Source organism: Streptomyces sp. NPDC059994 (assembly GCF_042737755.1).
In the GTDB taxonomy this organism is placed as follows: domain Bacteria; phylum Actinomycetota; class Actinomycetes; order Streptomycetales; family Streptomycetaceae; genus Streptomyces.
Map to the genome: position 1 here is coordinate 1 of NZ_JBHWUR010000003.1, position 55,700 is coordinate 55,700.

Genomic DNA, 55,700 nt, shown 5'->3' on the forward strand with positions numbered 1-55,700 from the left:
CGGGGGCTGCCCAACTTCTTCGCGGGGGGCGCACCCGGCTGGGCCGCCGCCGGGCCCCCCCGGGGGCGCCGGGCGGCGCCCGTCCGGTGGATCACGTCAGCAGGAAGTCGGCCTGGCCCGACTTGGCGCCGAGGATGAACGCGGCGATCTCGTTGCTGGTGTAGATCAGAGCGGGGCCCTCCGGGTCGGCCGACTGGCGCATCGCGACCCGGCCGTCGGACAGCTTCATGGCCTCGACGCAGTTGCCGCCGTTACCGCCGCTCCACGGCTTGTGCCAGCCCTCGGTCCCGAGCTCACGGGCCGGCATGCCGTTGTATATGTGATCCATTCACAGCTCCTCGCGGAGATCCGCCAGGATCTCCTTCGTGCGTCGTGCAGTCGCGGCCTGGGCCGCCATGCGGTCCATGACTTCGAGGTGCGTGTCGACCTCGGGGCGCGCGTCGAGATAGACCGCGCCGGTCAGGTACTCGCTGTAGACCATGTCCGGGAGTTCCGGCACGGCGAATCTGAACAGGACGAACGGGCCGTACGTGCCCGGGTGGTGTCCCGTCGCGAACTCCGCCAGCTGGAGCGTCACATGGGGCAGCTCCGCCGCCTCCAGGAGCCGGTCGAGCTGGCCGCGCATCACCTCGGGGCCACCCACCGGGCGGCGCAGCACCGTCTCGTCCATGATCACCCACAGCCGCGGTGCGTCGTCGCGGGTGAGCAGCGACTGGCGCTCCATGCGCAGCGCCACATGCCGGTCGATGTCGGCGGCCCTGGTCTGCCCGAGCGCGCCGCTGACCATCACCGAGCGCGCGTACTCCTCGGTCTGCAGCAGGCCGGGAACGAAATGCGGCTCGTACGTCCGGATGAGCGAGGCCGCGCCCTCCAGGCTGACGTACATGCTGAACCAGTCGGGCAGGATGTCGTGGAAGCGCTGCCACCACCCCGGCTTGTTGGCCTCCTCCGCGAGTTCGATGAAACGGTCCGTCTCCTCGTCCCCGATGCCGTACGCCTTGAGCAGCAGCTGTACGTACGGGATCTTCAGCGAGACCTCGGCCGTCTCCATGCGGCGGATCGTGGCGGGGGCGACCCGGAGCACCTTCGCCGCCTCTTCGCGCCGGAGGCCGGCCCGCTCGCGCAGATCCTGCAGGCGCCGGCCCAGCACGACCTGCCCCACGGTCGGGGCGGACCGGGGTTCACTCACGTCAGACCTCCCCTAAACCCGTTGCCGAGCAGTGTGCCATGCCACCTCAGCCCAGAACACAGCACTCTGCAATTTTCAGAGTGCCCCTTGCCAAGTGTCACGGATGGGTGGAAGGTAAGTCGGTGAACGCCAGCACATGCGGCTGTCGCGTGCGACACCGCTTCCCCACTGTGAGGACCCGGTCGTGGCCCCTGGTAATGCGCTCGTCCCGCAGCTCATAGGCGCGGCCCCCACGGTGTCCGTCGCCGACGTCCGCCGGTACGCGTTCGAACTGTCGGCCCGGCCGGAATCCGCCTCCGCGGCCCGCCGCCACACGGCCGAGGTCACCGTCCGGTGGGGTCTCGGCGAGGACCTGGGCGACGCCGCCGCCCTGGTGATCTCCGAACTCGTCACCAACGCCGTCGTGCACACCGCGGGCACCCGTGTGTCCTGCGAACTCTCCTTCACCGCCGGGCACTTGACGGTCGTCGTCCAGGACCAGGGGTACGGCGTGGGCGGGCCCACGCTGTGCGACGCGGCCGACGGCGAGGAGCGCGGGCGCGGGCTGCTGCTCGTCGACGCGCTGAGCGTCGCCTGGGGCGCCCACCACGTGCCGCGCGGCATCGGCCGGATCGTCTGGGCCCGGCTCGGGGCGGGCCGTACATGCTGAACGGCTCACACACACTTCTGTCCAGAGGCGGCCGGGATGAGGCTGGGGGGCCTCGGGGGCCCGGCTCGCAAGGGGGCGCCGGAGCGACCGGCGGCAGCAGACTCGTGCTGCCGCCGGCGCTCCCGGCGTCTCTGGGCTGCGACGCGGTCGCGGTGCCCGCGTCCTACGGCTTCCGGGTCCTGGCGCGGCTGCCCCGCTCGGGGTGCGTCTTCGCGGACGCCGACTGCTGGTGGTGGGTCGTCCCGGCGGGCTCGGACCACGACCTGACCTGGCCGCACCCGGCCCGCTACGCCCCGGACGCCCGCGTTCCGGAGACCCCGGGACGGCGGATGATCCACTGCCCCGAGGGCACCAGCCCGTACACACCGCCCATCCCGCTGTACCTGGTGGTATGCCAGCTGACTGGAACGGCACCGGCATGGACCTAGCCTGTTCGCTCGCCCGTCGCGCCGACCCGGGGTGGGACTTCGCTCCCCGCCCCGGCGGACCGGACCTGCGCGCCCACGGGCTCAGCCCGTCGTCAGACCTTCCGCCGCCCGGACCAGGGCGTCCAGGACCGGGCTGATCAGCGGGTGGTGCTCGGCGCCGCTGCGGACCGCCGCGAAGACGCGGCGGGTGGCGGCGGGGCCCGCCACCGGGCGCACCACCGTGTTCTTCTGCTCCATGCCGCGCAGCGCCGAGCGGGGCACCAGGGCCACGCCCGCCCCCGCGCCCGCCAGGGCCACCACGGCGCGGAAGTCGTCCGAGGAGTGGATCAGCCGCGGCTCGAAGCCCGCCAGCTCACAGGCGAGGAAGACCACGTCGTGGCAGGGGTTGCCGGGGTACGGGCCGATCCAGTCGTCCTCGGACAGCGCCGACAGACGCACCTCGGGCACGTGCGCCAGGGGGTGTCCGGCCGGGAGCACCGCGTCGAAGGGCTCCGCGTAGAGCGCGACCCGGACCATGCGCCGGTCGTCCTCCCTGGGGGCGCCCCGGTACTCGACCGCCAGCGCCAGGTCCGCCTCGCCGTCCAGGACCATGGGCAGCGACTCGTCGCCCTCGGCGTCGCGGACCCGGACCCGGATCGTGGGGTGCGTCCCGCGCAGCAGGGCCACGGCCGGGGCGAGCACCTCCGCGATGCCGGTGGCGAACGCCGCCACGGTCACATCGCCGGCCGCTCCGCCCGCGTACGCCGCCAGCTCCGCCTCCGCCCGCTCCAGCTGGGCGAGGACCGCGTTGGCGTGCTCCAGGAGGATCTCGCCGGCCGCCGTGAGCCGTACGCCCTTGCCGCTGCGGGTCAGCAGCGTGTGGCCGGTCTCCTGCTCCAGGGCGGCGAGCTGCTGGGAGACGGCGGAAGGGGTCAGATACAGCGCTGCGGCCGCGGCGGTCACCGTACGGTGGTCCGCCGCGGCGCGCAGGATGCGGAGCCGGCGCGGGTCGATCACCCGGCCATTGTCGCCCGCGCGTCGATGAACGCCGCCACGGCCCGCTCCACATCGGCCGTGGAGTGCGCGGCGGAGAGCTGGACGCGGATACGGGCCTGGCCCATCGGGACCACCGGGTAGGAGAAGCCGATCACGTACACACCGCGCTCAAGGAGCAGCTCGGCCATGCGGGCGGCCTCGGCGGCGTCGCCGATCATGACGGGGGCGATGGCGTGGTCGCCGGGCAGGATCTCGAAGCCCGCCTCGGTCATCCGCGTCCGGAAGAGCGCGGTGTTGGCGGCGAGCTTGTCGCGCAGGTCACCCGCCGATTCCAGCAGGTCCAGGACCTTCAGGGAGGCGGCGGCGATCACCGGGGCCAGCGAGTTCGAGAAGAGGTACGGGCGCGAGCGCTGGCGCAGCAGGGCGACGATCTCGGCGCGGGCCGCGACGTAGCCGCCGGAGGCGCCGCCGAGGGCCTTGCCGAGGGTGCCGGTGATGATGTCGACGCGGTCCATGACGCCGTGCAGCTCGGGCGTGCCGCGGCCGCCCGGCCCGACGAAGCCGACGGCGTGCGAGTCGTCGACCATGACCATCGCGTCGTAGCGGTCGGCGAGGTCGCAGATCTCCTGGAGCGGAGCGACGTAGCCGTCCATGGAGAAGACACCGTCGGTGACGATGAGGCGACGGCGCGCACCGGAGGCCTCCTTGAGCTTCGCCTCCAGCTCGGCCATGTCGCGGTTGGCGTACCGGTGGCGGGCGGCCTTGGAGAGGCGGATGCCGTCGATGATCGAGGCGTGGTTGAGGGCGTCGGAGATCACCGCGTCCTCGGCGCCGAGGATGGTCTCGAAGACACCGCCGTTGGCGTCGAAGCAGGACGAGTAGAGGATCGTGTCCTCCTGGCCGAGGAACGCCGACAGACGGGCCTCCAGCTCCTTGTGGACGTCCTGGGTGCCGCAGATGAAGCGGACCGAGGCCATGCCGTAGCCCCAGCGGTCGAGGGCCTCCTTGGCGGCGGCGACCACCTCGGGGTGGTCGGCGAGGCCCAGGTAGTTGTTGGCGCAGAAGTTCAGGACCTCGCCGGTGGGGACCGAGACCGAGGCGTTCTGCGGGGTGGAGATCACCCGCTCGGGCTTGAAGAGACCGGCCTCGCGGATCTCGTCGAGGGTGTTCTGGAGGTCGTCGCGAACGGACGCGTACATGCTCAGGCTCCTAGATGCCGTGAAGCGGACTCAGGCGGTCCAGTCGAGGATGATCTTGCCGCTGCGGGCGGTGGCGGCCTCGTCGAAGGCCGCGTCGAAGTCCCGGTACGCGTAGCTGCCGGTGATCACCGGGGAGAGGTCGAGGCCGCCTTCGAGCAGCACCGTCATCGCGTACCACGTCTCGAACATCTCGCGGCCGTAGATGCCCTTGACCGTGATCATCGAGGTGACGATCTTCGACCAGTCGACGGCGAACTCCTGCGCGGGCAGTCCGAGCATCGCGATCTTGCCGCCGTGCGTCATGTTGTCGATCATGTCGCGCATGGCCTCGCCGCGGCCGGACATCTCCAGGCCGACGTCGAAGCCCTCGCGCAGACCGAGCTGGCGCTGGGCGTCCGCGATGGAGGACTGCGCCACGTTCACCGCGAGCGTCGCACCGGCCTTGCGGGCCAGCTCCAGGCGCTCGGGGCTGACGTCGGTGATCACGACGTTGCGGGCGCCCGCGTGCTTGGCCACGGCCGCCGCCATGATGCCGATCGGGCCCGCCCCGGTGATCAGGACGTCCTCGCCGACCAGCGGGAAGGAGAGCGCGGTGTGCACGGCGTTGCCGAACGGGTCGAAGATCGCGGCGACGTCGAGGTCGACCGGGGTGCGGTGCACCCACACGTTGGAGGCGGGCAGCGCCACGTACTCCGCGAAGGCGCCGTCGCGCCCCACGCCGAGGCCGATCGTGGAGCGGCACAGGTGACGGCGGCCCGCCAGACAGTTGCGGCACTTGCCGCAGACCAGATGGCCCTCGCCGCTGACCAGCTCACCGACCGCGATGTCCCGGACGTCCGCGCCGACCGCCGCGACCTCGCCGACGAACTCGTGGCCGAGGACGAGGGGGGTCCTGACGGCGCCCTGCGCCCAGCCGTCCCAGGAGCGGATGTGCAGATCGGTGCCGCAGATGCCGGTGCGCAGCACCTTGATCAGCACGTCGCCGGGGCCGGTCTCCGGCTCGGGGACGTCCATGAGCCACAGTCCGGGTTCGGCGTGCTGCTTGACAAGGGCCTTCATGGGGGGCGGCTCCCGGGACGTACAAAGAGGGCGAAAGCCATGGTTCCATGGCTGATCACTAATCTGCCGAGCAAGAGCCTCTCGCGTCCATCGAGGTTTTCTTAAGCGGGCCAACAGCCGAGCTTCACGCGCCCCTGGCTGCTCCCCCTTCACTCGCCTCACCACCGCACCTCACACCAGGGCCGCGGCCGCCTCCACCGCCAGTCCGTGCCCCTCCTCGTAGGAGCGGCGGTACGCGGTGCCGTCGAGCACGGCGCGCAGTTCCGCCTCGGCGCGGAGCCGGACGGCGGGCTCGGACGGCAGCGGCCGCAGTCCGAAGCCGCCGTGCCGCCCGGTGGCGTGCCGGTCGTACGCGCCGAGCAGGCGGGCGCCCTCCTCGGCGGCGCCGAGGTGCGCCTTCGCCCAGGCGGCGACCAGGAACTGACTGATAATCAGGTGGGGTGCGACCAGATACGCCTGCCCCTCCAGCTGCCGCACCGCCTCCCGCACCCGCCCGAGCGCGTCGGTGTAGGCGCCACCGAGGCAGTCCAGCCAGCCGTCCACCCCGGCGACCAGACCGCGGAACATCTCCGGGACGGCCGTGGTGAACTCGGCCTCCATCAGGCGCAGTTGCTCGCGTGCCAGACCCACCCGACCGGTGGCCGCGTAGTGGTGGGCGAGCAGCATCCGGGCGGTGCCGACGCCCTCGCCCGCGTAGTGGCGCGACTCCTCGACGGCGTCGAGCAGCAGCCGCTCGGCCCGCTCGCTCTCCTCGTCCGTCCCGGCGACCGCGAGGCGGACCGTCGCGAGGCGCGCCTTGAACATGGGGCCCTGGGCGTACGCGCCGGTCCAGGTGGTGGACTCCATGGCGCGCTCGAAGTCGGCCGCGGCCTCTTCGTACCGGCCCTGCCGCGAGTGGTCCTCGCCGCGTGCCGAGAGCGTCTCCGCGATGGCCCACGGGTCCCCGAGCCGTTCGAACAGGGCCAGCGCCTCGTCCGCGTCGGGGCCACCGACCAGCTTGGAGCGGAGCAGCAGCGCGAAGGCGAGGTCCCACGGCTCGCCGTGCGCCCGGCAGTCCTCGACCATCGCGTCGACGGCCTGCGGGAACCCGGCGAACTCATGGGTGAGCATCCGGGCGAAGTACCAGACGGACCCGGGCTGGCGGCAGTTCTGCGGCATCGCGGAGCCGTACGCGGCCACGACGCGCCGCAGATACGGCCCGGCCGCGGCGCCGGCGAACTCCGCGCCCTCGCCCTCGCCGCCCGCGAACAGCATCATCCGCACCCCGCGCCGGGCCTCCCACAGCTGCTCCTCGGACCACGGCGGCGGCGCGTCGGTGCAGCGCGCCGCGAGCGGCACGGCCGGGCGCACCGGCTCCGCGAACGGGTCGGGCCCCAGCCCGGTCGCGGCGAGCGACCAGGCGCGGGCATCGCTCTGGTGGCCGCGCAGCTGCCAGAACCAGCTCATGGAGAGGGTCAGACAGAGCGCGTCCTGCTCGCGGCCGTACTCGACCGCCCTGCCGAGCGCGGTCCGCACGTTCCCGTGCTCCGTCTCGAACCGCCGCATCCCGCCGGCCTGCCGGGGCCCGCGCAGCACGGCCTCGCCGGTGCGGGCGAGTTCGCGGTACGCGACCAGGTGGCGCAGCTCGACGGCCTTGCGCTCACCGGACTCGGCGAGGCGCTCGGCGGCGTACTCCGCGACGGTCTCAAGGAGCCGGTAGCGCATCACGCCACCGTCCGGGGCCGCCACGACCAGGGACTTGTCGACGAGGGAGGCAAGCAGGCCGAGTACGTCGGCGGGGTGTTCCGACGTGGTGGCGGGATCGGCGCAGACCGCCTCCGCCTCCGGCAGCGCGAAGCCGCCGGAGAAGACGGCGAGGCGGCGCAGCACCGCCCGCTCGCGTGCGTCGAGGAGCTCCCAGGACCAGTCGACCACGGCCCGCAGGGTCTGCTGCCGGGGCCGCAGCGTCCTGCTGGTGCGGGCGCCGTCCCCGAGCAGCCGGAACCTGTCGTCGAGGCGGTCCGCGAGCTGGCGCGGGGTGAGCATCCGCAGCCGGGCGGCGGCGAGTTCGAGGGCGAGCGGCAGCCCGTCGAGGCGGCGGCAGACCTCGGCGGCGGCCTCGGGGTCCTCGGAGACGCGGAACCCGGCCCGGGCCGCCGCGCCCCGCTGGCCGAACAGCCGCAGGGCGGTGTCGAGCGGCAGGGGTCCGACCGCGCGCACCCGCTCCCCCGGGACGCCGAGGGGTTCCCTGCTGGTGGCGAGAATGGTGACACCGGGGCAGCAGGTGAGCAGTTCGTGCGCCAGCTCGGCCGCCCCGGCGGCGATCTGCTCGCAGTTGTCGAGGACGAGCAGCATCCGGCGGTGGCCGCAGTGCGCGACGAGCCGTTCCAGCGGGTCGCCGGGTCCGCCCTCGGCCCCGGTGAGCAGCACGCTCTCGCGCGCCCCGAGTGCGGTGAGCAGGGCCTGCGGCAGCCGCGCCGCCTCCCGAACGGGCGCGAGCTCGGCCAGCCAGACGCCGTCGGCCCACTCCGGTGCGACGGCTTCGGCGGCCTCCAGGGCGAGCCGGGTCTTGCCCGCGCCGCCGGGCCCGGTGAGGGTGACGAGCCGCCCGTCGGCCAAGTCCGCGCGCAGGGCGCGGAGTTCCGGCTCGCGCCCGACGAAGGAGGTGAGCCGGGCGCGGAGGTTGCCGGGGTTGGCGCCGGGACGCGGTGCGCCTTGGGTGTACGTGGGCGGCGCGGCCCGTACCCGTGCCGCCGGGTCCGACGCGCTCTCCGCGGGCGGGCCGGTCCGCGCCGTCGGCTCCGGCGCCGGGGCGGCGTCCCGCAGCAACTCGGCGTGCAGCGCCCGCAGTTCGGGCCCGGGGGCGGTGCCCAGTGCCTCGTCGAGGGCGACCCGGGCCGACTCGTACGCCACCAGCGCCTCGGCCCGGCGGCCCGCCGCCGTCAGCGCGCGCAGGTGCAGGGCCCGCAACGGCTCGTCCAGGGGTGTCGCGGCGACCAGGGCGGCCAGTTCCGGCAGGGTCTGCTCGGCGCGGCCGAGGGCGGTCTCGGCGGCGAGGCGGGACCGGCGCGCCTCGGAGTGGCGGCGCTCGGCCCGTACGACGAGCGGGTCCCGCTCCCGTACCGGAAGGTCGGCCAGGACCGGCCCCTGCCACAGCGCGAGGGCCTGGTCGAGCAGTCGTGCCGCCCGCTCCGCGTCCCCGTCCGCCAACGCGTCCGCGCCTTCCCGCGCCAGCCGTTCGAAGCGGAACACGTCGATGTCGTCGGGGCCGGCGGCCAGCCGGTAGCCGCCCGGCACGGACTCCACGGCGCCCCGGCCGAGCGCCCTTCGCAGCCGGCCGGCCAGCGCCTGCACCGCGGCGGCCTCGTCGGCGGGTGCGGTGTCGTCATCGCCCCAGACCCGTGCGGCCAGCTCCGGTACCGGCACCGCGCGTCCGGCGCCCGCCGCAAGCGCGGCGAGCAGCGCCCGCAGCCGGGCGCCGCCGAGGGGCACCTCACTGCCGTCCGGGCACAGGGCCCGCGTCGGTCCGAGTACGCGGTAGCGGAGTGTCACCCGCTCATTGTCCACGGCGGTCGTGGCGGGTGTTCCCGGTCAGCCCTCGGCGGGGGCCGGGTCCGTGCGGACGACGCTCAGATGGCCTCGGCGCCGGGTGATCACGACGTTCCTCGGCGCGCTCTTGGGCGCGTGCGCGCGGGCCTCGGCGGGCTCGCGGCGCAGGACCAGGGTGACCCGGCGCAGTCCCAGCTCGCCCAGCGTGCCGGAGGACTCGTCGAGGACGCGGCACTCCACGGCGTCCCAGCCGGGGTCGGGGTGGCGCACGGCGCGTACGGTCCCGTCGTGGTGCACGGCGGCCGGGCCGACCATGCGCATCCAGTGCGGCAGGCCCTGCTGGTAGGCCGCGCTCATCAGCGGGTCGTCGGCGATCTCGCGGCGCACGGCCCGCAGTTCGGGGTCGTGCGGGTCCTGCTCCAGAGCGGACGAGAGCTGCGCGAGCATGGGGAGGCACCAGCCCGTCTCGTGCTGGGCGAGCACGGAGCCCGCGTGCGGGTGGAAGAGCACGAAACGCAGGAAGTTGTGGCGCGGCATCGCGGTGGGGTGGGGGCCCACGGCCCGGAAGAGCGTGTCGTACGCGGTGTTGGCGTGCACGATGTTCCAGCTGCGGTCGACGAGGAACGACGGTAGGTCCGTGGCGTCCATCATCGCGATGTGGTCGTCGACGTAGGCACGCGCCTCGGCGTCCCACTGGCCGGTGGCGGTGGCGGTGGCGCCCCGTACGTTCTCCGGTACGGGGCCGGCTGACCTGTTCACCAACGGTTCTTTCACCATCGAGAACGCGACTCCTCTTGCAGGCACGCGGTGCGCCTGCCGTCCTCCACGTCCTCATCGCACAGAGGTCGATCTTCGCACCGTGCTGCGATCCTGCTCCCGCCGACAAGACAATGTCAACCATCGTGGCATTCCAGCCCGAGAACGCCTCAAATACGCCACAGCTGTGGCAAGTTCTGGTTCTCGACGGCGTGAGCAAGTAGCCTCCGGACATATTCACTTTGTGTTCGAGCTGTGTGGAGCAACTCGTGTGATCTAGGAGAATTACTGGTGACGGACGGCTTCTCGGATCCGGGACCGGCGGCCACGGGCCCCCTGGGGGACATCGCCGCCCGCGTCGGCGAACTGGCCCGCAAGCTCGGAATGAGCCAGGTAGAGGTCTTCGACGTCCACCAGCTCTCCGACGCCTCGGGTGTTCCGGCCGATGTCGTCCAGGCGCTGCTCGACGGCGTTGCGGCCGGCGAGCCGGACGTCCAGGCCCGGTTCCTCCAGCGCTTCGGAGCGCTGCGCCGCTCCCGGCTCAAACCCAACGGCCGCCCCTACACCCAGCAGGAGATCGCCGACGGCGCCGGGATGTCCCGGCAGCAGGCGGGTGCGCTCATCAACGGCGACCGCCGCCCGACCATGGAGCACTGCGACGCCATCCAGCGCTTCTTCAAGGTCCACGCGGGCTATCTCACCGCCGAGGACAGCGAGGCCCTGGGCGACGCCCTGCTCCGCACCGAGCAGGAGCTGCTGCACTCCTTCGCCGCCCGCGAGCACGACCGGGAGCGCGGACTCGACACGCTCGCCCCGGCCGGGGAGGACCCGCTGGAGCGCCTCCTTCAGGACCACGGTGTGCGCGGCATCGCCTGGCGGGCCGCGCAGCTCCCCACGGACAAGCACCGGGACAAGGTCACCGAGTGGCTGGACATGCTCCTGGAGAGCGTCAAGCGGGTGGATCCCTGACCCGGGCGCCCTTCGGCCCGCCTCTCGGCGGAACCGGCCGCCGCACCGCTGGATTTGGGCGGGGATACGATCTTCCATAGGATCCGGCGATGATCACCAGAAAACGGCTGGCGGCCGGGGTGGGCGCGCTGCTCGCCACCCTCGCCACCGGTATCCTCCCGGCCGACGCGGTCGCGGACGACGGACCGCCCGCGCAGAAGGCCGCACCCAAGGTCGAGCTGGTGCTCGACGTCAGCGGCTCGATGCGGGCCCGCGACATCGACGGCCAGTCCCGGATCGCCGTCGCCAAGCAGGCCTTCAACGACGTGCTGGACTCGGTCCCGCCGGAGGTCGAGCTCGGCATACGCACGCTCGGCGCCAACTACCCGGGCAACGACCGCCAGGTCGGCTGCAAGGACACCCGCCAGCTGTACCCGGTCGGCCCGCTCGACCGCACCGAGGCGAAGACCGCCGTCGCCACGCTCGCCCCGACCGGCTGGACGCCGATCGGCCCCGCCCTCCAGGGCGCGGCGCAGGACCTCAAGGGCGGCGAGGCGACCCGCCGGATCGTGCTCATCACGGACGGCGAGGACACCTGCGCCCCGCTCGACCCGTGCGAGGTGGCGCGCGACATCGCCGCCCAGGGCATCCACCTGGTCATCGACACCCTCGGCCTCAACCCGGACGCCAAGACCCGTGACCAGCTGACCTGCATCGCCCAGGCGACCGGCGGCACGTACACCGCGGTGAAGCACAAGGACGAGCTCAAGGACCGCGTCAAGCAGTCGGTGGACCGCGCCGCCGACCCGGTGGTGGTCCCGGTCGCCACCAACGGCGCCGCCGGCTGTGAGAGCGCGCCCCAGCTCAAGCCCGGCCTGTACACCGACCGCGAGACGTTCGGCGAGCACCGCTGGTACAAGGTCGAGGTCAAGCCCGGCCAGGAGCTGCGCGCCGCCGTCAGCATCGGCGCCGACCGCCCCGTCAACAACGACTACGGCGTCCTGATGCGGGCCGTCACCCGGCACGGCCGGGAGATCGTCCGCGGCTCCGAGGCGGGCGACGGCCGCACCGACCTGATCTCGACGGGTCTGCGCTATCCGAAGCCCAAGGCGAAGGACGACGCCGACAAGGACGCCATCGAGACCGTCTGCCTCCAGGTCAGCAACTCCTTCTCGGCGCCCGCGTCGGTGAAGACCACGCCCGGCATGCCGGTCGAGCTGACCGTGGACGTCGTGGACGGCCCCGACCAGCCGTCCGACGTGGCCGCCTTCGGCCTCGGCCGCGGCTGGTGGCTGCTCGGCGTGCTGGTGCTCACCGGCCTGCTCGCCGGTCTGCTGTGGGGCTGGATCTCGCGCTGGCGCGTGGCTGTCTGGAGGACCAACTGATGCGTACCACAAGGATGCTGGCCGCGGCGCTGCTCACCGGCGCCGCGCTGCTCGCTCCGGCGGCCCCGGCGCTGGCCGGAACGCCCTCGCCCAGCCCGAGCAAGTCCACCGGCGCGCCGACGGAGGCGGGCACCACGTTCCGTACGGCGACGCCCGTCAAGCAGGGCCAGCAGGCCACGGCGACGGCGTCGAGCGGTGACTACCTGTACTGGGTCTTCCCCGCCGACGCGGGGCAGCGCCCCACCGTCGACGCCACGGTGACGCTGCCGTCGGCCGGCCGCCAGGCGGCGACGACCTGGCGGATCGACGTGTACGACGGGCTGCGACGCCGCCAGCCGTGCATGTACGGGGCGCAGTCCCGCGCGGCCGCGCCCGACGCCACCAGCGTGACGCTCTCCTGCACGCTGCGCCCGGTGCGGGCCTGGGCCGACGGCTGGTCGAACGACCCGCTGCCGGGCAGCTACTACGTACGGCTGACCGCCGTCGGTCTGCCCGCCTCCGAGCGGGGTCTGCCCGTCAAGGCGGAGATGAAGCCGACCACCCTGAAGACGGGCGGCTCCAAGGCGGTGGACGGCAGCCTCTCCACCCCACTGGGGGCGGGCGGCCCGAAGGCCGAGCCGGAGGACGGCTGGTCGTCCGGCTGGTGGACCGACCGCTGGATCTGGACGGCCGTCGGCGGTGTGCTCGGCGCGCTCGCCGGTGTCGCCGGGTACGCGCTGACCCGCGGCCGGGGCCGCCCGTCGTACGCCCCACAGGGCTGACGTCCCGTCACTCCGCCTGCGCCACCGGCTCGGCCAGCACCCGCTGGGCCACGGCGAAGGCGGAGTTGGCGGCGGGCACCCCGCAGTAGACCGCGGTCTGGAGCAGCACCGCGCCGATCTCGTCCGGGGTGAGCCCGCCCCGGCGCGCGGCCCGCACATGGAGGGCCAGCTCGTCCAGGTGCCCGCGGGCCACGAGCGCGGTCAGCGTGATGAGGCTGCGCTCGCGCCGGGTGAGCGTCGGATCGCCCCAGATCTCGCCCCAGGCGTACCGGGTGACGAGGTCCTGGAAGCGGGCGGTGAAGGCGTCGGTGCGGGCCTCGGCCCGGTCGACGTGGGCGTCCCCGAGGACCTCGCGGCGGATCGCGGCGCCGCCCGGCGCGGGCGGCGCCAAGTGGCCGCGCAGAGCGGCCAGTACGGCCTCGGGACGCTCCACCGGGGCGAGGTGGGAGGCGCCCGCGATCTCGACGAGCGAGGCTCCCGGGACGGCGTCCGCGAGTTCGCGCGCGTGCGCGGGCGGGGTGACCGGGTCGGCCCGCCCGGCGATCACCAGCGTCGGCGCCGCGATCTTCTTCAGCTCGGTCCGCAGGTCGTACCCGGCCAGGGCGTCGCACGCCGCCGCGTAGCCGCGCGGGTCGGCGGCGCGCAGGTCCGCGAGCGGGCCCGGCGCCTCGAACCCGGGCGTGAACCACCGCCCGGCGGCGCCCGCCGCGACCGGCTCCATCCCCTCCCGGCGTACGACGCCGGCCCGCCCGTGCCAGGGTTCCCGGCCGCCGAAGTCCGCCGAGGCGCAGACCACGGCGAGCCGGTCCACGCGGTCCGGATGGTGCGCGGCGAGCCACATCCCGACGGCTCCGCCGAGCGAGACCCCCGCGTACGAGAAGCCGCGCACCCCAAGGGAGTCGGCGAGCCGGAGCACGAGGCGGGCGAGGTCCCCGACGCCGGCGCCCGGCCCGATCAGCGCGGTGGGCGAGCCCCCGTGGCCGGGCAGGTCCCACCGGACGACCCGGTGGGTGGCGGCGAGCCCGGGGGCGACGCCGTCCCACACGGCCGTGGACGTCCCCAGGGCGGGCCCGAGGACCAGCACCGGGCCGCCCGCCGGGCCTTCGCAGCGGTGGTGGAGGAGACCTGCGTCCCCGGGGTCAGCGGAACTCAAGGAACACCGTCTCCTTCGCGCCCTGGAGGTGGATGTCGAAGCGGTGGCCGCGCGCCCCGGGGTCGGGCACCGCCACCAGCGTGCGGCGCAGCTCCGGCTCCAGGGAGTCGAGCAGCGGGTCCGGCGCCCCGGTCAGATACACCCTGGTGAAGAGGTGGTGCAGCAGGCCGCGTGCGAAGACCGCGACGCAGAGGTACGGGACCCCGGCCGGCGCCAGCGTGCGGACGGTCCAGTGGCCGGACGCGTCGGTGGGGACGCGGCCGAAGCCGGTGAAGTCGACCCCGTTGCGGCCGAGGGAGCCGGGCTTCCCGGTCCGGGAGCCGTCGGGCCCCGGCTGCCAGAACTCCAGGAGGGCGTCCGGTACGGGCTCGCCCTCGCCGTCGTAGACGTGGCCGTGCAGCGTGACGGTGTCCGGGTGCCCCGGCGGCGCCATCGCCTCACCGCCCGAGAAGGGCAGGGCGTGACCGTAGAAGGGGCCGATGGTCTGGGAGGGCGTCGGATGCCTCACTGCTCCCCCTCCCCGAACGCGGTGGCCGAGGGCCCGTCCAGGACGATGTCCCAGCGGTAGCCCAACGACCAGTCGGGGACGGACAGTTCGGGATCGTACGCCGCGACCAGCCGCCGCCGCGCGGCCTCGTCGGGGACCGAGAGCAGGATCGGGTCGTAGGTGAGCAGCGGGTCGCCCGGGAAGTACATCTGGGTGATCAGCCGCTGGGTGAAGGCGGTCCCGAAGAGCGAGAAGTGGATGTGCGCGGGCCGCCAGGCGTTCTCGTGGTTCTGCCAGGGGTAGGCGCCCGGCTTGACGGTGGTGAAGGAGTAGCGCCCCTCCGCGTCGGTGAGGCAGCGCCCGAAGCCGGTGAAGTGCGGGTCGAGGGGCGCGCGGTGCCGGTCGAGCTGGTGGGCGTACCGCCCGGCCGCGTTGGCCTGCCAGATCTCGGTCAGCTGACCCGCCACCGGCCGCTCGCGGCGGTCCAGGATCCGGCCGCTCACCGTGATGCGCTCGCCCAGCGGCTCGCCCCGGTGGTGCGCGGTCAGATCGTGGTCGAGCGGGCCGACGTCGGTGGCGCCGAAGACCGGCCCGCGCAGCTCGACGGCGTCCGGGTCGCGCACCGGCAGCGGCGGGCGCCGTGGGTGGCGCAGCCGGCTGCCCACGTACGGCGGGAAGTCGCGGGGCGGGTGGTCAGCGGCCCGCGCCGCGGCCCGGACGGCGGCCCGGACGTCGGCCGCCTCCGTGTCGATGACATGCTGATCGAGACCGTCGGGTGGTGCCCCGTACTGCTGACGAGATGTCATCTCTGCCTCTTTCAGGCCGATTTGAGAGCGCTCAGCTCCTTCAGCTCCACTTCACTGGGCGGCGGGGTCACCCCCACCCGGTCCGCGGTCCGCAGCGGCCACCCCGTCGCCTCCCGCACCTGGCCGACGGTGACGCCGGGGTGCACCTCGGTCAGGACCAGTTCGGCGGTCTCCGGGTCCGGGCGCAGGACGCCGAGGTCGGTGATGACGGCGACCGGGCCCCGGCCGCGCAGCCCGTGGCGGGCGCGGTCGCCGGGGCCGCTCCCGTGGCCCAGGGTGGTGACGAAGTCGAGGCGCTCGACCAGGGTGCGCGGCGAGTGGCGCAGTGCGATGAGCACCTCGCCGCAGTGCGCGGCGATCTCGGGGGCGCCGCCCGCGCCGGGCAGCCGCCCCCGCGGGCGGCCGGAACCCCGGTCCACCTCGGTCGTGTTGATGTTGGCGTACCGGTCCAGCTGGGCCGCGCCGAGGAATCCGACGTCGATACGGCCGCCCTGGAGCCAGTAGTTGAACATCTCGGCCACCGGGACCAGCGCGTCGGCGGTGTCGGCGAGTTCGCCGTCGCCGATGGAGAGCGGCAGCCGGGACGGCTTGGCGCCGATGGCCCCGGACTCGTAGATCAGGACCAGGCCGGGGTTGTGCACTCGGCGGGCGAGGTTGGCGGCCGTGGACGGCAGTCCGATGCCCACGAAGCACGTCCGCGCGCCCGCGAGGGCCCGCGCCGCGCCCACCTCCATCAGCACGTCACCGCCGGGGCGGCCCCGGCCCGGCCCTTCGCTCATCCGGTCACACACTCCTTGAGCCACTGCTGGAACACTCCCCGGTCCCGCGAGACGCGGTCCCACTCCCGGTAGTAGTCGTTGTCCCGCTCCGAGTACCCCGCGGCGTACGAGGGATGGGCGCCGCCCGGCACCCAGGCCACGGCGTCGACGACCCAGCCCGGCAGCACCACGCAGCCAGGGCACGGCTCCAGCACCTCGACGAGTTCCTCGACGGTGACGAGCACCCGCTCGGCCGCGAGGACCGCCTCCTTCTGCACCCCGGCGAGCCCCCACAGCTGGACGTTGCCCTCGCGGTCGGCCTGCTGGGCGTGGATGACCGTGACGTCCGGGTTGACCGCGGCGACCGCCGCCAGCTCCTGCCCGGTGAAGGGGCAGTCGATCGTTGACAGCGTTGTCGTACGGCGTCCCAGATCGCTCCCCCGGTAGCCGTTGAGGAGCGCGAACGGCAGCCGCGAGGCGCCCGCCGCATAGCGGTTGGCCATACCCGCGTGGCTGTGCTCGTCCAGCTCCAGCGGCCGCGGCCAGCCGTTCTCGACCGCGTCGCGGAAGCGGTGCAGCGAGCCGACGCCCGGGTTGCCGCCCCAGGAGAACACCAGCTTCCTGGCCAGCCCCGCCCCGATGAGCTGGTCGTAGATCACGTCCGGGGTCATCCGCACCAGAGTGAGATCGGTGATGCCCTGCCGGATGACCTCATGCGCCGCCGCGAACGGAATGAGATGGGTGAACCCCTCCATGGCGACCGTGTCCCCGTCGCGGATCAGGTCGGCCACCGCCTCGCGCAGCCCTCGAATTTCGGCCATTGCTTCCCCCTGCCCTTCGCTTCCCCGTAGCGGTAGGCTCAGTGTTTAGTCAGTGCACTGAGCACCTACCGCCTTCCGAAGCTAACGGGACGAGTCGGGCGGGTCAACACCCTCAGTGCGCTGAACACTTGACCGTACGCGGTTGACCGAAAGCGCTCGCTTTTGAGCGGCAGTACGAGAGGAACACGCCGTGTCCGCAGTCGACTTGAGCGGCCACCCCGGACATCTGGCCCGGCGGCTCCAGCAGGTCCACCATCTGCTCTGGAACACCATGGTCTCCGAGCAGACCACCTCCCCCCAGTTCGCCGTCCTCAACACCCTGGTCGCCTCCCCGGGCCTGGACCAGCGGACCGTCGGCGAGCGCGTGGGCCTGGACCGGTCGACCATCGCCGAGGTCATCAGCCGGCTCACCCGGCGCGGCCTGCTGCGCAAGACGCGCGACCCGCGCGACGGCCGCCGCTCCCGGCTCGCCGTCACCGACGAGGGCCGCGCCGTGCACCGCGAACTCACCGTCCGCACGGCCCGGATGAACGAGGTCTTCCTCGCCCCGCTGGCCCCCGCCGAACAGACCGTCTTCCTCGACCTGCTGCGCCGGGTCGCGGACGCGGCCGAGGGCCTGGGCGAGGCGACCGAGGAGGCGGCGGCGAGCTGACCGGGCGAGGCGGTCCCCACCGCCGCCCCCTTCGGACGCCAAGCTGGTCCGGTACGCACAGGACCGCGCCCGACGAAGGAGACCCGCCATGTCCGTCCCCCGCACCGCCCCCGACCGCCCGACCGTCGCCGTCCTCGGCACCGGGATCATGGGCGCCGGCATGGCCCGCAGCCTGCTGCGCGCGGAGCTGCCGGTGCGCGTCTGGAACCGTACGCACGCCAAGGCCGCGCCGCTCGCCGCCGACGGGGCGCATGTCTGCGCGAGCCCCGAGGAGGCGGTGCGCGGCGCGGACGTCGTCCTGACCATGCTGCACGACGGCCCCTCGGTCGCGGAGGCGATCGAGGCGGCCGCGCCGGGCCTGGCCCCCGGCGCGCTGTGGCTCCAGTGCGCCACGGTCGGCCCGGAGGCGACCGTCGAACTCTCCGCGCGAGCGGCCGGGTTGGGCCTCGCCTATCTCGACGCGCCGGTGGCCGGCACCCGCCTCCCGGCCGAGCAGGGCAAGCTCACCGTCTTCGTCGCCGGTCCGGAAGAGGCCCAGGAGGCCGCCGCGCCCGTCCTGGAGGCGATCGGGCAGCGCACCATCCGGGCGGGCGAGGAGCCGGGCGCGGCCTCCCGGCTGAAGCTGGTCGTCAACACGTGGGTGATCAACCTGGTGAACAGCGTCGCCGAGTGCCTCAACCTCGCCGAGGCGCTTGAGCTCGACCCCAAGGTGTTCCTGGACGCCATGGCGGGCGGGCCGCTGGACAGCGCGTACCTCCAGGGCAAGTCGGCGGCCCTGCTCTCCGGCGACCTCACCCCCAGCTTCGCGCTCTCGACCGCGCTCAAGGACGCACGGCTGATCCTGGACGCGGCCGAGCGCACGGGCGTACGGCTCGACCTGATGACCGCGTCCGCCGCGCGGTTCGCGCGGGCGCAGTCGGCGGGGCATGGCGACGAGGACATGATCGCGACGTACTTCGCGGGACGCTGAGCGCTCGGCCGGACGTGTCGTGGTGCGGCTGCGGACCGTGCGTGACCGGTCGCTCCCCCAAGTTCTCGGCTTCGCTCGAACAGGGGGGACCCCATCGCGGCGGAGCCGCACATGTCACGGCCCCGCGCCCCTGAAGGGCGCCGGGCCGCAGCGAGGCCTCAGTTCCCCTCCCGCCGCAGCGGCGGCTCCTGCGGCGTGGGCCGTACCGGGCCGAACAGCACCGCCTTCGCGATGCGCGGCGCGAACAGCGACGTCACCGGGGCCGCCAGGAACAGGACTTCACGCAAGGCCGCGCCCACGACCGGGTCGCCGGTGGCGCGCAGTTCGACGCGCTCCAGGTACCACCCCGAGATCCGGTCGGCGACCGTGCCGCCCGCCGCGCTGCCCTCGGCGCCCGGCATGTTCTTGTCCGACCCGGCCGAGATGTCCCACGCCTGGCGCGCCGCAGCGAACAGCGCCTTCTGTACCCTGCGGGTCGTCGGCGTACGCCGGGTGTCGGTGAGCGCGTCGCGCAGGGCGACGGCGCCCAGGGCCGCGACCGTCATGCCCTGTCCGTAGATCGGGTTGAACACGCACTGGGCGTCACCGGTGGCCAGGAACCCGGCCGGGCGGCGGCCGGGGCGGTCGTAGCGGCGGCGCACGTTCGCGGTGGTGCGGTAGGAGAGCGCGGCGGACTCGGGCTTCGCCCCGTCGAGCCACAGGCGCACGATCGGGTGCGGCAGCCGGTCGGCGAACTCGGTGAACCCCTCGTCGTCCGTGGGCGGTTCGGCGCCGCGCAGCCCGGAGAGCGTGACCATCCACCGGTCGCCCTCGACCGGCAGCACCACCGCCCCGTACGTCTGGCCGACGTGGGGGACGATGAAGTGCCCGTCCATGTCGTCGTAGTCCGACCCGTCCGCCGGGCCCCGGTAGACCCGCGTCGCATAGGCGAGCCCGGTGTCCAGGGTCTCCTCCTCGGGCCGCTCCGCGCCCAGCGCGGTGAGCCAGTCGGGGGCCCGGCTGCCACGGCCGGAGGCGTCCACGACGAGGTCGGCGGCGAGCGGCTGCGGCTCGCGGCCCACGGCGGCCGCCGCCGCTCCCCGCTCGCGCAGCAGCACCCCGCGCACCCGCCGGGAGTCGCCGAGCAGCCCCACCGCCTCGGTGCCCTGCACGGTCTCGATGCGCGGGCCGGCCAGAACCCGGCGGCGGACCAGCCACTCCAGGAGCGGCCGGGAGGGGGTGAGGACGTGGGCGGTGGCCTCGGTGCGCCGGTACCAGCTCCCGGCCTGCCACTGCACCAGGTCGCTCGGCATGCCGAGGTGGGGCGCGCCGTGTTCGCGCAGCTCGTCCGTGATGCCCGGCAGCAGTTCGTCGAAGGCCTGCTGACCGGCCGTCAGCAGTACGTGGGTGTGGCGGCTCTGCGGCACGCCGCCGCGCGGCTCGGGCCCGTCGGGCAGCCGGTCGCGCTCGATCACCGTGACCCGGTCGACGTGGTCCGCGAGCACATGGGCCGCGAGCAGCCCGGCCAGGCTCGCCCCGATGACGACGGCGTGCCGCCCCCCGCCCCGGGACGCGCCCGTCCCGTTCACCGTCTCCAACAACGTACTTCCCCTTGTCCGCCGCGGTCCGTGGCCGACCAGTATGACGCGCGGGGAAGCTCCCGACCGGCCGGAGTCATACGATTTGGCCCGATCCGACCGCTCGCCCGGCAAAGGCCAGGCCCCGCGGGCCCCATGGAACGCACCGACCGCACGGCTCCCCCGGACCCCATGGACACGGACCGGGCCGCCCCCTGGGGGACGGCCCGGCCGCAGACGCGGGGCGATCAGGCGGTGAGGATCGCCGGGTCGCTGACGCCGGCCGTGCCGGTCTCCACATGTCCGGCGAACCGGCGCAGGAACGTGGAGCTGCCGCTGGAGACCACCGACACGTCGTACCAGCGCTTGCTCACCGTCAGGTCGACCGTGTACTTGACGGTGGCGCCGGGCTGGACCGTGAGCGCCTGGGACGCGCCGCCGTACCCGTTGGTGACCGTGAGGCGCGCTCTCGACGTGCCCGCGTTGGTCAGGGTCAGGTCGAGGTTGCCGGTGGCCGCGTTGTGCCGGGCGGTCACCTCGGGACCCGCGGTCCTGCCGGGGTTGCGGAAGGTGCGCAGGAACCCGTTGGGCCCGAATACCGTCAGGTCGGTGGTGCCCTTGGAGTACGCGGTGTTCCACGCGTCGGAGAGCGTCCTGCCCGCCTCCGTGGTGTAAGTCCACGGCCCGTCGGTGCGGTTCGGGGAGGTCACGAAGAACTGGGCGCCCGCCGAGGCACCGGCGCCGAAGGTCAGCGTGAACTTGCCGGTGGACACGTTGGCCGAGCCGTCCACGTACGGCGCGTACCGCAGCGGCCGGGTCCTGCGCGAGCCCCGCTCCTGCCTGGGCACGCTGCCGGTCGCGGGCGGCACCGGCACGAAGTCCGGGTGCCGGTTGTGGTCCGGCGGCACATAGGCGGCGGTGGGGGGCAGCGCGGCGGGCGCGGTGTCCGACTTGCCGAAGTCGAACGCCGAGGTCAGGTCGCCGCAGACGGCCCGCCGCCAGGGCGAGATGTTGGGCTCCTGCACCCCGAACCTGCGCTCCATGAAGCGGATGATCGAGGTGTGGTCGAAGGTCTCGGAGCAGCTGTAGCCGCCGGTGGACCAGGGCGACACGACGAGCATCGGGACGCGCTGGCCGAGCCCGTAGGAACCGGCCGCGTAGCTGATGCCACCGGCGTAGTAGTCGGCCGAGGTCGAGACCGTGGACAGGCCCTGGTTGGCCGAGGAGGGCGGGAACGGCGGCACGATGTGGTCGAAGAAGCCGTCGTTCTCGTCGTACGTGATGAACAGCGCGGTCTTCGCCCACACATCGGGGTCGGAGGTCAGCGCGTCGAGCACCTGGGAGATGTACCAGGCGCCGTAGTTCGCGGGCCAGTTGGGGTGCTCGGTGAACGCCTCGGGCGCGGCGATCCAGGACACCTGCGGCAGCTTTCCGGCCTTGACATCGGCCTTGAGGATGTCGAAGAAGCCCTCGCCCGCCTTGGCGTTGGTGCCGGTGCGCGCCTTGTCGTAGAGCGGGTCGCCCGGCTTGGCGTTGCGGTAGTTGTTGAAGTACAGCAGCGAGTTGTCGCCGTAGTTGCCGCGGTAGGCGTCGTTGATCCAGCCCCAGCCGCCGGCCGCGTCAAGGCCGTCGCCGATGTCCTGGTAGATCTTCCAGGACACCCCGGCCTTCTCCAGGCGCTCGGGGTAGGTCGTCCAGCCGTACCCCTTCTCGTCGTTGCCGAGGACGGGCCCGCCACCGGTTCCGTCGTTGCCGGTGTACCCGGTCCACATGTAGTAGCGGTTCGGGTCGGTGGAGCCGATGAACGAGCAGTGGTACGCGTCGCAGATGGTGAAGGCGTCGGCCAGCGCGTAGTGGAACGGGATGTCCTCACGGGTGAGGTACGCCATCGTGGTGGACGTCTTGGCGGGCACCCACTGGTCGTACTTGCCGTTGTTGAACGCCTTGTGGCCGCCGGCCCAGTCGTGGTTGAGGTCCTGGATGAACTGGAGGCCGAGGTTGTCCGCCTTGGGCCGGAACGGCAGCACCTCCTTGCCGCCGCTCTCCTGGTGCCAGACCGACTTGCCGCTGGGGAGCGTGACGGGGCGCGGGTCGCCGAAGCCGCGCACGCCCTTGAGCGAGCCGAAGTAGTGGTCGAAAGAACGGTTCTCCTGCATCAGGACGACGACGTGCTCGACGTCCTGGATGCTGCCGGTGCTGCCCTGCGCCGGGATGGCGGCGGCGCGGGCGATGCTGTCGGACAGCATGGTGAGGGCCGCGGTGCCGCCGGCGAGCTGCATGAACCGGCGCCGATTGAGTTCAGCCATGAGTGAGGTGACCTCTGTAAGGGTGTGGGGACAGAAGCGACTGGAGTGTTCCAAGAACAGCGACGAATACGGAAGACCCAGTGGCGTATCCGTGTCGCGCGGCGGTACGGAAGACGAACAGGCCCCGCCGCGACCGACGGGGCCCGCCCTGCGTACGTACCGGCCCCCATGGGGCCCTCATGGGGCCCTAATGGGGCCGACTCGCCTGCCCCGGCCCTTGCTCCTGCCCCTGCTCCTCTCCCTGCCCGTGGCCGTGGCCCGAGCTCTGGATCTGCTTGTACTCCTCGACGGTGGCCTTGGGCACGTGCGAGCCCGGCCCGTAAAGGGACTTGGCGAGCTTGGCGCGCAGCCGCCGGGAGCGGGTGACCTTGCGCCGTACGCCGTTCTCGTCGACCTCCGGGCCCAGTTCGAAGGGCGCGGGCTGCTCGTGCTGCGTGAGTTTGTAGAGCTGGCCCTGGTCGAGCGGCTCGTGCACCTCCACGTACTCGCCGTGCGGCAGCCGCTTGATGATGCCGCTCTCCCGGCCGTGCAGCGCCTTGTCCCGGTCCCGTAGCTGGAGTCCCAGGCAGATGCGCTTGGTGACGATGAAGGTCAGCACCGGTCCGGCGAAGAAACCGATCCGTACGAACCAGGTGATCGAGTTGATCGAGAGGTGGAAGTGGGTGGCCCACAGGTCGTTGCCACCGCCGACCAGACAGATGAAGTACATGGCCAGCCAGGCCGTACCGAGGCCGGTGCGGACGGGGTGGTTGCGCGGCCGGTCCGCTATGTGGTGCTCGCGCTTGTCCCCGGTGATCCACGCCTCGATGAACGGATAGGCGCCGATCGCGGCGAGCAGCACCGGGAAGAGCGTGAACGGGATGAGGACGCCGAGGGCGAGCGTATGGCCCCAGGCGTTGATCTCCCAGCCGGGCATCACCCGGATCAGGCCCTCGGAGAAGCCCAGGTACCAGTCGGGCTGGGCGCCGGTCGAGACGAGGTCCGGCCGATAGGGTCCCATCGCCCAGACGGGGTTGATGGTCGCCACCGCACCCATGATCGTCAGCAGCCCGAAGACCAGGAAGAAGAACCCGCCCGCCTTGGCGGTGTAGATGGGCATCAGAGGCGCACCCACGACGTTCTTCTCGGTCCGGCCGGGCCCGGCGAACTGGGTGTGTTTGTGGTAGAAGACCAGGATCAGATGGGTGACGACCAGCCCCAGGATGAGGCCCGGCAGCAGCAGCACATGCGCCGAGTAGAGCCGCGGAATGATGTCGTGCCCGGGGAACTCTCCGCCGAAGAGGAAGAACGAGATGTACGTACCGATCACCGGGATCGACAGGATGGCGCCGTCGGCGAACCGGATGCCGGTGCCGGAGAGCAGGTCGTCCGGGAGCGAGTAGCCGGTGAGACCGGTGATGAGGGCCGTGAACAGGATGGTCCAGCCGAACAGCCAGTTCAGCTCGCGCGGCTTGCGGTAGGCCCCGGTGAAGAACACACGCATCATGTGCACCAGCAGCCCGGCGCAGAACACCAGCGCGGACCAGTGGTGGACCTGACGTATCAGCAGCCCGCCGCGCACATCGAAGCTGAGGTCGATGGTGGACTCGTAGGCCCTGGTCATCCGCACGCCGCTCAGCGGGGTGTACGAGCCGTTGTAGACGACCTCCACACCGCTCGGCTCGAAGAAGAGCGTCAGATAGATACCGGTGAGAATGAGGACGAGGAAGCTGTAGAGGCAGATCTCGCCGAACATGAAGGACCAGTGGTCCGGGAAGATCTTGCGCATCTGGGTCCTGGCGATCGAGTAGATGCCAAGGCGCCCGTCCGCCCAGTCGGCGAGCTTCTCACCCTTCGCCGGCTCGGCCGGTCGCGCTGAGTCCTCGGTGCCGCTCCTGATATCGGTGCTCATGCGTCTCCCCCTCAGGCGTTCCATCCCTCAAGGCCTGTAACAGGGTAGACATCGGAACACCCGGGCCAACAGCCCTTACCCGGCCGCGACTTGAGTGAGCCGGGCCACGCGGTGACGCTGCGTTCCATGCGGGGTCGGCTACGGCGTCCGCCGAGCGCCTCGGATGCGCCCGGCGGACGCCCGCGAGTCAGCCGGCGAGAGGGGCCTCGCGCGCGACGAGTTCCCAGGTGGGCTCGGACATGGCGGTGGCGGTGGCCGTGGCTGCGGCTGTGGTGTTCAAGTGCTGCTCCCCTGCGAGGTGTTCGGTGGGGTGGGGGGTGACGGCGGTGACTGGCGGAGACGTAACAACGGCGGCTCACGATGGAACGCTCAAGAATACCAACCGAGCGGTTCATTTTGCTAGCAACGACGCAACTCCATCAGGCCCCAAATGCCACAGAAGCCAAACTAACGGGATCTCCTGTCGAGCGGAACCAGGCACATCGGTCTGATCTGCTCGTCCCCTTCTTCGCCCCTTCTCTCTTTACTCACTCCGCGACGGGCAGCGCGGCCCGCAGCTCCCGTGGGAGCGGGTACGCCCGGGCAAGGGCGGCGATGATCTGATGGGCCACGTCCCGGTCGGCATCCGGGTCGGCCTCTTCGAGGAGCGGCCCCTCCTCACCCGCGTCCGGGGGCGCGGCAAGAAGCTCGACGAGTTCATCCCGTACGGACTGCTCGTCCACGCCCCATGTCCCGGCGTCGGCAAGCTGCTCGTCGACATACCGATGGACCCGCTCCAGGGTGGCCTTGACCGGCCTGCCGCTGAATTCGGCCTTCACCGTGGGCTCGCCGGCCGCCTCCTGCATCCCGGCGGGCGACGCCAGCAGGGCGACCACGGCGTCCTTCACATCAAGACGGGTCAGGAAGACGCTCACTACGGACATGGACCGTGTGTATCGCATCCGGCTACAGCGAGAGTCGCGGGGACGTCGAGCCGCACGCGCACTGCCCCCAGAAACGCAGAAAACCCCAGATCAACTGGGGTTTTCGCTGGTGTCCGAGGGGGGACTTGAACCCCCACGCCCGATAAAGGGCACTAGCACCTCAAGCTAGCGCGTCTGCCATTCCGCCACCCGGACCAGGTGTTTGTCTCGCAGGTTTGTTCCCCGCGGCGACAGAGATAACTCTACCAGGGGTTCGAGGTGGTGTTCACCCGCATATTGCGTGGTCAGGGGATCGCTGGACCTTGGCATGGGTGAGGTTTGGGGTGGCTCGGCCGTTGATCGGCGGAGTGGGGGCGAAGGGTGGCCGTGTGCGCACTCAGCGTGAATCGCGCAGGGCGCGGCGTAGGGCGGAACGCGCGACCATGTGGGTATCGCGGCGGACTCGCCGGGCGTGGGACGGGGGCCGGCGCGGGGCGCGGGCCTAGCCTCGGGGCGTGGGCAACGGGGAGCGCTACCGGCGGCCGCGGATGCTGTCGCCGCTGCGGGAGCATCTGCGGGACAACTTCTGGTTCGCGCCGAGCGCGGCGCTGGCGCTGGTGTGCGTGCTGTGGCTGCTGGCGCTCTGGCTGGACACGGCGATCGTCGAGGAGCTCCAGCGGCAGCAGGAGTACGAGGCGGTCGGCGATCTGATCGGGATCGTCGACGACCTGAAGACCGTGATCACCACCGTCAGCTCGGCGATGATGACCTTCATCGGTGTCGTCTTCAGTATCTCGCTGGTCGCCGTGCAGATGGCGAGCGGGCAGTTCACTCCGCGCGTGGTGCGGATCTTCGTACGGTCGCGGATCACCAAGCTGACCCTCGCCGTCTTCCTGGCGACCTTCGCGCTGTCGCTGCTCGTCCTCACCTCGTACAGCGGGGAGACCGATCCCAAGCTCGTGGAGAGCGTGCCCATCGCGCAGAGCCTGCTCACGATCGCCATGGTCGCGCTGAGTCTGCTGCTCTTCATCGCGTACGTGAACACCACGCTGCGGCTGATGCGCGTCGGGCACGTCGTCGACCGGATCACCGTCGCGGCGTTCCGGGTGGTGCTCAAGGTGCCTCGGGGAGAGAGGGGCGACGAGCCGCTGCCGGTGGAGAGCGGGCAGGTGGGGCACAGCGGGCGGGCCGGCGTGCTGCGGGACGTGAACATCGCGCGGCTCGTGCGCGCGGCGCGGCGCCAGGGCGTCGTCCTGCGGCTGATCCCCAGGATCGGGGACTTCGTGGTGCCGGGCACGCCCGTGCTCGCGGTGCACGGCGGGCGGGCGCCGTCGCGCGGGGCGCTCGGGTACACCGTGTCGGTGGGGGTGGAGCGCACGTTCCACCAGGACCTCGGGTTCGGGCTGCGACAGCTCGGCGACATCGCGCTGCGGGCCCTCTCCCCCGCCGTGAACGATCCGACGACGGCCGTGCAGTGCCTCGACCGGATCGTGCAACTGCTCGCCGAGCTCGCGCACCGGCCGCTCGGCGCCGTGGGACACCGTGACCGCCAGGGTGCCGTACGGCTGGTGCAGCCCGTCCCCTCCTGGGAGAACCTCGTCGACCTCGGCTTCACCGAGATCCGTACGTACTCCATCGGCAGCCCGCAGGTCACCCGGCGGATCGTGGCGGCCCTTGACGAACTGCTGCGGCTGGCTCCCGAGCAGCGGCGCCCGCCCCTCCTCCGGCACCGGGCCCTGCTCGTCCATGCCGTGGAACGAGACGTTCCGGAGGCGGCCGAGCGGGCGTTCGCGCTGGAGGCGGACCGGCAGGGGATCGGCTAGCCCGCGCCTGCCCCGGCCCCGCCCTCCCCGTCGGCCGCCCCACCGCCAGTGGTTGACTGCGCCCATGAGAATTGGCGACACGGTCGACGACTTCAAGCTCCCCGACGAGACCGGCACTCTCCGCACCCTCTCCGGGCTGGTGGCCGAGGGCCCCGTGGTGCTCTTCTTCTACCCGGCGGCCTTCACCCCCGGCTGCACCGCCGAAGCGTGCCACTTCCGCGACATCGCCGGGGAGTTCCGGGCGCTCGGGGCACAGCCGGTCGGCATCAGCGCCGACGCGGTGGAGCGGCAGGCGGAGTTCGCGCAGAAGCACTCCTTCGGCTATCCCCTCCTCTCGGACTCCGACGGCGCGGTACGGGAACTGTTCGGCGTCAGGCGCGGGTTCAGCATGGCCCCGACCAAGCGCGTCACGTTCGTCATCGACACCGACCTCCGGGTGCTGGAGATCGTCAAGAGCGAGATCCGTATGAGCGTCCACGCCGACCGCGCCCTCGCCGCCCTGCGGAGGCGCGACACGTAGCCATCGGTACCCCGTACTCGTTCGGGCGCGCCGCCGCTTCGGCTGCCCGGGATCGGGGCCGCGCTCCGACCCCGGGCAGCCGTTCGCGTACGGCAGCGTCCGCGTACTCAGGAGACCGGCGCCTCCTACGCGTACGACTCCGGGAAGTTCCCCGGCAGCCGCTCCCCCGCCGGGCCCTCGGTCACCGCCCGTACGAGCAGTTCGCCGCCGACGAAGGCGCCGCGCCACGAGGCGCCGAAGCCGCCGAACAGCTCCTCGCGGTCACCGCGCGAACGCGGCTTGCCCCGGCCGACCTTGAACGCCCGGATCTGCGGGGCCAGGCGCGCGTACGTCTCCGGGTCGTCGGTCGACAGGCTGGCGACCAGCGCCCCGTTCGAGGCGTTCATGGCGGCCAGGAGCTCCGCCTCCGTGTCGACCAGGACGATGGTGTCGACCGGGCCGAACGGCTCCGCGTGGAACAGCGGTGAGGACGACGGCGGGTTGAGCAGGGTCACCGGCGGCAGATACGCGCTGGTGTCCTGGCCCGACAGGAAGCGGCCGTCGGTGAGGCTGCCCCGGTGCAGTGGGACGGCGCCCCGGTCGATCGCCTCGGCGACCTGGTCGCCCAGCTCCTTCGCCTTCGCCGCGTTGATGAGCGGCCCGAAGTCCAGCTCGGGCAGGGCGTCTTCGGGGTGCTCCACCGCGAGGGGGTGGCCCGTGCGGACCGTGTGGACCGCCGGGAGGTACGCGGCGAGGAACCGGTCGAAGAGCGCGCGCTGCACGACGAACCTCGGATACGCGGTGCACCGCTGCTTGCCGTAGTCGTACAGCTTCGGGATGGCGGCGGACAGCGTGTCCCAGTCCGTGTAGTTCCAGATTCCCCAGGTGTTGAGTCCTTCCTGTTCGAGGATGTGCCGCTTGCCGATGTCGGTGACGGCCGTGGCGATGCGCGCGCCGGTGTCGCGGCCGCCGACGAACGACACACAGCCGATCTCCGGCGAGCGCACCAGGGCCTCGGAGAGCTCGCCGCCGCTGCCGCTGACGAGGGTGACGGGGATGCCCTCGCGCGCGGCCAGCGCACTGGCCAGGGTGAGGCAGGAAAGGCCGCCGTCGGTCGGGGTCTTGGCGATGACCGCGTTGCCCGCCAGTGCCTGTACCAGCATCGCGTGAACGAGCACGCTCATCGGATAGTTCCAGCTCGCGATGTTGGAGACGGGGCCGTCGAGGGGTGTGCGGCCCTCCAGCATCGCGTCGATGTTCTCCACGTACCAGCGGACCCCGTCGATGGCCCGGTCCACGTCGGCCTGGGCCAGCCGCCAGGGCTTGCCTATCTCCCAGACGAGGAGCAGGGCGAGGAGTTCACGGTGTTCGGTGAGGGCGTCGAGGGTGGCTCCGACGCGGGCGCGGCGCTCGGGCAGCGGGATGTGCCGCCAGGCGCGGTGCTGGTCGAGGGAGGCGCGGACCGCCTGTTGGGCGGTGGGCGCATCGAGCCGCGGCGGGCCCGCGATGGGGCTGCCGTCGACCGGGCTGGTGGCCGGCAGGGCGCGTCCGTCGGGCTGCCACTGGCCGCCCCAGAGGTTGAGGACGCGGTCGTCCCGGAACGCCTCGGGGGCGATCGCCCGGCAGCGCTGCCAGGCGTCGGCCCAGGCGGTGCCGGGCTTGAGGATGAGGGTGGGTGCCATCTGTGGGTCTCCGCTCGGGTCGGGCGGGGCAGGAGGTGGCGCTGGCCGCCCTCGCACCGGGCGGCCGTACGGCGACGTTAGTGACAAGGGGACCCGCCGCGATACGCACCCACGGTCAATTATGAGTGACATCACGTGAGGCCGGGGCCTGTTCGGGGTGCGGCGGGGCGGCCCGGCGGGCGGAGGTGAGGTCGCCGACGGTGCGGAACAGGTTGTCGGTCTCGTCGGGGTCGAGCGCGGCGGACGGCTCGTCCATCACGATCACGGGACCGGTGGTGGGAAGGGGTGAGGACAGGCCGGTGAGAACAGGCCGGTGAGAACAGGTGGCCGCTGATGAGCCGGGCCGTGCCGGGGACACCGGCGACCGGCCCCAACTCGCCCGGCCGGGGCGCGAGCCGGATGTTGTGGGAGCGGCGGCCGCCGCGCGAGGCGGCGAGGCCGTCGGCCGCGTCGGGCCCCCTCAAGGGTCGGTCCCCGGTTCGCTCTCCCGGCGACGCGATCGTCCCGCTCGATTGGCTGTGGGCTGTTGGCTGTGGCCTGTTGGCTGTTGGCTGTTGGCTGTTGGCTGTTGGCTGTTGGCTACGGTCTGCCGCTCGTGAAGTCCCGTGCGCCCCGTCCCCCGCGGGCGGTTCCGCGCCCCTGGCGCCGGCCCGTCACGGACAGCGGATGACCTGGCCCGCGTACGAGAGGTTGCCGCCGAAGCCGAAGAGCAGGACCGGGTCGCCGGTGCCGATCTCGCCGCGTTCCACCAGCTTGGACAGGGCCATCGGGATGCTGGCGGCCGAGGTGTTGCCGGACTCCACCACATCGCGGGCGATCACCGCGTTCACCGCGCCGATCTTGCGGGCCACCGGCTCGATGATGCGGAGATTGGCCTGGTGCAGTACGACGGCGGCCAGTTCCTCGGGGGTGACCCCGGCGCGCTCGCACACCCGGCGGGCGATCGGCGGCAGCTGGGTGGTCGCCCAGCGGTAGACGGCCTGGCCCTCCTGGGCGAAGACGGGCGGGGTGCCCTCGATCCGTACGGCGTGGCCCATCTCGGGGACCGAGCCCCACAGGACCGGACCGATCAGCTCCTCCTCCGCGGCCTCCACCACGGCGGCGCCCGCGCCGTCGCCGACCAGGACGCACGTGGTGCGGTCGGTCCAGTCGGTGACCCCGGTCATCTTGTCGGCGCCGATGACCAGGGCCCGGGTGGACGAGCCGGCCCGGACGGCGTGGTCGGCGGTGGCCAGGGCGTGGGTGAAGCCCGCGCAGACGACGTTGAGGTCCATGACGGCGGGCGAGCCCATGCCGAGGCGGGCGGCGACCCGGGCCGCGGTGTTCGGGGAGCGGTCGATCGCGGTGGAGGTGGCGACCAGGACAAGGTCGATGTCGGCGGGGGTCAGCCCGGCGGCGGCCAGCGCCTTGGCGCCGGCGTGCGCGGCCAGCTCGTCGACGGGTTCGTCGGGCCCGGCGACGTGGCGGGTGCGGATGCCGACCCGGCTGCTGATCCACTCGTCGTTGGTCTCGACCATGGCGGCGAGCTCGTCGTTGGTGAGCACCTTGGCGGGCTGGTAGTGCCCGAGCGCGACGACGCGTGAGCCTCGCATGCCGGTCATGCCGCGGTTTCCCCTCGTAGGACATCAGGAGCCATCCAGTCTTCGTGGCTACCGACCGGTACGGAGGCACGAGATCCAACAGGCTTCCCGGCGCACCTTTGGAGCCTTGTGTCAGCTCCCGGGCGTAGTGCCCCGGCCGGGCGCCCTCCCGTGACCGCCCCGAGGTATTTTGACGCTGGACGAGGAGCCCGTACGCGTCCCTGAAGGAGCGGCCCTCGTGGACGCCTGCCGGGCCGCGGGCAAGGGCCTCCCCACCCTCTGCCCGACGACGGTCTGCGCGCACTGCGGCATCGGCTGCGACCTCACCCTCCATGTGCAGGACAATGAGATCGTCGAGGTCACCTGCCGCACGACGACCCGGTGACCCACGGCAACCTCCGCATCAAGGCCGCTCCGGCTTCCAGCACGTACAGAATCGGGAATGAGATGGGACGGGTCACCGAGCGCCGCCGCGTCATCCGCATCCGGGACGGGGCCGTCTCCACCCGGCCGGACACGCTGGTGGCCGAGGAGCCACTGGAGATCCGGCTGAACGGCAGACCGCTCGCCATCACCATGCGCACCCCCGGCGACGACTTCGCGCTGGCGGCCGGGTTCCTGGTCAGCGAAGGCGTGCTCGCGGCGGCCGACGACGTGCAGTCGATCGTCTACTGCGCCGGGGCGACCGCCGAAGGGGTCAACACGTACAACGTGGTGGACGTGAAGCTCTCCCCCGGCGTCGAGGTCCCCGACATCACGCTGGAGCGCAACGTCTACACCACGTCGTCGTGCGGGCTGTGCGGCAAGGCCAGCCTGGACGCCGTCCGTACGCAGGCGCGCTTCCCGATCGCCGACGCTCCCCCGGTCCGTGTCACCCCCGAGCTGCTCGCGGGCCTCCCCGACCGACTGCGGGCGGCCCAGCGGGTGTTCGACAGGACCGGAGGTCTGCACGCGGCCGCGCTCTTCTCGGAGGAGGGCGAGCTCCTGGACGTACGGGAGGACGTGGGGCGGCACAACGCGGTGGACAAGCTGGTGGGGCGGGCCCTGCAGGACGGGCGGCTTCCGCTGTCGCGGGCGGTGCTGCTGGTCTCGGGGCGGGCCTCGTTCGAGCTGGCCCAGAAGGCCGTGATGGCCGGGATACCGCTGCTCGCCGCCGTCTCGGCGCCCTCGTCGCTCGCCGTGGACCTGGCCGCCGAGACGGGGCTGACCCTGGTCGGCTTTCTGCGGGGCGCCTCCATGAACGTGTACGCGGGCGAGCACCGCATCGCTCTGGAGGCTCCGGCCGCCCAGGGCTGACGGGCCCGCCAGCCGTACGGGTACCGGCCCGGCCTGCGGGGAGCGCCCCCTGCGCCGACCCGGGCGCCGCCGTTCACGGGAAGCGGGCCGGGTGCCGTACGCCCCCGCCCTACTCCGGCTCCTCCGCGCCCACCCGCCGGAGCAGCGCCATCAGCTGCCTGCGCTCGGCCGCGCTGAGCGGTGCCAGGAGTTCGTCGTTGGCCCGCTCGGCCGCCGCCGCGCAGCGCGCCAGCATCGCCTCCCCCTCCGGGGTGACCGTGACCGCGTTCTTGCGGCGGTCGCGGGGGTCCGGCTCGCGTACGACGTACCCGTCGGCCTGGAGGTCGTTGAGGACGCCGACCAGGTCCTTGGGGTCGAGCGAGATCCGGCGCCCGAGCTCGGCCTGGGCGAGCGGCCCGTACTCGGACAGGGCCGCCAGCACGGCGTGGTGCCACATCTTGGCGCCCTCGCGTGCGATGGCCGCCGCCACGAGGCCCCGGCCCCGGGCGGCCGCCCGGCCGAGGACCCAGCTGGGCAGGGCCTGGATGCGCTGGAGCGCGGGGAGGGAGTCGGCGCGTTCGGTCACGTCGTCGACCTTACCCACATAATCGTTGGACTTCCCAATGACTTCTGTTCTATCGTGAGACTCGTTGGGGCCACCAACGAATTTTTCTACACCGGGAGAGTCCATGCGCCGAGTTCGCTTCGAGGTCAACGGCGGCCCCGAGGTCCTGTTCACCGAGGACGTCGAGGCCCCCGCGCCCGGCCCCGGCGAGCTGCTGGTCCGCACCGACGCCATCGGCGTCACCCTGCCCGTCGTCCGCAAGGTGCGCGAGGGCCGTGAGCCGTTCCCGCTCGGCGGCGAGGTCGCGGGCACGGTGGTCGCGCTCGGCGAGGGCGTCACCGCCTTCACCCCGGGCGACCGCGTGACGGGGCTCTGCTTCTCGTACGGATACGCCGAACTGGCCGTCCTCCACGAGGCCATGACCTCCCGCATCCCCGACCACGCCTCCTCCGTCGAGGCGGTCGCGCTCGTCCGCAGCGGTCTGGTGGCGCGCGGCGCCTACGAGTCGGGGCGGCCCCGGCCGGGCGAGTCGGTCCTGGTGACGGCGGCGGCGAGCGCGGTCGGGCAGATCGCGCTCCAGCTCGCCCGGGCGGGCGGCGCGAGCCGGGTGGTCGCTGCCGTGGGCTCGGCCGAGAAGGCCGACTTCGTACGGGAGATGGGCGCCGACGAGGTCGTGCTCTACGGCGACGAGTCCTGGGGCGAGCCGGTCGACGTCATCCTCGACGGCGTCGGCGGCGAGCTGCTCGCCCCGGCGGTGAAGGCGCTGGCGCCCGGCGGCCGGCTGGTCGCGTTCAGCTCCGGCGGCGGCACGGTCGAGGTCTATGACCTGCTGGTCGGCGGCAAGTCCGTGATCGCCTTCCAGATGGCGCTGATCGCCCGCGGCAAGCCGGAGCTGTACGCGGCCTGGCGCGACGAGCTGTGGGAGCTGCACCGCGACGGCAGGCTGCGCGCCGCCGTCCACGCCGAGCTGCCTCTGGAGGAGGCCGCCCGCGCCCATGAACTGATCGACTCGCGGCGCAACTTGGGCAAGGTGGTGCTCGTCACCGGCGGCGCGTGAGGACGGCGGGCGGTGCGGCGCCGCGGTGTGGCGAGCCGGGCACCGCCTCCTCCAGCGGTTCGCGCGCCCGCCGTCCGGCGATCACCGCGCAGACCATCAGCCGCATCTGGTGGAAGAGCATCAGCGGCAGCACCGCAAGCGCCGCCTGGGTGCCGAACAGGACGCCGGCCATGGGCAGCCAGGCCGCGAGGCTCTTCTTGGACCCGGCGAACTGGATCGCGATCCGGTCGCCCCGGCCGAACCCGAGCCGCTTCGCCCCGCACCGGCTCAGCGCGAGCATCGCGGCGAGCAGCACCGCCTCGATGCTTCGCCCCGTACCGGCTCAGCGCGAGCATCGCGGCGAGCAGCACCGCCTCGACCCCGAGCAGCGCGCCCAGGCGGGCCGGGCTCACCTGGTGCCAGATGCCCCGGATCATGCGCTGAACGCGGTGCAGACGACCAGCAGGATCGAGCCCCGGTCCACCAGGCTCAGCACCTTCTTGTGCCGGGCGAGAAAACCTCCCACCCAGCGCCGCAGCAGCTGCCCGGAGGCGAACGGGACCAGGAGCCGGACGGCGATCTCCAGCACCGAGTCCGCCGAGACGCCTCCGGCGCTGCCGCCGAGCAGCAGCGCCGCGAGCAGCGGGGTCACGAAGATCCCCGCCAGGCGCCGCCCCTCGGCGCGGGAGGCGGCGGACGCGCTCGCGGCGGCGATCCTGGCGAGCGGCCTCAGCCCGCGTAGGTCAGCCGCTTGACCTGTCGCAGTAAGGGCGCGGTCTCGACGTGCCGGACGCCTTCCAGCGTGCCGAGCTTCTCGCTGAGGTACGTGTAGAGCCCGGCCGGGTCGCGGCAGATGACGACCGCGACGAGGTTGGCCGGGCCCGAGGTGGCACCGGCGAAGGCGACCTCGGCGTGGGAGGCGAGGGCCGCGCCCACGGCGGCCAGCGCCGAGGGCGCCACCGTGATCCACAGCAGCGCCCTGGTGCGGAAGCCGAACCGGGTCGTGTCGAATTCGACGTCGATGAAGAGGGCTCCGGAGCGCAACAGCTGGTCCAGGCGCCGTTTGACGGCGGACTCCGAGCGTCCGGTGGCCTTCTGGAGCTCGGGGTAGCCCGCCCGGCCGTTGCGCGCGAGCGCGGCCATCAGGGCCTCGTCCTCCTCGTCGAGCCGGATCGGGCCGGCTGAGGGCTCCACCGGCTCGGGCAGCAGCGCGGCCCGCTCCTCGGCGGTGAGCGCCGAGTCCTTGGCGAACCAGCCGAGCGGTCCGCCGAAGAAGCGGTGGAGCAGCTGGTGGGCGCCGATCTCCACGATGCTCGGGGTGCGCGGCAGCTTGCCGAGCAGCAGTGCCTCGTGGTCCTCGGGCCGGCGCGACGCGGTCGTGCAGACCACCTCGGTGCCGCCCGAGGTCAGCCCGATCCAGGCGGTGTCGGGCCGCCGGGCCAGCGCCGTGGCGATGGAGACGGACGCGTCGGGGGTGCAGCGCAGCCGCAGCATCCAGCGGGTGTGGCCGAGCCGTTCGGTGTCGCGGACCCCGACGACCCGCAGCTCGCCCTCCGTGTACAGCCTGCGGTAGCGGCGGGCGACGGTCTGGTCGGAGACGCCGAGCACGGCGGCGATCCGGCTGAAGGGGGCCCGGCCGTCCAGGACGAGCGCGCTCACGAGCCGCTGGTCCAGTTCGTCGAACTCGGGTGAATCCATCGGCGTGAGCCCTTCCGATGTCGGATTCCTGCGTGATGGACGAACTGGGTGGAACTTTGGTTCGGCCGGGACCGATCGTAACGGACGTCGAACGAACCAAATCGGAGGAATGCAATGCGCAAGTGGGGGCCGTTGGTCGCCGTATGCCTGGGAACGTTCATGCTTCTGCTGGACGTGACCATCGTGACGGTGGCTCTGCCGGACATGGCGAGTTCGCTGGACGCCTCGCTCTCCAGCCTGCAGTGGGTGATCGACGTGTACGCGCTGGCGCTGGCCGCGCTGCTGCTCGGCGCGGGTGCGGGCGCCGACGCGGCGGGGCGCCGGAAGTTCTACGCGGCGGGCACGGTGCTCTTCGCGGGCGCCTCGCTCGCCTGCGGTCTGGCGGGCGACGCGGGGACGCTGATCGCGATGCGCGCGCTCCAGGGGATCGGCGCCGCCGCGATGTTCGCGACCACGCTGCCGCTGCTCGGCGCCGCCTACCAGGGCCGCGACCGCTCGGTGGCGCTCGGCGTGTGGGGTGCGGTCAACGGCGCGGCCGCGGCCCTCGGCCCGATCCTGGGCGGGCTGCTCACCGAGGGGTTCGGCTGGCGCTGGATATTCTTCGTCAACCTGCCGGTGAGCGCGGCCGCGGTATGGCTGACGGTCCGGGTGGTCCACGAGTCCAAGAGCCCGGCGGCCGGCCGCACCGACTGGGCGGGCACGGCCCTGTTCGCGCTCTTCGCCGGAACCCTCACCTACGGGGCGGTGAACGCGGGCACCGACGGCTGGGGCGCCTTCCGCACGCTGCTCTCCTTCGCCGTGTCGGCGGCCGCGCTGCTGGCCTTCGTCGTGGTGGAGAACCGCGCGGAACGGCCGCTGATGGATCTTTCGCTGCTGCGGCGCCCGGCGTTCGTCGGCGTCCTGGTGGCGGCGCTCGCCCTGAACTCGGCCGCCTTCGGGGTGCTCCCGTACACCTCGATCTGGCTCCAGACGCTCCTGGACATGAGCCCGGTGACCGGCGGCCTGGCGCTGGTGCCGCTGGCGCTCGCGTCGTTCGTGACCTCGGCGCTGGGCGGCCGGTTCCTGCACGGGGTCTCGCAGCGGCTGCTGATCTGCCTCGGGCTGTTGCTCATCGCCGCCGGACTGTTCGGCCAGTCGCTGCTCGACGCGGGCTCCGACTGGACGACGCTGGTCGCCGGTCTCGTGGTGACCGGCATCGGCGTGGGTCTGGTCAGCCCGGCGCTCGCGTCGGCGGCGCTCGCCTCGGTGCCCCAGCGCAGCAGTGGCATGGCGACGGGCGCGATGAACACCATGCGCCAGCTCGGCTACGCGGTGAGCATCGCGGTGTTCGGCACCCTCGCCACCTCCCGGATGGCCGACTCGCTGCACAGCACGCCGCAGGCCCGGGCGCTCGCGGGCGGCGCGGCCGGTTCGCTGCGCGGCCGGGTCCCCGACGAGGCGCTGCACACCGCGTTCGCCTCGGGTCTGAACGGAGCCGCGGTCGCGGCCGGGGCGCTCGCCGTGGTGGCCGGGCTCGCCGTGTTCGCACTGGTACGGACGCCGGCGGCCGCACCCGCCCAGGTCCGTACCAACGACGCGGTCCCCGTAGAGCGGGCGTGACCAGGTCGTACAGATTCCGTGGAGAAAAAACCGCCCGCATCTGACTCCAGGGTCAGAATGCGGGCCGGGCGGGCCAGGAGCAGCCGCGCCCACGGTGCTGACCTGTGGTGATGGCGATCACTGGCGCACTTGACCGTATTCCTTGACGCCCCTCCCGTCGGGACCCCGGGTGGGGTACCGTCACCGGCGCTGTGCGGAGCGCCACAAGGAGCAAGGTATTGCGCGAGTTCACTGTCCCACCCATGGCGACGGCGCCTCACGTCGGCGGGCTGGCGGACGTCGTGTTCGACCATGCCCTCGACGATCCCGACCGGGTCGCGCTGGCCCGCAAGGACGCGGCGGGCCAGTGGCAGGACGTGACCTCGGCACGCTTTCGCGACGAGGTGCTGGCGCTCGCCAAGGGGCTGATCGCGGACGGTGTCCGGTTCGGCGACCGGGTCGCCGTGATGTCCCGCACCCGCTACGAGTGGACGCTCTTCGACTTCGCGCTGTGGTCCATCGGCGCCCATTCGGTGCCCATCTACCCGACCTCCTCCGCCGAGCAGGTCTTCTGGATGCTGCACGACTCCGAGGTCACCGCGTGCGTGGTCGAGCACGAGGACCACGCCATGACCATCGGCTCGGTGGTGGACCGCCTTCCGCACCTCAAACGGCTGTGGCAGCTCGACGCGGGGGCGCTGGCCGAGCTCCTCGCGGCGGGCGGGCAGATCGACGACGACGTGGTGCACCGCCACCGGCGCGCGGTCACTCCCGAGTCGACCGCGACCGTCATCTACACCTCCGGCACGACCGGCCGCCCCAAGGGCTGTGTGATCACCCACGCCAACTTCATGTTCGAGGCGGACACCATGGTGGCCCGCTGGGAGCCGGTGTTCCACTCGCGCCCCGGCGACGAGGCGTCGACCCTGCTCTTCCTGCCGCTGGCGCACGTCTTCGGCCGGATGGTGGAGGTCGCCGCGGTCCGGGGCCGGGTGAAGCTCGGCCACCAGCCCGCGCTCTCCGCCTCCGCGCTCCTGCCCGATCTGCAGTCGCTGCGGCCCACCTTCATCCTGGCGGTCCCGTACATCTTCGAGAAGGTCTTCAACGCGGCCCGCCGGCGCGCCGAGGCGGACGGGAAGACCGGCCCCTTCGACAAGGCCGTGGAGATCGCGGTGAAGTACGCGGAGGCGATGGAGCAGAAGGCCTTCGGTCTGGGGCCGGGACCGTCGACGGCGCTGCGGATGCAGCACCAGTTCTTCGAGAAGGTCGTGTACGGCAAGGTCCGCGAGGCGATGGGCGGCCGGGTGCGGCACGCCATGTCCGGCGGCTCCAGCATGGGCCGCCGCCTGGCGCTGTTCTTCGCCGGCGCGGGCGTGACGATCTACGAGGGGTACGGACTGACCGAGTCCACGGCCGCCGCCACCGCCAACCCGCCCGAGCGCACCCGGTTCGGCACGGTCGGCCAGCCCGTGCCGGGCACCACCGTGCACATCGCGGAGGACGGCGAGGTGTGGCTGCACGGCGGCCAGATCTTCTCCGGCTACCTCAACGAACCCAAGGCCACCGAGAAGGTGCTCAAGGACGGCTGGCTGGCCACCGGCGACATCGGCGCCCTCGACGAGGACGGCTATCTGACCATCACCGGCCGCAAGAAGGAGATCCTGGTGACCTCCGGCGGCAAGAGCGTCTCGCCGGTGGCCCTGGAGGAACGGGTGCGGGCGCACCCGCTGGTGGCCCAGTGCATCGTCGTCGGCAACGACCGCCCGTACATCGCGGCCCTGGTCACCCTCGACCAGGAGGGCGTGGACCACTGGCTGGCGATGCGCAACAAACCGTCGATGACCGCGTCCGAGCTCGTACGCGACCCCGACCTGGAGACCGAGGTGCGGCGCGCGGTGGTCGCCGCCAACACCCTGGTCTCCCAAGCCGAGCAGATCCGTACCTTCCGGATCCTCGCCCATCAGTTCACCGAGGAGCACGGTCTGCTCACCCCGTCGCTGAAGCTCAAGCGGCGGGCCATCGAGGAGGCCTACACGGTGGAGGTGGACGCCCTGTACCGCTGAGCCGTCGCGGTACAGGGCGCGCCACTCCCCTGTCAGCCGGTCAACTCACCTCTCGCTCCGGTCACTTGATCAGGACCTTGAAGAGCTTGTCCGAGCCGTCGGGCGCGTTGCCGTTGTTGTCGCAGTTGGTGGTCGACAGCCACAGCGCGTCCTCCCCGGGCACCTTGGTGACGGTGCGCAGCCGTCCGTAGGAGCCGACGTAGTACGCGGTCGGCGTGCCCACGCTCTCGGTGTCGCCGTTGATGGGGACGCGCCACAGCCGCTCGCCCTTGAGCGCCGCCATGTAGATGACGTTGCGGACGATGGCGATGCCGCTGGGCGAGGCCTGGGCGACGGGCCAGGACGCCTTCGGGTTGGTCATCCCGGCCGTGGAGCAGGAGCCCTCGCAGATCGGCCAGCCGTAGTTGCCGCCCGGCTTGATGAGGTTGAGCTCGTCCTTGGAGCTGTTGCCGAACTCGGCCTCCCACAGCCGCCCGTTGCGGTCGAACGCCAGGCCCTGCGGGTTGCGGTGGCCGTAGCTGTAGACGTAGGTGCCGAACGGGTTGCCGGGGGCCGGCTTGCCGTCGGTGGCCATACGCAGGATCTTGCCGTTGAGGGAGCTCTTGTCCTGGGCGAGGTCGGGGGTCTGGGCCTCACCGGTCGAGGCGTACAGATACCCGTCCGGGCCGAAGGCGAGCCGTCCGCCGTTGTGGTACTTGCTCTTCTTGATCCCCTGGAGCAGGACGGTGTAGCCGCCGAGCGAACCGCCGTCATACGTCATGCGCGCCACCCGGTTGCCCTCGGAGGCGCTGTGCATGAAGTACACATAGTGGTTGGCCGCCCACTTCGGGTCGACCGCGACGCCCATCAGGCCGCCCTCACCACTGGTGGTGACCGAGTTCGGTACGGTTCCGACCTGCGTCCTGGTGCCGCTCGGGGTCATTTTGAAGACCTTGAAGCTGTCCCGCTCGGTGACCAGCGCGCTCGATCCGTCCGGCATCCAGAAGGTGCCCCACGGGATAGTCCAGCCGCTGGAGAGCGTGCTGACGGAGGACGGGACACCGCCGTCGCTCCGGCAGGCGCCGGTGGTGAAGGTGACCGCGTTGCCGGCCGGCGAGGTGTTGCCGCCCGCGTCCTTGGCGACCACGGTGAGCGTGTACGGGCTGTTGCAGGCGAGCCCCGTCACGGTGGTGCTGGTGGCGGGCGGTTTGCCGGAGACGGTCTGGTAGACGCTGGCGCCGCTGCGCACCTCGTACGCGGTGACGCCCTTGTCGTCGGTGGAGGCGCCCCACTTCAGGTCCGCGCTGTTGGCGGTGACATCGGACGAGGTGAGTGTGCCGGGCCTGGTCGGCGGGTTGGTGTCGGTGCTGGGCCGGGTGGTGCAGTCGGCGGCGGCGCTGGCCGGGGAGACGTTTCCGGCCGCGTCCCGGGCGAACACCGTGAGGTTGTACGGGGTGTTGGGGCTCAGGCCCGTGAGGGAATCGGAGGTGAGGTTGCCCGCCACCTCGCCGATCTTGTTGCCGTGCTCGTAGACGTCGTACATCGCGACGCCCACATTGTCGCTGGAGGCGCCCCAGCTCAGGGTGAGCGAGTCCTCGGTGATGGCCGAGCAGCTGGGAGCGCCGGGCGCGGTGGGTGCCTGGCCGTCGCCGCCGGAGGCAGCGAAGTCGACGTAGTCGATGTTGGCGAGGCCCGTCGCGGTGGTGGCGCTGAGCCGGATCTTGTTAGTGCCGGCCTTGACCGGCGCGGTGAGGGTGGACGTGGCCCAGGTGTCCCAGTCGGTGGTGGCGTCGAAGGCGCGTGCGCTGGAGACGGCCGCGCCGTTGACCAGGACGTCGGCGGGGCGGTTGGCGGTGGTGCCGTTGGAGTAGCGGATGCCCACCGTCGCGTTGCCCGCGGCGGCCGCGTCGACCGTGAACTCGACGTAGGCGCCCACCGCGTTGTCGGAGTTGACGAACCCGGTGCCCGAATAGCCGGCGTGGTTGGTGTCGATGGTGGAGCCCGCCGAGTAGGCGCCCTTCTCCGCCTCGTAGCGCGTGGGAGCGGCGGACGCGGACTGTGGCACCGCCTGCACCAGACCCGCGCAGAGCAGCAGCACGGCGCTCGCGGCCGTCTTACTCGCCAGGCTTCTCGCAGGTCGTGGGGGTTGTGCGAGACGCATCTGATCCTCCTTCGACATCGTTACGGCACCCAGTAGTTGCCGGATGCGACGATCATGGACTGGAGCTGGACGCTGGCGCCGTAGTAGAGCTTCGGGTCCACCGGAGTGGCGGCGAGCTTGCCCCAGAGCGCGTCGAGCCAGGCCTGCGAGCCGGGGTCGGTGAGCGCCGCGACGGCGAAGGAAGCGGTGAACGCCATGTCCCTGCCGCTCTCGATGGCGGAGCCGTTGAGGTGGTAGCCCGTGACGATCTTGTTCGGGTCGCCGCCGGCCTTGGACTTGATCCAGCCGTTGAGCTTGCGCGCGGAGGCGAGCGAGGCGGCGTCCCCGCTGGTCACCGCGTCCGTGGCGATCCGCCACGGGTCGCGGCAGGCGTTCCAGCTGAAGTCGCCGTCGTGGGAGCCTTCGAGCACCTTGCCCGGGGCGGGCTTGGGCGTGCCGTTGGTGTTGACGACGAAGTCGGCGAGCAGCCCTGTGGCGGCGGCGTACTTGGACTGCTGCGAGGTGATCAGGCTCTGGTGCGCGGTACGGATCGTGTCCCAGGCGCTGTCGCCGGTGGCAGTCCGGAACGCCCGGAAGTGGTCGATCAGCCAGTCCGAGGAACGGGTGATCCAGTGGTGGGACTCGCCGGACCCGGACCAGTCACCGAGCAGCATGAGGTGGGTGGTGGCGTTGACCTCGCTCTTCTTGATGGCGGCGATGTGCTTCACCGCAAGGTCCTTGTAGTTGTACGTGCCGGCGCTCCCCCACTGCTTGTCGGCGAGCAGCAGTCCGTACGCCACGTCGAGATCGCCGTCGGTGGCCGAGTCGGAGCCGTCGACGCTCTTGCAGGAGGAGTCCTGCTCGGCGGCGAGCAGAGCGGAGTTGTTCACCGAGGGGTGGGCCAGGGTGTACTTGACCAGCCCGTCGAAGATCTTCTTGGCGTCGGCGTCCGCCCCCGCCATGAGGGCGGTGACGACCATGCCGTATCCCTGCCCCTCGGCCACATAGGGATGGTCGGCGTCCGGCGAGATCACCTCGTACCAGCCGTTGCCGCAGTTGTGCTTCACGAACGCGGCCTTCCACGCCTTGTACGTGGTGACGACCTGCTGGTCGACCACCGACTGTGAGCCGCTCGACTTCAACGTGCCTGTGACATAAGGGACTTGGTGGCTGCCGAACGGGACGGCCGGACCGGCCTCCGTGTTCGCCGCGGCGGCCGGCTGGGTGGTGGCGAGCGCGATGGCCAGGAGGCCCACGACGGCCGCGAGGGCACCGGCCGCGGAGCCGCGGCGCCGTATGGACTGCTGCTGTGTCATCGTCACTCCCTCAGCCGGTGTACTGGACGACGATCTTGGTAAAGGCGTAGGGCGCCTGGGATATCCCGCTGCACGCGTCTCCGCCGCCGCCCGAGCCGCACTGGCGGTCCCGGTTGACCGACCAGAAGGAGTACCGCGCGATGTGGTGCTGCTTGGCGTAGCCGAGGATGGTCCGGAAGTCGCCGGTGGTGACGGTCTCGCCGGCCTCGTCGGTCTTGCCGTTCATGGAGGACACACCGATGTGCCGGTACGCGGTGTCGTCGCCGTAGCCGTACGCGCTCTTCACCGCGGCCTTCAGCCCTTCGAGGGCGCTCACGGTCGCCGAGCCCATGGAGCCGCTGTGGCCGCCGAAGTCGAACGGCATGATCACCCAGCCGTCGTTGGCGAGCCCGGCCGCGGCGCCCTTCTTGATGAGGTCCTTGCCGTTGGCGTCCGGCCCGCCCGGCGTGGTGCCCATGGTCACGTAGGTGACGATCCCAGGGTTGTCCGTCTTGACGATCTTCAGCGCGTCGACGACCCGCTTGCGCACGGTCCCGTTGGAGAACTCGGTGTCCTCGATGTCGATGTCCAGCGCCTTCAGGTGGTACGCGTTGATCACCTTCTGGTAGGCGCCGGCCAGCGCGGAGGCGCTGGAGCACTTCTCGCCGAGCTTGTTGCCGCTCCAGCCGCCGACGGAGACGACGACGTCGCCGCCCGCGCCCCGGATGGCGTTGATGGCGGACTGGTCCGAGCCGCCGGTGAGCGCCCGCGACCCGTCCCACTTCGGGTTGCAGCCGCCGTCGGAGAGGACGAACGCGAGGGTGAACCACTTGACGCCGGTGGCGGCCATGACGTCGGTGGGCTTCTGCGGGCTGCCCCAGCCCAGGTACTCGTAGGGGGCGGCGGCCATGGCGCCCGCGGCGAGCGGCGGGGACGCGGACGCGGACGCGGCGGCCCTGGGCACGGACGCGACCAGGGGCAGGACGAGACAGCTGAGGCCGGCGGCGACCGCGGCTACGCGGCGTCGGGGAGCGGCAACGTGCATGGGGGGTTCCTTCCGAGGGAGAGTTAGGAAAGCTTCCTAACCAACACTGCATAGCAGTGCCTGAAGCGCCTGTTGTCAATGCCTTGCGAGGGCCCAACTTCCGTTCGCGGGCAGCCTGTTGGGACACTTGCGGTGGGAGTGCCCGGGATCATCCCCGGCCGGTGCGGCCCGGGTTCGCCGTGTTGACGGACGTGGGCCCGACCCTGATCAGCCAGGTCTCACCGGGACGCGGGGTCGCGCTGTAGCCGTCCGCCGGGCGTGACGTAGAACCCGAGTCGCACTTCTGGTAGAAGTCGTCGAGGCTGACGTACAGGAACCCGTGGTCCTTGGGGCCGCCGCTCACCATCGCGTCGGCCCGCGCCTTGAACTTGGCCTCGGTGGGGGTGCGCCGCACGAACAACCAACCGGACCGGCCCATCGCCGGTCTGACGGCCAGTCCGTTGCCGGAGGGGGGACCGACGCCGTGGCTGCCGGGGCGGAGCCCGCGTACGCCGAGCCCAGCCAGGTCTCGTCGATGCGCAGGCGCTTGTAGCGGGTGGTGTCGGAGGAGGCGGCGTAGGTGCTGGTCACTTCGAGGCGGACGTGGCGGGTCGTGGCCGCCGGGATGCCGATGACCGCGACGCCCCGCGCACTGGGCAGCGTGCCGGACTTCACCGGGCTCCCCCAGTTGCTCCCGTCCGCGCTGACGTACACCTTGTATCCCTTGACGCGCGCCGACTGCTCGGTGTCGGAGCGCGCGTAACTCACCGAGTCCTCACGCTGGTTGATGCCCAGGTACTGGACCTTCTTGGCCGAGCCGAGGTCGTAGTCGAGCCGCACCGGGAGGGTCTTGTCGCTGTCCCAGTACGTCAGATGGCTGCCGTCGGCCGCGGCCGCCGCCCCGTGACCGCTTGCCGAGGCACTGGCGGTCAGGGTGTAGCTACCGGCCGGGATGATCCCGGTGCGCCCGGCCGTGGTGACCTTGAAGACGGTGTCGTACGGGTCCCAGCCGCCCAGGCCACTGAGGGTGAGCGTGCCGCCGGACTGGCTGTACGGGATCGCCGCGCCGGTGCGGAGGTTGGTCACCCCGGTCACCCGGTAGCCGTTGTCGCGCAGCTTGAGGGTCGAGGTGCTCGGCGGGGTGATGACGTGGACGTACTGCCGGTCGGGGTCGGTCTTGCTGATGGTGGTGACGCCGTGGGCGCCGTCGTTCCAGAACCCGGGCTTGAGCCCGCCGTACAGATAGCCGCCGCCCTCGACTCCGTGCAGCGACTCCCAGACGGGGCTCAGATAGCCGTTGGCGAAGTCGTTGAAGGAGGCCTGGTTGGACGGGAACTTCCCGTTCACCTGGGCCGTTTCCGCCATGAGGGCTTTCACCGACGACCCGGCGTTGGTGACGAGTCGTCCCAGGGTGAGCTTCTTGTCGACACTCGGATTCGATCCGTCGTACCACCAGGCGCCGGTGGACGGCAGTTTGAAGTCGGCCTCGGTGAGCCGCGGCTGCGCCGTGTAGACCGCCTGCGGATAGTCGTAGGCGGGACTCATCCCGGTCTTCTGCTCATTGCTGATCATATCCATGATCGGTGTGTCTTCGTTGTTGTTGCTGAGTGTGAAGGAGGGGCGTTTCTGCTGGATCTGGGCATACAACTGGTGGCTCTCCCAGTAGGCGTTGTCGTTGTCGATCCAGAAGCCGCCGAGGTCGGGGTAGCGGTCCATGACCTCGAAGAAGTTGTCGTAGCCGAACTGCCCGAACCCGTCGCGGGTGGTCAGGTCGACAGAGCTGCCCTTGTACGAGGAGTAGGCGGCGGAGTCCAGCCACTCATGGCCGCCCTCGTTGTGCCACTGGGGGTCGTCGGTCATATAGAGGATGGTCTTCAGGCCCTCGGCCTTGGCCGCCGCGATCAGCTCGCCCAGGAAGTCCCGCTTGGTCGAGCAGCTGCCGGGGATCTTCGACGGCCAGGGGCGGGCGTAGCCGAGACGGCTGTGGAAGGTGGCGAGGACCAGATACTGCGCGTGCAGCTTCTGCGCCTCCCTCACCCAGTAGTCCGGGGTCCAGCCGCCGCTGGTGACGTCCGACTCCCAGGCCGAGCAGCTGGTGTGCGCGGGCGCGGTCCGCTCGCCCCAGTGCAGGAAGAGCCCGGAGGTCGAGGCGCGCAGGAAGTCCTGGCGCGGGTTGTCGAGGTGGGTCGCCTCGTCGCGGGGCGCGGTGGGTGTGCACGAGGGGGTGGAGCCGGAGTCGGCGGTCCGCAGGGCGCCGCCGGAGGTGTTCGCGCTGTCGGCGACGCAGTAGCCGCCGACGCTCTGGAAGCCCAGGTCGTGCGGGCTGCCGCTGCCGCGCTGTGCGGTGAACCGGGTGAACCTCACCGGGCCGCCGCCGTTGGCGATGACAGCGGGGCGCCCGTCATTGGCGGTGAACCGCACCGAGCTGTCGGTGAAGGAGACGTTGTCGGCGTTGTGCAGATACCAGCCGTAGGCGGGGCGGATGCCGATGCTGTCCGGGTTGTAGTCCGTGGCGGTGTCGCTCGGTACGCCGGTCGACATGGCGGCGCTGCCGCCGGGCACGGTGAGGTCGACGTGGGTGAACGTCACACCGTTGATGTGGTTCGCGCCTGACTCGCCCCACAGGGTCGGACTGAAGGAGGGGCTGCTGCCGGTCGCCGTGATGTTGTCGTACGTGACGTTGGCGATGTGCCCCACGCCGGGGTTGTCGCCGCAGCGTTTGCGGGTGCCGGTCTTCAGCATGATCGGCGAGTGCACGTTGGTCATGGTGATGTCGCGGTAGTGGACGTCGCTGATGTCGGCGCCGTCCATCGTCACCATGCCGAGGCCCGACTTGTTCGCGCCGTTGATGGTGATCGCCTGGAACTGGTAGTCGGTGAAGTCGCCGCAGGTCTCCGAGCCGAACATCAGCGCGTTGCAGCACCTCGCGGACAACTTGCCGCCCTGGACGGTGACATGGCCGTTGGGCAGCTTGGCGCCGAGGGCGTAGTCGCTCTTGAAGACCAGGGCGTCGTCGTTGGCGGCGATGTCGGCGCGGGTGATCGCCACATGGGTGGTGCTGATGATGTTCCAGCCGTCGCGGTCGCTCGCCGTGTCGATGTGCAGCCGGTCCGAGGTGACGTGCGAGCAGCCGTTGATCAGGGCGGCGAAGTGGCCGCCGCGCCGTAGGGTGATCCCGCCGCCCAGGGTCAGCCCGTCGCACCTCGTCAACGAGATGATCTTGTCGGCCTGGCCGGACTTGGGGTTGCCGGTGATGAGGTTGCCGCCACCGTCGATGACCCCGGCGCCGGTGAAGCCGATGTTGGCGAGCCGGTCGCCGTAGATCATGGCGTTGTGGAAGTGGCTGTGGCCGTAGTCCTGGTACCTGTCGTACGGATTGGACTCGGGCGCGTCGTACTTGCCCGCGCCCGACCCCTTGAGCGTCGCCCCGGAGTCGAGCTGCAGGGTGACATCGGACTTCAGATGGATCGTGTTCTGCGACCTGTACGTGCCGGACGGGAACCGCACAGTGCCGCCGCCGGCCGCGTTGGCCGCCGTGATCGCCCTGTCGACGGCCGGGCTGTCATTGGCGGACCCGTCACCCTTGGCGCCGAAGTTCCTGACGTCGAACTCGGCAACCGCCGCGGTTGGTTGGGGGCGCGAGGCCGTCGGGGCTGCGAGGGCGGTGGGCTGGACGAGCGCGAGCAACGCGGCCACGACGAGGCCGAGCAGCGCGGAGCATCTCTTCACCTGTCCTCCTCCAGTTGCTCGTTCATGACCAGGAAGGCGCCGAGGCCGTGGAGGTCGTTGGTGGCCCGGGTGCGTGCGGTGTAGTAGGCGTAGTCGCCGACGTTGGTGCCGATGGAGATGTCGGTGAGGTCGGTCCGGCCGTCCGCGCCGAGCGAGATCTTGGCGAGGACGCCCCGGTAGCCGCGCTGGGCGACCATCTCGTAGCGCGGGTCGATGTAGCCCTGGCGGACCGCGCGGTCCAGCGCGTAGGTGAACATGCTGGAGCAGGACGTCTCGGTCCAGTTGTCGGACCTGGCCCCCTTGTCGACGACCTGGAACCAGCGGCCGGTCTTCGGGTCCTGGTAGCGCTCAAGACCGCCTGCCAGGTCCCGCAGATACGTGAGGAGCTCGGCGCGCCGGGGGTGTCCGGCGGGTATCGCGTCCAGGACGGCGACGATCGCCATCGAGTACCAGCCGATGGCGCGGCACCAGTGCTCGGGGGCGAGCCCGGTGGACTTGTCGGCCCAGCCCGCGGTGCGCGACTCGTCGTACGCGTGCCTCAGCAGGCCGCTGGAAACCTGCAAGTGGCTGCCATGGACGGCGAGTTGTCTGGCCGCCTCGTCGTTGGCATACGTGGAGTCGCCGAACTCCTTGCCGTACTCGACCAGGAACGGATTGACCATGTACACCCCGTCCGCCCACAGCTGATGGGCGCGGCTGCTGCTGTCGGCGTGCCAGAAGCCGCCGTCGGCGGTGCGCGGGTAGGTGTTCAGCCGGTCGCGGATCTTCTGGGCGGCGATCCGGTAGCGGTCCTGCCCGGTCTCGTGGTGGAGGATCACGAGCAGCCGGCCCGCCTGGATGCTGTCGAGGTTGTTGAAGCTCTGCCCGATCCTGCCCGAGCTGTCCACGAACCGGTCGACGTAACTCTTGATGTACGTGAGCAGCTTGGGATCGTGGGTGCGCTGGTAGACCTGGTACTGGCCGAAGAGGTAGAGCCCGACCGGGTACGACCAGCCGCCGATCGACGACGGGGTGAAGCGGGCCATCGTCGACTTGGTCAGGGCGACCGACCAGTCCGTGGCCCGGACATCGGACCGCTGGACCGGCCGGTGCTGAGCGGCCGTGGCGGGCCCGGTGGCGGTGGCCCCGATCCCGCCCGCCGTGAGCGCGGCGGCCAGGACGGCCGTGAGCAGGCGGGGAGCCCGGCGGGAGTCACGGCGGGGGGCGCGGGAAGGGGGGTGGGGGGCGCGGTGGGGGGCGCGGTGGGGGGCGCGGATTCTCGTCATGGTCACCTCATGGGGACGTCGGGGGGGGAGGACCGGAACGAACGGGGTACGGGCAGGGGCGCCGGTGTCGCCGCGGGGGTGCGGCGGGCCGTGAACTCCTGGACGAGGTGATGGTCGGGGGCGCGGTGGCAGGCCGGGTCGGTGCGGGCCGGGTCACCGGTCAGCGCGTACGCCTGGCAACGGCAGCCGCCGAAGTCGGTGGTGCGCAGCTCGCAGCCGCGGCAGGGGTCGGGCATCCAGGCGGTGCCCCGATAGGCGTTGAACGCCGGGGACTCACGCCAGATCCACTCCAGCGGCCGGTCCCGGACATTGGGCGGGTCGAGGCCGGGCAGCGATGCGGCGGCCGGGCAGGGCAGCACGGTGCCGTCGGGCGCCACGGTGAGCGAGACCGCGCCCCAGCCGCCCATACAGGCTTTCGCGGCGCCGTCGAAGTAGTCGGGGACGACCCAGACGAGCTCGACGCGCCCGGCGAGCCGCTCCCTCCAGCGGTCCACCGCCACCCGCGCGCGCTCCAACTGGTCGCGCTCGGGCAGGAGGTGGTCGCGGTTGAGCAGGGCCCACCCGTAGAACTGGGCGTTGGCCAGCTCGATGCGGTCGACGCCCCAGGCGAGCCCCAGCTCGACGAGGGCGTCAAGGGCGTCCAGGTTGTCGCGGTGCAGCACCACGTTGAGCCCCAGCGGCAGCCCCGCCTCCCGCACCAGGGCGGCGGCCCGCTCCTTGGCGGCGAAGGAGCGGCGGCCCGCGAGGCGTTCGGACGCCCGCGCGTCGGCGTGCTGCACCGACAGTTGGACGGCCCGCAGCCCTGCGTGCACGAGAGCGGCCAGGCGCTCCGCGTCCAGACCGATCCCGCTGGTGACGAGCTGGGTGTAGATCCCGGCCGCGTCGGCGGCGGCGACGATCTCGGGCAGGTCGCGGCGCAGCAGCGGCTCGCCGCCGGACAGATGGGTGTGGACGACGCCCAACTCACCTGCCTGGGCCATGACTTGGCGCCAGCCATCGGTGTCGAGCTCGCGGGTACGGCGCACCAGCTCCACCGGGTTCGAGCAGTACGCACAGCGCAGCGGGCAGCCGTGGGTGAGCTCGGCGAGCAGCGCCCAGGGCGGGTCCACGGTCATCTCAGCCACCCCTCGTCCCGTAACTTGCCGAGGAACACCGGGACTTCGTCGGCCACGGGCGCACCCGGGAAGCGCGCGCCGAGCTCGTCGACGATGCCCTGCACGTCATGGCGGCCGTCGCACAGCCGCACGATGTGCCCGGCGGGGCCGCGCAGTACGACGACGCGCTCGGGCAGCACGAGCAGATCCGCGCCGCGCACCCGGTCGTGGCGCAGCAGCACGGACCGGGAGAGCACCGGCCGCCAGGTGCCGGTGCGACTCATGGCGCACCCCCGGGCGCGCCCGCTTCCCGGGACTCCCGAGCTCCGCCGCCTTCCACCGCGTCGAGCAGCGACCACAGGACGTCGCACTTGAAGGCGAGCGCGGCGACGGCCCGTTCCTGCTGCTCGCGGGTGCGCGCCCAGGCCTTGACGAGGGCGAGCGCCTCGCCGCCGTCGCGGCCGCCCTGCTCGATCCGGGTACGGAAGTACGTGAGCCCGTCGGCCTCGATCCACGGATAGTGCTGCTCGAACGCCTCGATGCGGGTGCGCATCAGCCCCGGCGCGGAGAGTTCGGTGAGCGAGGCGGCGACGGCGTCGAGCAGCGGCCGCAACCGGCAGAAGTCGACGTATCCGTCGACCGCGAGGCGTGCGCCCGGAAGCACTTCGGCGCCCGAGGTGAGCCGTTCCCGGCCGATCCCGGCGGCCTCCCCCAGCCGCAGCCAGCGCTCGATCCCGCCCTCGCCGTCCCGCGCCCCGTCGTGGTCCTGGACGCGCCGCAGCCACGTCCGCCGCAGAGCGGGTGTGTCGAACTTGGCGAGGATGTGGGCGTCCTTGACGGGGATGTGCCGCTGGTAGTGGAAGCGGTTGACGATCCACCGCCGCAGCTCGTCGGGGCGCAGCTCGCCCTGGTGCATCCGTACGTTGAAGGGGTGCCGGTCGTGGTAGCGCGCATCGGTGACGGCGCGGAGCCGGGACTCCAACTCGCTTGCGCTCCAGGGCGGTTGAGTGACATCGACAGGGTTTACGGGGGAACTCATATCTCGATCACCATCCGCTCGGCGGCGACTTCGAGCCCCAGCGCGGCGAGCCGGGCGTGCTCGGCCGCGCCGGGGTCCGTGAGGGGGTTGGTGTTGTTGAGGTGGGTGTAGAGGCACCGGCCGCGCACCCCGGCGAGCCGGGGGGCGGTGCCGTCGGGCCCGTCGATCGGCAAGTGGCCCATGGAGGTGGCGGTGCGGGACGAGATTCCCGTGCGTACGGGTTCGTCGTCGTCCCAGAACGTGCCGTCGGCCAGGACGCAGTCGGCGTCCTCGACGGCCTTCTGCAGGGCGTCGGGCCAGGCGGCGAGAGCGGGGGCGTACACCACGCGGGCCCCGGTGGCGGGTTCGTGAAGGTACAGGGCGACGACCCACGAGAGGTCGTCGGGGGCCTCGTCGCCGGGCGAACCCGGCAGCGGGGCGAGTCCGGTCGCGTAACGCGGTCGTTTGGCCGAGACGGGCAGCGCGCTGATCTCGACGGCACCGCCGAGGAGGCGGGGCTGTGGCCCCAACTCCCGCCATTCCAGCGGGGTGTACGGCCCGAGGACGTCGCCGAGGCGCAGTCCGTCCAGCAGTGCGTGCCGTACGGGCGGGGTCGCCCACACCTCGACTGCGGCACGGGCCTCGCGGAGCCGGGCGATGCCGAGGGTGTGGTCGAGTTCGGCGTCCGTGAGGACGACACCGGCGACGGGGGTCTCCCGGAGGGCCGGGCCGGGGTGGAGGGCGGGAGCGGCCTCGATCTGGTCGGTGAGGTCGGGGCCCGCGTTGACGACGTACCAGCGGTGGTCGGCCACCCGTACGGCCAGTGACGCGTGGCGGCGGCGCCGGTGCGGGTGGGCGCGTGCCCCGGCACAGCCGGGGCACGCGCAGTTCCACTGGGGCAGTCCGCCGCCCGCCGCGGTGCCCAGCACCTGCAGCAGCATGGCGGTGGGTCTACCGGTCGGTGAGGGCGTAGGCGGTGACTTCCAGCGCGGTCTCGACGACCACATAGTCCGGAGTCACCCAGACCGGTGTTTCCTCCGATGTTTCTTTGCCGTCGTTCATGGGGGTGTACCTGCCTTTCCTGTCTTCATGGGGGGGGTGGGGCTCAGAAGTGAACCCCTGTACGGCATATGCGGGGACAGGACCGGACACGGCGTTCACAATGATGTACCGCGTTCAGTTATGTGCCATAGAGTTGCGTCTTGATGGAGCGCGGTCAATGGTCTGAACCGAGAAGGTCGGATCTGTAGCACAGAGATCTGGCCACGATCGCCTCGCGGCGTTCCCTGGGAATGGTTCCGTCCGCCCGATCGTTGACGCTTCGAGTACGAAACCGACGACGTAAGGATCGACCGCTCGTGAGCAAGGTCCCCTCCATCACCCTCAACAACGGCGTCGAGATGCCGCAGCTCGGTTACGGTGTCTGGCAGGTGCCGGACCACGAGGCCGCGCAGGCGGTCACGACCGCGATCGAGACCGGGTACCGGTCGATCGACACGGCCGCGATCTACGAGAACGAAGTGGGCACCGGCAAGGCGATCGCGGCGTCCGGAGTGGCCCGCGAGGAGCTCTTCGTCACCACGAAGCTGTGGAACGACGCGAGCGAGACGTGGACGCGCGACGGCGTCCTGCGCGAGTTCGACGCCTCCCTGTCGAAGCTGGGCCTCGACTACGTCGACCTGTATCTGATCCACTGGCCGCGCGCGATGCGCGACGACTACGTGACGATCTGGAACGCGTTCGGCGAGATCGCCAAGAGCGGCCGCGCCAAGGCGGTCGGCGTCTCCAACTTCAAGGAGCCGCAGCTGCGCCGGATCATCGACGAGTCGGGCGTGGTCCCGGCGGTCAACCAGGTCGAGCTCCACCCGCAGCTCGCCCAGGCCGACCTGCGCGCCTTCCACGCCGAGCACGGCATCGCGACCGAGGCCTGGTCGCCGCTGGGCCAGGGCAAGGGACTGCTCGAAGTCCCCACGATCGTCGCGATCGCGCAGAAGTACGCGAAGACCCCGGCGCAGATCGTGCTGCGCTGGCACCTCCAGCTCGGCACCATCGCCATCCCGAAGTCGGTGACGCCCTCGCGCATCGCCGAGAACTTCGACGTGTTCGGCTTCGAGCTCGACACCGAGGACATCACGGCGATCGCCGCCCTCGACGAGGCCAAGCGCCTGGGCCCGGACCCGGACGACTTCGACTTCTGAGGCCGGGACCAGGCCGAGGCCGTGACGTTGCCCGCCGCCCGGACAGTTCCGCTGTCCTGGCGGCGGCCATCGCGTCGTACGGAGTCCCGCCGGCGCGTCGGTCCGTCAGGCGCTCCTCCAGCCGGACGGTGACCGTGTCCCCCTCCTCCTTGCCGATGGCCTCGCGCAGATCCGCCTTGACGGGCAGCTTGTGCGTCCCGTCGCCCAGCGCCATGAACGAGCTGCGGAACGGCCGGCCGTCGACGGTGCCGCGCACCTTGACCAGGCCCCGGGTGCCGAAGAACTCGACCGACTCGGGCCACACCACGTACGTCCAGCCGCCGCTCCCCGGACTCTTGCGCAAGACGGCGGTGAATTCCTTGTCCATGCCCGGCTCCCGGTCCGTTCGCACGCTCTCCGGTCGCACACGCTCCGGTCCGTACGAGTAGGACCGCCTCCGGCGCCGGAACTCATCGCGGGAGCCGGTCAGCGCCGCTGTCAGCCCGCGCGCCGGGCCGTGTGGACCGACCTCGCCGCGAGGAGGAACGCGTCCGGGCGCCGTGCCAGGCCGGCCTCGTCGGCCGGGTCGACCAGGCGCCGCAGCACCGCCGCGTCCTCCGTCGACAGCTGCTCCCCCACCGTCTCCGAGTGCCGGGTGAACGCGGTCACCACCTGCTCCCGTACGGCCGGGTCCAGCGGCGCCGGGAAGTCGACGAGGAAGCTGCGGGTGGCCGGTGAGGTCAGCCCCACGGACGTGAGCAGCGCCGCCCAGTCCTCGGTCTCCTCCTTGGCGTCCGGCAGCTCCGCCCGCATCCGCGCGAACCGCTCGTCCACCAGCACGTCGATCCTGGCCTCCAGACCCGGCTGTCCCATGCCGATGTCGCGGGGCAAGTGGCGCGTGGGCAGCCCGCCTTCCGCGAGGGCCACCGTGCCACCCGGCCGCAGCAGGCCCGCGAAGCCCGCGAGCGCGGCCCGCTGGTCGCCCAGGTGGTGCAGCGAGTTGCCCGCCCAGACCAGGTCGGCTTCACCCAACACGCCGAAGTCGTCGGGGAGTTCCGCCTCGATCGTACGGACGCGGTCCGCCAGGCCCAGGTGCTCCGCGCGGGCCAGCGCGTGGCCGAGGAGCGCCCGGTTGCCGTCCACGGCGACGACCTCCGCCTGCGGGAAGACCTGCGCGAGCAGACAGGTCACGACGCCCGGGCCGCTGCCGATGTCGAGGATCCGGCGCACCTGCGCGCCGGGCCGCTGCGCGCCGATCCAGGCCGCGGCCTCCCGGTACGCCCCCGAGAACAGTTCGGCCTCGCCCACCAGGAGCGGGAGCAGGGCCTCCCAGTCGAAGTCGGTCCAGCCGTCGCCGTGGGCATGGCCGTGGCTGTGGCCGTGGGTGTGACCCCGGTGGCCGTCGTGCTGGCTGTCCTGGCCGTCGTGGCCGCGCGAGTCGCTCATGGCTCCACCCTGCCCCCGGCCGCCCCGGAGTCGGGAATCCCTTTGCCGGTTCGGCAATTCGTCCGGTGCTCCTGCGGGCTGACGCCGCGCACCCGCTTGAACGCGGCGCTCAGCGCGAACGCGCCCCCGTATCCCACCTGTCTGGCGATCGCCTCGACCGTCGCGTCGCTCTCGCGCAGCAGGTCCGCCGCGAGCGCCAGCCGCCAGCCCGTGAGGTACGCCATCGGCGGCTCCCCCACCAGCTCCCCGAACCGCCGGGCCAGACCGGCCCGCGAGACCCCGCACTTCGCGGCGAGCGCGGCGACCGTCCACGGGTGTGCGGGCTCGTCCTGGAGCAGCCGCAGCGCGGGCCCCACCACCGGGTCGCCCATCGCCCGGTACCAGGCGGGCGCGTCGGCGCCCGGCCGGTTGAACCAGGCCCGCAGCACCGCGATCAGGAGCAGGTCGAGCAGCCGGTCCAGGACGACGCTCTGGCCGGGCTCGTCCCTGGAGATCTCCTCGTCGAGCAGCGGCATCACCGAGCAGTTCCACTCCTCGGCCGTGAGCACGAGCAGCGGCGGCAGCGCGTCGAGCAGCCGCCCGCTGATCTCACCCGCCATCAGATACGTGCCGACGAGCATGGTGGCCGAGCCGTCGGCGGCGTTGCCCCAGGTCCGTACGCCCAGCTCCATCGACTGCGCCAGCGGCTCGCCGCGCAGCGTGGTGCACACCCCGCCCGGGCCGATCCTGGCGGACGGCTCGGCGTCCGGCGCGTGGGCGACGGTGTACGGGTCGGGGCCGCGCGCGACGACGATGTCACCGGGCCGGGCCAGGACCGGCCGCCCGGAGTCCGGGACGATCCACGCCTCGCCCCGCGTCGTCGACATCAGGCAGATGGGCGCCCGGTCCTCGATCCGTACGGACCACGGCGGCTCCATCACCATCCGCAGCAGAAACGCCCCTCGGGCGCGGGGACCGTCCAGCAGTCCGGCGAGTGCGTCCATGGCCGCGAGCCTAATCGGAGCCCCGTCGCAGCGGTGGGCGGGCCCGTAGACGCAGACGTATGCGCATGAGCCCCTGAAGCATGGAGAGTCGGGACCGCGCCCACGAGGCTGGACGCATGACGAACACAGAGCTGAACACGACTCAGAACACGACCAGCACGACTCAGAACACGCTCACCACGTCCACCACGCCGAACACCCCGGGGACCGTGCTGGTGACCAGCGGCACCGGCAAGACCGGGCACCGGGTCGTCGAGCGGCTCACCGCGCTCGGCGTGCCGGTCCGCTCCGGCTCGCGCAGCGGCGAGGTGCGCTTCGACTGGGCGGACGAGTCGACGTGGGGACCCGCGCTCGCGGGTGCGGACGCCGCCTATGTGACGTACTTCCCGGACCTCGCGGCGCCCGGCGCGGTCGAGGCGATGCGGACCTTCGGCGGACTCGCCGTCCAGCACGGTGTGCGGCGCCTGGTGCTGCTCTCCGGGCGCGGCGAACCGGCGGCGGTGCTGGCCGAGGACGCGCTGCGCGAGTCGTGCGCGGACCTCACGGTCGTACGCGGCGCCTTCTTCGCCCAG

General features: G+C 72.0%; 49 protein-coding genes, 1 tRNA gene and 4 pseudogenes (1 of these 54 running past the window's edge). 17 read left to right on the forward strand and 37 right to left on the reverse strand.

The genetic code is table 11. The features are described 5' to 3' along the window. Positions 1–91: 91 nt before the first annotated feature. Both ACFWA7_RS02625 and ACFWA7_RS02630 read right to left on the reverse strand, forming a co-directional pair. On the reverse strand, positions 92–328 hold the full coding sequence (locus tag ACFWA7_RS02625) for a DUF397 domain-containing protein (RefSeq protein WP_385533412.1): 237 nt from the start codon (positions 326–328) through the stop codon (positions 92–94). Further along, on the reverse strand, positions 329–1,189 hold the full coding sequence (locus ACFWA7_RS02630) for a helix-turn-helix domain-containing protein (protein WP_385533409.1): 861 nt from the start codon (positions 1,187–1,189) through the stop codon (positions 329–331). Positions 1,190–1,373: 184 nt separating this feature from the next. On the opposite strand from ACFWA7_RS02630, the gene ACFWA7_RS02635 reads away from it, so the two are divergent. Next, entirely contained in the window at positions 1,374–1,838 is a 465-nt protein-coding gene (locus tag ACFWA7_RS02635) for an ATP-binding protein (RefSeq protein WP_385533407.1), read from the forward strand. Continuing rightward, on the forward strand, positions 1,832–2,266 hold the full coding sequence (locus ACFWA7_RS02640) for a hypothetical protein (protein WP_385533404.1): 435 nt from the start codon (positions 1,832–1,834) through the stop codon (positions 2,264–2,266). Before ACFWA7_RS02635 ends, ACFWA7_RS02640 begins: the two co-directional genes overlap by 7 nt. 81 nt (positions 2,267–2,347) lie before the next feature. Here ACFWA7_RS02640 and ACFWA7_RS02645 read toward each other — a convergent pair whose 3' ends face one another. From ACFWA7_RS02645 to ACFWA7_RS02665, 5 genes are all read right to left on the reverse strand, one after another. Next, positions 2,348–3,262, reverse strand: a complete 915-nt coding sequence (locus ACFWA7_RS02645; RefSeq protein WP_385533401.1) for a LysR family transcriptional regulator — start codon at positions 3,260–3,262, stop codon at positions 2,348–2,350. Continuing rightward, on the reverse strand, positions 3,259–4,440 hold the full coding sequence (locus ACFWA7_RS02650) for a glycine C-acetyltransferase (RefSeq protein WP_385533398.1): 1,182 nt from the start codon (positions 4,438–4,440) through the stop codon (positions 3,259–3,261). The genes ACFWA7_RS02645 and ACFWA7_RS02650 overlap by 4 nt, the downstream gene beginning before the upstream one ends. Before the next feature lie 30 nt (positions 4,441–4,470). Beyond that, positions 4,471–5,499, reverse strand: a complete 1,029-nt coding sequence (tdh, locus tag ACFWA7_RS02655; protein WP_385533396.1) for an L-threonine 3-dehydrogenase — start codon at positions 5,497–5,499, stop codon at positions 4,471–4,473. A 171-nt stretch (positions 5,500–5,670) separates the two neighbouring features. Next, positions 5,671–9,030 carry a BTAD domain-containing putative transcriptional regulator gene (locus ACFWA7_RS02660; protein ID WP_385820437.1) on the reverse strand — a complete coding sequence of 1,120 codons (3,360 nt, stop codon included), beginning with the start codon at positions 9,028–9,030 and terminating at the stop codon, positions 5,671–5,673. 39 nt (positions 9,031–9,069) lie between these two features. Next, positions 9,070–9,786 (reverse strand): hypothetical protein, encoded by a 717-nt coding sequence (locus ACFWA7_RS02665; RefSeq protein WP_385533391.1) that lies wholly within the window; start codon positions 9,784–9,786, stop codon positions 9,070–9,072. Between the two features lie 288 nt (positions 9,787–10,074). On the opposite strand from ACFWA7_RS02665, the gene ACFWA7_RS02670 reads away from it, so the two are divergent. From ACFWA7_RS02670 to ACFWA7_RS02680, 3 genes are all read left to right on the forward strand, one after another. Then, positions 10,075–10,752 (forward strand): helix-turn-helix domain-containing protein, encoded by a 678-nt coding sequence (locus tag ACFWA7_RS02670; protein WP_385820439.1) that lies wholly within the window; start codon positions 10,075–10,077, stop codon positions 10,750–10,752. A gap of 89 nt (positions 10,753–10,841) precedes the next feature. Next, complete coding sequence (locus ACFWA7_RS02675; protein WP_385820441.1) at positions 10,842–12,116, forward strand: VWA domain-containing protein; 1,275 nt, start codon at positions 10,842–10,844, stop codon at positions 12,114–12,116. Continuing rightward, positions 12,116–12,877: a hypothetical protein gene (locus ACFWA7_RS02680; RefSeq protein WP_385533382.1), complete on the forward strand. Its 762-nt coding sequence runs from the start codon at positions 12,116–12,118 to the stop codon at positions 12,875–12,877. The genes ACFWA7_RS02675 and ACFWA7_RS02680 overlap by 1 nt, the downstream gene beginning before the upstream one ends. Positions 12,878–12,884: 7 nt before the next feature. On the opposite strand, the gene pcaD is transcribed toward ACFWA7_RS02680, so the two are convergent. From pcaD to ACFWA7_RS02705, 5 genes are read right to left on the reverse strand one after another with little or no spacing between them, the layout of a single operon-like run. Then, entirely contained in the window at positions 12,885–14,030 is a 1,146-nt protein-coding gene (gene pcaD, locus ACFWA7_RS02685) for a 3-oxoadipate enol-lactonase (RefSeq protein WP_385820443.1), read from the reverse strand. Continuing rightward, positions 14,017–14,538 (reverse strand): protocatechuate 3,4-dioxygenase subunit alpha, encoded by a 522-nt coding sequence (gene pcaG, locus ACFWA7_RS02690; RefSeq protein ID WP_385533376.1) that lies wholly within the window; start codon positions 14,536–14,538, stop codon positions 14,017–14,019. The genes pcaD and pcaG overlap by 14 nt, the downstream gene beginning before the upstream one ends. Next, positions 14,535–15,323, reverse strand: a complete 789-nt coding sequence (gene pcaH, locus ACFWA7_RS02695) for a protocatechuate 3,4-dioxygenase subunit beta (protein WP_385820445.1) — start codon at positions 15,321–15,323, stop codon at positions 14,535–14,537. The genes pcaG and pcaH overlap by 4 nt, the downstream gene beginning before the upstream one ends. Positions 15,324–15,334: 11 nt before the next feature. Beyond that, on the reverse strand, positions 15,335–16,102 hold the full coding sequence (locus ACFWA7_RS02700) for a CoA-transferase subunit beta (RefSeq protein ID WP_385533371.1): 768 nt from the start codon (positions 16,100–16,102) through the stop codon (positions 15,335–15,337). After that, a complete protein-coding gene (locus ACFWA7_RS02705; RefSeq protein WP_385533368.1) occupies positions 16,099–16,902 on the reverse strand; it encodes a CoA transferase subunit A in 804 nt (267 codons plus the stop codon). Before ACFWA7_RS02705 ends, ACFWA7_RS02700 begins: the two co-directional genes overlap by 4 nt. Before the next feature lie 190 nt (positions 16,903–17,092). Between ACFWA7_RS02705 and ACFWA7_RS02710 the strand changes: the two genes are divergently transcribed. Beyond that, positions 17,093–17,554, forward strand: a complete 462-nt coding sequence (locus tag ACFWA7_RS02710) for a MarR family winged helix-turn-helix transcriptional regulator (RefSeq protein ID WP_385533365.1) — start codon at positions 17,093–17,095, stop codon at positions 17,552–17,554. Positions 17,555–17,642: 88 nt separating this feature from the next. Then, positions 17,643–18,524, forward strand: coding sequence for an NAD(P)-dependent oxidoreductase (locus ACFWA7_RS02715; RefSeq protein ID WP_385820447.1), 882 nt, complete (start codon positions 17,643–17,645; stop codon positions 18,522–18,524). Between the two features lie 158 nt (positions 18,525–18,682). Here ACFWA7_RS02715 and ACFWA7_RS02720 read toward each other — a convergent pair whose 3' ends face one another. The 5 genes from ACFWA7_RS02720 to ACFWA7_RS02740 all read right to left on the reverse strand — a co-directional run bounded on the left by ACFWA7_RS02720 (position 18,683) and on the right by ACFWA7_RS02740 (position 25,395). After that, entirely contained in the window at positions 18,683–20,104 is a 1,422-nt protein-coding gene (locus ACFWA7_RS02720; protein ID WP_385820449.1) for an FAD-dependent oxidoreductase, read from the reverse strand. A gap of 224 nt (positions 20,105–20,328) precedes the next feature. Beyond that, positions 20,329–22,386 carry a phosphocholine-specific phospholipase C gene (locus ACFWA7_RS02725; RefSeq protein WP_385820451.1) on the reverse strand — a complete coding sequence of 686 codons (2,058 nt, stop codon included), beginning with the start codon at positions 22,384–22,386 and terminating at the stop codon, positions 20,329–20,331. 187 nt (positions 22,387–22,573) lie between these two features. After that, complete coding sequence (locus ACFWA7_RS02730; RefSeq protein ID WP_385820453.1) at positions 22,574–24,277, reverse strand: cytochrome bc complex cytochrome b subunit; 1,704 nt, start codon at positions 24,275–24,277, stop codon at positions 22,574–22,576. 527 nt (positions 24,278–24,804) lie between these two features. Beyond that, positions 24,805–25,200, reverse strand: a complete 396-nt coding sequence (locus ACFWA7_RS02735) for a hypothetical protein (RefSeq protein WP_385533350.1) — start codon at positions 25,198–25,200, stop codon at positions 24,805–24,807. Between the two features lie 107 nt (positions 25,201–25,307). Continuing rightward, positions 25,308–25,395 (reverse strand) — tRNA-Leu (locus ACFWA7_RS02740). A gap of 332 nt (positions 25,396–25,727) precedes the next feature. On the opposite strand from ACFWA7_RS02740, the gene ACFWA7_RS02745 reads away from it, so the two are divergent. Then, entirely contained in the window at positions 25,728–27,002 is a 1,275-nt protein-coding gene (locus ACFWA7_RS02745; protein ID WP_385533587.1) for a DUF2254 domain-containing protein, read from the forward strand. Positions 27,003–27,066: 64 nt separating this feature from the next. Next, entirely contained in the window at positions 27,067–27,522 is a 456-nt protein-coding gene (locus ACFWA7_RS02750; protein WP_385820455.1) for a peroxiredoxin, read from the forward strand. A gap of 125 nt (positions 27,523–27,647) precedes the next feature. On the opposite strand, the gene ACFWA7_RS02755 is transcribed toward ACFWA7_RS02750, so the two are convergent. The 3 genes from ACFWA7_RS02755 to ACFWA7_RS02765 all read right to left on the reverse strand — a co-directional run bounded on the left by ACFWA7_RS02755 (position 27,648) and on the right by ACFWA7_RS02765 (position 30,775). Further along, positions 27,648–29,183, reverse strand: coding sequence for an aldehyde dehydrogenase family protein (locus tag ACFWA7_RS02755; RefSeq protein ID WP_385533344.1), 1,536 nt, complete (start codon positions 29,181–29,183; stop codon positions 27,648–27,650). A 115-nt stretch (positions 29,184–29,298) separates the two neighbouring features. Continuing rightward, positions 29,299–29,439, reverse strand: coding sequence for a hypothetical protein (locus ACFWA7_RS02760; protein WP_385820620.1), 141 nt, complete (start codon positions 29,437–29,439; stop codon positions 29,299–29,301). A 397-nt stretch (positions 29,440–29,836) separates the two neighbouring features. Next, positions 29,837–30,775, reverse strand: coding sequence for a beta-ketoacyl-ACP synthase III (locus tag ACFWA7_RS02765; protein ID WP_385533584.1), 939 nt, complete (start codon positions 30,773–30,775; stop codon positions 29,837–29,839). A 178-nt stretch (positions 30,776–30,953) separates the two neighbouring features. On the opposite strand from ACFWA7_RS02765, the pseudogene ACFWA7_RS02770 reads away from it, so the two are divergent. The 3 genes and pseudogenes from ACFWA7_RS02770 to fdhD form a co-directional block, all read left to right on the forward strand. Further along, positions 30,954–31,007: pseudogene (locus ACFWA7_RS02770) on the forward strand (hypothetical protein); the annotation flags it as partial. Positions 31,008–31,049: 42 nt separating this feature from the next. Next, positions 31,050–31,209, forward strand: a pseudogene (locus ACFWA7_RS02775) (Fe-S-binding domain-containing protein); the annotation flags it as partial. Position 31,210: 1 nt separating this feature from the next. Next, entirely contained in the window at positions 31,211–32,059 is an 849-nt protein-coding gene (fdhD, locus tag ACFWA7_RS02780; RefSeq protein ID WP_385820457.1) for a formate dehydrogenase accessory sulfurtransferase FdhD, read from the forward strand. A 109-nt stretch (positions 32,060–32,168) separates the two neighbouring features. Here fdhD and ACFWA7_RS02785 read toward each other — a convergent pair whose 3' ends face one another. After that, positions 32,169–32,624: a MarR family winged helix-turn-helix transcriptional regulator gene (locus tag ACFWA7_RS02785; protein ID WP_385533339.1), complete on the reverse strand. Its 456-nt coding sequence runs from the start codon at positions 32,622–32,624 to the stop codon at positions 32,169–32,171. 103 nt (positions 32,625–32,727) lie between these two features. Here ACFWA7_RS02785 and ACFWA7_RS02790 point away from each other — a divergent pair, with 103 nt between their 5' ends. After that, complete coding sequence (locus ACFWA7_RS02790) at positions 32,728–33,660, forward strand: zinc-binding alcohol dehydrogenase family protein (protein ID WP_385533336.1); 933 nt, start codon at positions 32,728–32,730, stop codon at positions 33,658–33,660. Here ACFWA7_RS02790 and ACFWA7_RS02795 read toward each other — a convergent pair. Both ACFWA7_RS02795 and ACFWA7_RS02800 read right to left on the reverse strand, forming a co-directional pair. Next, positions 33,644–34,372 (reverse strand): annotated as a pseudogene (locus ACFWA7_RS02795) (bile acid:sodium symporter). The gene ACFWA7_RS02790 and the pseudogene ACFWA7_RS02795 sit on opposite strands and share 17 nt — an antisense overlap. Next, a complete protein-coding gene (locus ACFWA7_RS02800; RefSeq protein ID WP_385820459.1) occupies positions 34,369–35,337 on the reverse strand; it encodes an Lrp/AsnC family transcriptional regulator in 969 nt (322 codons plus the stop codon). Before ACFWA7_RS02800 ends, ACFWA7_RS02795 begins: the two are co-directional and overlap by 4 nt. A gap of 114 nt (positions 35,338–35,451) precedes the next feature. On the opposite strand from ACFWA7_RS02800, the gene ACFWA7_RS02805 reads away from it, so the two are divergent. Both ACFWA7_RS02805 and ACFWA7_RS02810 read left to right on the forward strand, forming a co-directional pair. Continuing rightward, positions 35,452–36,936, forward strand: coding sequence for an MFS transporter (locus ACFWA7_RS02805; protein WP_385533330.1), 1,485 nt, complete (start codon positions 35,452–35,454; stop codon positions 36,934–36,936). Between the two features lie 242 nt (positions 36,937–37,178). After that, a complete protein-coding gene (locus tag ACFWA7_RS02810; RefSeq protein WP_385533327.1) occupies positions 37,179–38,978 on the forward strand; it encodes an AMP-dependent synthetase/ligase in 1,800 nt (599 codons plus the stop codon). A gap of 61 nt (positions 38,979–39,039) precedes the next feature. On the opposite strand, the gene ACFWA7_RS02815 is transcribed toward ACFWA7_RS02810, so the two are convergent. The 11 genes from ACFWA7_RS02815 to pqqA form a co-directional block, all read right to left on the reverse strand. Beyond that, positions 39,040–41,118, reverse strand: coding sequence for a PQQ-dependent sugar dehydrogenase (locus tag ACFWA7_RS02815; RefSeq protein WP_385820461.1), 2,079 nt, complete (start codon positions 41,116–41,118; stop codon positions 39,040–39,042). 20 nt (positions 41,119–41,138) lie between these two features. Further along, entirely contained in the window at positions 41,139–42,413 is a 1,275-nt protein-coding gene (locus tag ACFWA7_RS02820; RefSeq protein ID WP_385820463.1) for a glycosyl hydrolase family 8, read from the reverse strand. Between the two features lie 10 nt (positions 42,414–42,423). Next, positions 42,424–43,437 carry a chitinase gene (locus tag ACFWA7_RS02825; protein WP_385820466.1) on the reverse strand — a complete coding sequence of 338 codons (1,014 nt, stop codon included), beginning with the start codon at positions 43,435–43,437 and terminating at the stop codon, positions 42,424–42,426. A 148-nt stretch (positions 43,438–43,585) separates the two neighbouring features. Then, positions 43,586–43,831: a hypothetical protein gene (locus ACFWA7_RS02830; RefSeq protein WP_385820468.1), complete on the reverse strand. Its 246-nt coding sequence runs from the start codon at positions 43,829–43,831 to the stop codon at positions 43,586–43,588. Next, positions 43,777–47,145, reverse strand: a complete 3,369-nt coding sequence (locus tag ACFWA7_RS02835; protein WP_385820470.1) for a glycosyl hydrolase family 28 protein — start codon at positions 47,143–47,145, stop codon at positions 43,777–43,779. Before ACFWA7_RS02835 ends, ACFWA7_RS02830 begins: the two co-directional genes overlap by 55 nt. Beyond that, the gene (locus tag ACFWA7_RS02840) at positions 47,142–48,401 is read right to left on the reverse strand and encodes a glycoside hydrolase family 105 protein (RefSeq protein WP_385820607.1); all 1,260 of its coding nucleotides are present in this window, start codon (positions 48,399–48,401) and stop codon (positions 47,142–47,144) included. The genes ACFWA7_RS02835 and ACFWA7_RS02840 overlap by 4 nt, the downstream gene beginning before the upstream one ends. Before the next feature lie 11 nt (positions 48,402–48,412). Continuing rightward, positions 48,413–49,525: a pyrroloquinoline quinone biosynthesis protein PqqE gene (pqqE, locus tag ACFWA7_RS02845; protein WP_385820609.1), complete on the reverse strand. Its 1,113-nt coding sequence runs from the start codon at positions 49,523–49,525 to the stop codon at positions 48,413–48,415. Further along, a complete protein-coding gene (pqqD, locus tag ACFWA7_RS02850; protein ID WP_385533305.1) occupies positions 49,522–49,788 on the reverse strand; it encodes a pyrroloquinoline quinone biosynthesis peptide chaperone PqqD in 267 nt (88 codons plus the stop codon). Before pqqD ends, pqqE begins: the two co-directional genes overlap by 4 nt. Continuing rightward, on the reverse strand, positions 49,785–50,543 hold the full coding sequence (pqqC, locus tag ACFWA7_RS02855; protein WP_385820472.1) for a pyrroloquinoline-quinone synthase PqqC: 759 nt from the start codon (positions 50,541–50,543) through the stop codon (positions 49,785–49,787). Before pqqC ends, pqqD begins: the two co-directional genes overlap by 4 nt. Next, positions 50,540–51,463, reverse strand: coding sequence for a pyrroloquinoline quinone biosynthesis protein PqqB (gene pqqB, locus ACFWA7_RS02860; RefSeq protein WP_385533299.1), 924 nt, complete (start codon positions 51,461–51,463; stop codon positions 50,540–50,542). Before pqqB ends, pqqC begins: the two co-directional genes overlap by 4 nt. Before the next feature lie 10 nt (positions 51,464–51,473). Further along, positions 51,474–51,584, reverse strand: a complete 111-nt coding sequence (pqqA, locus tag ACFWA7_RS02865; RefSeq protein ID WP_385820474.1) for a pyrroloquinoline quinone precursor peptide PqqA — start codon at positions 51,582–51,584, stop codon at positions 51,474–51,476. Between the two features lie 296 nt (positions 51,585–51,880). Here pqqA and ACFWA7_RS02870 point away from each other — a divergent pair, with 296 nt between their 5' ends. Beyond that, positions 51,881–52,720 (forward strand): aldo/keto reductase, encoded by an 840-nt coding sequence (locus ACFWA7_RS02870; RefSeq protein WP_385820476.1) that lies wholly within the window; start codon positions 51,881–51,883, stop codon positions 52,718–52,720. A 106-nt stretch (positions 52,721–52,826) separates the two neighbouring features. Here ACFWA7_RS02870 and ACFWA7_RS02875 read toward each other — a convergent pair. The 3 genes and pseudogenes from ACFWA7_RS02875 to ACFWA7_RS02885 form a co-directional block, all read right to left on the reverse strand. Beyond that, positions 52,827–53,087, reverse strand: a pseudogene (locus ACFWA7_RS02875) (DUF1905 domain-containing protein); the annotation flags it as partial. 110 nt (positions 53,088–53,197) lie between these two features. After that, positions 53,198–54,145 carry a class I SAM-dependent methyltransferase gene (locus ACFWA7_RS02880; RefSeq protein ID WP_385533290.1) on the reverse strand — a complete coding sequence of 316 codons (948 nt, stop codon included), beginning with the start codon at positions 54,143–54,145 and terminating at the stop codon, positions 53,198–53,200. Then, positions 54,142–55,128 carry a cupin domain-containing protein gene (locus ACFWA7_RS02885; protein WP_385820478.1) on the reverse strand — a complete coding sequence of 329 codons (987 nt, stop codon included), beginning with the start codon at positions 55,126–55,128 and terminating at the stop codon, positions 54,142–54,144. Before ACFWA7_RS02885 ends, ACFWA7_RS02880 begins: the two co-directional genes overlap by 4 nt. Positions 55,129–55,244: 116 nt before the next feature. Between ACFWA7_RS02885 and ACFWA7_RS02890 the strand changes: the two genes are divergently transcribed. Further along, positions 55,245–55,700: the 5' portion of an NmrA family transcriptional regulator gene (locus ACFWA7_RS02890; protein ID WP_385820480.1), read on the forward strand. It continues 447 nt past the right edge of the window; the window shows 456 of its 903 coding nt (coding positions 1–456); it begins with the start codon at positions 55,245–55,247; the stop codon falls past the right edge of the window.

Bases quoted from the DNA above. Each gene is read 5' to 3' on its own strand.
- ACFWA7_RS02625 (WP_385533412.1), bottom strand. From the start codon at position 328: ATGGATCACATATACAACGGCATGCCGGCCCGTGAGCTCGGGACCGAG.
- ACFWA7_RS02640 (WP_385533404.1), top strand. From the start codon at position 1,832: ATGCTGAACGGCTCACACACACTTCTGTCCAGAGGCGGCCGGGATGAG.
- ACFWA7_RS02650 (WP_385533398.1), bottom strand. From the start codon at position 4,440: ATGTACGCGTCCGTTCGCGACGACCTCCAGAACACCCTCGACGAGATC.
- tdh (WP_385533396.1), bottom strand. From the start codon at position 5,499: ATGAAGGCCCTTGTCAAGCAGCACGCCGAACCCGGACTGTGGCTCATG.
- ACFWA7_RS02675 (WP_385820441.1), top strand. From the start codon at position 10,842: ATGATCACCAGAAAACGGCTGGCGGCCGGGGTGGGCGCGCTGCTCGCC.
- ACFWA7_RS02680 (WP_385533382.1), top strand. From the start codon at position 12,116: ATGCGTACCACAAGGATGCTGGCCGCGGCGCTGCTCACCGGCGCCGCG.
- pcaH (WP_385820445.1), bottom strand. From the start codon at position 15,323: ATGACATCTCGTCAGCAGTACGGGGCACCACCCGACGGTCTCGATCAG.
- ACFWA7_RS02700 (WP_385533371.1), bottom strand. From the start codon at position 16,102: ATGAGCGAAGGGCCGGGCCGGGGCCGCCCCGGCGGTGACGTGCTGATG.
- ACFWA7_RS02705 (WP_385533368.1), bottom strand. From the start codon at position 16,902: ATGGCCGAAATTCGAGGGCTGCGCGAGGCGGTGGCCGACCTGATCCGC.
- ACFWA7_RS02715 (WP_385820447.1), top strand. From the start codon at position 17,643: ATGTCCGTCCCCCGCACCGCCCCCGACCGCCCGACCGTCGCCGTCCTC.
- ACFWA7_RS02725 (WP_385820451.1), bottom strand. From the start codon at position 22,386: ATGGCTGAACTCAATCGGCGCCGGTTCATGCAGCTCGCCGGCGGCACC.
- ACFWA7_RS02730 (WP_385820453.1), bottom strand. From the start codon at position 24,277: ATGAGCACCGATATCAGGAGCGGCACCGAGGACTCAGCGCGACCGGCC.
- ACFWA7_RS02735 (WP_385533350.1), bottom strand. From the start codon at position 25,200: ATGTCCGTAGTGAGCGTCTTCCTGACCCGTCTTGATGTGAAGGACGCC.
- ACFWA7_RS02745 (WP_385533587.1), top strand. From the start codon at position 25,728: ATGCTGTCGCCGCTGCGGGAGCATCTGCGGGACAACTTCTGGTTCGCG.
- ACFWA7_RS02750 (WP_385820455.1), top strand. From the start codon at position 27,067: ATGAGAATTGGCGACACGGTCGACGACTTCAAGCTCCCCGACGAGACC.
- ACFWA7_RS02755 (WP_385533344.1), bottom strand. From the start codon at position 29,183: ATGGCACCCACCCTCATCCTCAAGCCCGGCACCGCCTGGGCCGACGCC.
- ACFWA7_RS02760 (WP_385820620.1), bottom strand. From the start codon at position 29,439: ATGGACGAGCCGTCCGCCGCGCTCGACCCCGACGAGACCGACAACCTG.
- ACFWA7_RS02765 (WP_385533584.1), bottom strand. From the start codon at position 30,775: ATGCGAGGCTCACGCGTCGTCGCGCTCGGGCACTACCAGCCCGCCAAG.
- fdhD (WP_385820457.1), top strand. From the start codon at position 31,211: ATGGGACGGGTCACCGAGCGCCGCCGCGTCATCCGCATCCGGGACGGG.
- ACFWA7_RS02790 (WP_385533336.1), top strand. From the start codon at position 32,728: ATGCGCCGAGTTCGCTTCGAGGTCAACGGCGGCCCCGAGGTCCTGTTC.
- ACFWA7_RS02800 (WP_385820459.1), bottom strand. From the start codon at position 35,337: ATGGATTCACCCGAGTTCGACGAACTGGACCAGCGGCTCGTGAGCGCG.
- ACFWA7_RS02805 (WP_385533330.1), top strand. From the start codon at position 35,452: ATGCGCAAGTGGGGGCCGTTGGTCGCCGTATGCCTGGGAACGTTCATG.
- ACFWA7_RS02810 (WP_385533327.1), top strand. From the start codon at position 37,179: ATGGCGACGGCGCCTCACGTCGGCGGGCTGGCGGACGTCGTGTTCGAC.
- ACFWA7_RS02815 (WP_385820461.1), bottom strand. From the start codon at position 41,118: ATGCGTCTCGCACAACCCCCACGACCTGCGAGAAGCCTGGCGAGTAAG.
- ACFWA7_RS02820 (WP_385820463.1), bottom strand. From the start codon at position 42,413: ATGACACAGCAGCAGTCCATACGGCGCCGCGGCTCCGCGGCCGGTGCC.
- ACFWA7_RS02825 (WP_385820466.1), bottom strand. From the start codon at position 43,437: ATGCACGTTGCCGCTCCCCGACGCCGCGTAGCCGCGGTCGCCGCCGGC.
- pqqE (WP_385820609.1), bottom strand. From the start codon at position 49,525: ATGACCGTGGACCCGCCCTGGGCGCTGCTCGCCGAGCTCACCCACGGC.
- pqqD (WP_385533305.1), bottom strand. From the start codon at position 49,788: ATGAGTCGCACCGGCACCTGGCGGCCGGTGCTCTCCCGGTCCGTGCTG.
- pqqC (WP_385820472.1), bottom strand. From the start codon at position 50,543: ATGAGTTCCCCCGTAAACCCTGTCGATGTCACTCAACCGCCCTGGAGC.
- pqqB (WP_385533299.1), bottom strand. From the start codon at position 51,463: ATGCTGCTGCAGGTGCTGGGCACCGCGGCGGGCGGCGGACTGCCCCAG.
- pqqA (WP_385820474.1), bottom strand. From the start codon at position 51,584: ATGAACGACGGCAAAGAAACATCGGAGGAAACACCGGTCTGGGTGACT.
- ACFWA7_RS02880 (WP_385533290.1), bottom strand. From the start codon at position 54,145: ATGAGCGACTCGCGCGGCCACGACGGCCAGGACAGCCAGCACGACGGC.
- ACFWA7_RS02885 (WP_385820478.1), bottom strand. From the start codon at position 55,128: ATGGACGCACTCGCCGGACTGCTGGACGGTCCCCGCGCCCGAGGGGCG.